The organism is Chromohalobacter marismortui (assembly GCF_004364315.1).
Taxonomy (GTDB): Bacteria; Pseudomonadota; Gammaproteobacteria; order Pseudomonadales; family Halomonadaceae; genus Chromohalobacter; species Chromohalobacter marismortui.
This window is the reverse complement of sequence record NZ_SOBR01000007.1, coordinates 1-55,904: the sequence shown is the minus strand read 5'-3', so window position 1 is coordinate 55,904 and position 55,904 is coordinate 1. Positions and strand designations below refer to the sequence as shown.

Genomic DNA, 55,904 nt, shown 5'->3' with positions numbered 1-55,904 from the left:
GCGGGAGAGGATATCGAACGCGGCGGCGAAGCGGTTCAGGAAGCGGCATCCTGAAGCGTTGCCGTGTGATGAGTGCATGGCAGTATCGGCTCTGGTACGTTGACGATGCCACCTGAATGGTTTTGGGATGCCCCGTATTGGCGGGTATGGAACGGCGGAATATTGTCCGCTCGATAAACGTGAAGGAGACACGATAATGAAACGGATACTGGCATTTTCCCTGCTGCTGATGTTCACCGCCGGTGCAATTTCCGGCTGCAATACCCTGGAAGGGGTCGGTGAGGATATCGAAGAAGGTGGTGAAGAAGTGCAAGAAGCCGTCGATTGACGCTTGCTACCGCCGCCCCACGGGCGGCGGGTCGCTCTCCTTTTTCCCCCGCATGACGTCCTGCCGTACGTGTGAAGACCTCGTCACGCGGCATTGCCTTCTTCGCCGAACGAAAAACGTCGCTCCAGGCGCTCGAACGCCAGGTCGGTGACGATGGCCAGAAGTCCCACCAGTATCGCGCCTTGAATCACGTAAGGCAGATTGTTGCCGACCAGGCCGGCGATGATGGGCGTTCCCAAGGTCGTGGCACCCACCGTAGAGCCGATGGTTGCCGTGCCGATATTGATGATCACCGAAACGCGCACGCCGGCGATGATGACGCGCATCGCCAGGGGGAGTTCGATGTGCCACAGGATCTGCCAGGTGCTCATGCCATTGCCGCGGGCGGCCTCGAGCGTCTGCGAGGGGACCGTACCGAGTCCCGCGACGGTGTTCTGTACAACGGGCAAGAGGCCATAGAGCACCAACGCCACCAGCGTGGGCACGAAGCCGAAACCGGCGATCGGGACGACGATCGCCAGCACCGCCGCCGGCGGAAAGGTCTGACCGATCGCGGCCAATGTCGACACCAAGGGCTCGAACTCACGGCCTGCCGGGCGTGTGACGAACAACCCCGCCGCCACGCCGACACTGACCGAGATCAGCGACGACAACAGCACCAGGGCAAGGTGGGCGAGCGTCAGGTTGAGAAAGCTCTCGCGCTGATACATCGCGGGGTCCTGGTCGGGAAAAAGCGCCCGAAACATCGGCGCCAACTGTTCCATGCCCAGCACCAGTGCGATCAGCAAGGCGCTGTGCGCGATCAGCAGGAATCGGCGCGAGGAGGGCGGATGTGTCAGTGCGCCGATGCTCATGGGCGATGCCCCATGACACCCGACATTGTCACCTCGCCCAGCAGGCGACCTTCGCTATCGAGTACCGGCAAGGCCGTCACACGGAACCACACCATGCGCGACAAGGCTTCCTTCATCGACATGTCCGGCGTGGCGGTCCATTCGGGCGTGACCACCGTGCGCGCCGTATCGGGTTCGCCCAGGCGGCCGCCCAGCAGCGCCATGGGCCGGTCATCGGCGTCCACCTGCCAGGTGATCGATGCGCTGGCGAGGGCGTTGTTGCGCGTGCGCTGGGCCGCTCGTGAATACTCTTCGACCCGGCGCCGCGAGAGCAGTTTGAGGCCCAGATCGGCACGCCCGATGAAGTCGCGCACGAAGTCGTTGGCGGGAGCGACGAGAAGCTCTGCCGGGCGGTCGTATTGCACCAACTGGCCACCGTTGAGCAATGCCACGCGGGAGGCCAGGCGCAAGGCCTCGTCCATGTCGTGGGTGACGAAGACGATGGTCTTGCCGGTCTGGCGATGCACGCGTGACAACTCGACCTGCAGCGCGTCACGCGTCAGCGGATCGACGGCGCCGAAGGGCTCATCCATCAACAAGACATCGGGGTCGGCGGCCAATGCACGGGCGACCCCGACGCGCTGGGCTTGGCCACCCGAGAGTTGATGCGGATACTTATCGTGCAGCCCGTCAGTGTCGAGCTGGAACAAGGCCAGCAATTCGTCGACGCGCTCGGCGATGCGCGACGCTGGCCACTTGAGCAGCCTGGGCACGGTGGCGATGTTGTCCGCGACGCGCCAGTGTGGAAACAACCCGATCGACTGAATGGCATAGCCGATACGGCGGCGCAGACGTTCCGGTGGCAGAGTGGTGACATCGTCGCCGCCCACCAGGACTTTCCCACCGCTGTGTGCGATCAGGCGATTGATCATCTTCAGCGTGGTCGATTTGCCGCAGCCCGAGGGGCCGATGAGCACACAGAACTCGCCTTGCTCCACGGTGAGGGAGATATCGTCGACGACACGCGTGTCTCCATAGCACTTGGTCAATCCCTGCAGTTCGATCATCGATGTTACCTATCGGCGGGTACCGGCCGGCTTGCTCAGCACGACCAGCATTTGCAACGTGAAATCGGCGATCACCGCCAGCACGATGGTCGGGATCGCGCCGAGCAAGACCAGATCAATGGCGTATTGGCCGAGTCCCTGAAAGATGAAAGCCCCCAGGCCGCCGGCGCCGATCAACGCCGCCACGACGGTCAGGCCGATGGCTTGAACGGTGACGATGCGCAGTCCCGAGAGCATGACCGGCAGCGCCAAAGGGATTTCCACGCGCCAGAGAACTTGGCGTGCGGTCATGCCCATGCCGCGTGCGGCTTCCACGGTGGCAGGGGGAACGCCCTTGAGGCCGGCGTAGGTATTGCGCACCACGGGCAACAGCGCGTACATCACCAGCGCGATGATCGCCGGTGCGGCACCGATGCCCTTGATGCCCCATTCGCCGAGCAGTGGGAAGGCGTTGCCGAGTGCCGACAACGGTGCGATGAGCAGCGCGAACAAGGCGATCGAGGGGATCGTCTGGAAGAAGTTGAGCACGCTGAACAGCGCGCCCCGCAGGCGCATGTGCCGGTGGGCCAGCAATCCCAACGGAATGCCGATGAGCAGTGCCGGCCCCAGTGCGGCGCCCACCAGTACCAAGTGGGTGATCAATTGGTCTGCGAAATCGTCGCGGATGTTGGCGTATTCGCGCATGATCGACAGATCGTGGAAATGACCGCTGGCGAACAACATCGCCACGCTTCCCCCCGCGATCAGCATGTAGCCAAGACGCAGTAGCCAGCCGCTGGCGGTGCGCTGAAAGGTATCGATGGCCGCCAGTGCGCAGCAGAACACGATCACCCAGAAGGCGGCGCCCTGCGAGATGCGCGCCGCGGATGACGTATCGGCAAGCGCGCGTTGTGCATAGTCGCCCAGGCTGTACAGCGTCACGAGCAACAGTCCCAGGCTGGCCAGCAACACCACAGCGTGTGCGAGGGCGCGTGGCAGGGGACGCTTGAAGGCCGCCACGGTCAGCAGGCCCGTGAGAACGAGCATGACGGCGAACTGCCATTCCGACGCGGCATCGCGCAACATGACGGCCTGCCCCGCGGCCAGGCGGTTGGGCGATAGCGTAGCGAACGACAGTAGCCAGGCCGACAACCATCCCGCGCAAAGCAACGTGATGAGGACGCGGTTGGCGATCAGGCGTGCGTCGCTCGTGCTAGATGTAGGGAGGCGAAAAGCGGACACGGGCACCGTCAGTCGAGCAGATCACGTGATTCCAGGTAGTCCCGGACGACATCGCTGGCGGGTTCTCCGTCGACCTGGATGCGCCGATTCAGGCGTTGCAGCGTTTCGCGATCGAGGCCCTTGAAGGCCGGAGCGAGTATCTCGGGTATGCGGGGATACGTCTCGAGTGTTGCCTGACGAATGACCGGTGCTGGCTGATAGACCATTTGGACGCCCCGAGGATCATCCATCACCTTGAGTCCGGCAGCGGCGATGGCGCCGTCGGTGCCATAGACCATGGCGGCGTTGGTGCCACTCGTGCCCCTGGCCGCCGCACGGATGGTGGCCGCGGTATTACCGCCGGAGAGCACCAGCAACTGATTCTGGTCGAGTTTGAAATCATAAGCGCGCTGGAAGCTGGGCAGGGCCGCATCGCTTTCCACGAACTCGGCGGAACCGGCCAGTTTCACCTCGCCGCCGTTACGTACCCAGGCGGCAAAATCCGCCATGGTGGAAAGGTCGTGCTTCTCGGCGATATCGCGGCGCAGGGCAATGGCCCAGGTGTTGTTGGCGGGGGCCGGTTCAAGCCAGACGAGATCATTGTGTTGCTTGTCGTAGGCGCGAATCTTCGCATAGGCCTTGTCGGCTTTTTTCCAGGCCGGGTCGTCGGCGGTCTGGGTGAAAAAGGCGCCGTTGCCGGTGTACTCGGGATACACGTCGATTTCATCCTGGAGCAAGGCCGTGCGCACGATATTGGTCGGTCCCAGTTGGAGGTTTTCTTCCACGGGAATATCAGCGTTCTCCAAGAGTTGCGCCATCATGTTGCCGAGCAAGGCACCTTCGGTGTCTATCTTCGACGAGACACGCACCGGGTCGGCGGCGAGGGCCGGTGTCAATGATAGCGCAGCCCCGGCGGCGAGACCGAGTGCGGCGGTGGCGAAGTGCTTGAAGATTCCTTGCATGATGACCTGGCTCCTTGGCAATGACGGGCGTCGCGACGCTTGCAGCCTTGAGTCTAGCATCCTCGGCCTGCGCCGCGAGAGGGAATGCGTTGGGCGTCGCATTGACTCGCGCTAGAGCATGCCGCGTGATTAGCGAAGGATGAAAAACACACAGGCGGCGGTGAGCACGCCCATGACGATATTGAAACGCCGCCAGGCCTGGGGCGTGGTCAGCCAGTGGCGGATGGCCATGCCGAACCCGGCCCATAGCGAGATGCATGGGAAGGCCACGATTTCGGCGAGCCCGGCCAAGAGTAAGGCATTCAGCCATATGGGGCCGCTCTCGGGAAGGAAACCGGCCATCAGCGCCAAGCCCATGACCCAGGCCTTGGGGTTGGCGAACTGAAAGGCCGCGGCTTGCCATAGGCTCAGTGGGCGCGCGTCGCTGTCGTCCCGGAATTCGGGCGGTGGTGCGGTGGCGATGTTCCAGGCCAGATACAGCAAGTACGCGCTGCCGATCAGGCGTAGCGCGTTCTGCACTACGGGATAGCGCTCGAAGATGATCCCCAGCCCCAGGGCGATGGCCGTGAACAACACGAAACAGCCCACTGCGATCCCCAGAAGATGCGGCAACGTGCGTCGGTAGCCGTAATTGGCGCCCGAGGCGGTGAGCATGACGTTATTGGGCCCCGGCGTGATACTCATTGAAATCATGTAAAGCGCGGCGGGACCGAGCGCCGCCCATCCTTCCAGCATGTCGTCCTCATGTAGTCATCGCCGGGAGCGTCATGCCCCATGCAGACGATCAGCTTGCCGGTCGGATGCCGCTACCGCAAGTTATCATGCTACGTTGCGATCGTACGTGGATTTCGCGTTACGCTAGTCAGTGTCATTGCATAACACGATCAAGGAGGCTTTATGGCCAATGCCGAAGTGCTGCAAGAAGGAACGCTGCACTGTTTTCCCACCGGCCTGCGTGATGAAAACGGCGAGGTGGTCAACGTCGAGGTATCGGCGGTGGTCTATGATGGTCAGCGGTTGATTCTGGCCAGCGACAAATCGATTCCCGGCGAGACACGCTCAGCGGTGTTTTCAGTGCCCATGACCGACGCCGGCCCCGACGACAGCGAACTCGACTACTTGACTGCCGACGCCATCAAGCGAGCGGTCAAGTACGAGGATTTCGCGCTGACCGCGGATGGCGGTTATGTGCTGGCGACTACGGGATTCGATCGTATCGACATGGAAAGCCACGCGCTCAACGCCTATAACCATCTGCTGATCTGGCCGCTGGGTGAGCCCGAACGAGTGCAAGTGGTCGACCCTGACCCGCGAGATGGCGTCGAAGGCTCGCTGGAGCTGCGCAACAAGCTCGACGGTGCCATCGGCGAGCCGTATTACAAGATCGAGGGGCTGGCGGCGGTGCCCGGCGAGCGTGGCGACGGGCTGTTGCTCTTCGGTGTCCGCGAGCAGGGGCGCTCGCACGAGGATTTCGAGTACGTGTGCCGTGTCGTGGGCGCGCATTACACCGTGAACGAGCACGGCAACCTGGTACTGATCGACGAGCTACGCGAATTCTATCGCTTCTCCCCCCGACAACATCCTGAGGTCCGTTTCGATTGCGGCCTATCCAGTCTGGAATACGATCCCCATCACGGGCGTCTGTTCTTGATGACGAGCTTCGAGGTCGAGGAAGCGGGCGAATCGCGCATCGGCGGTTATCTATGGGTGGTGTCGCTCGCCGGTTTCAGCGAGGGCCAAGCGCCCGAGCTGGTGCGAACGGTGAAGGATGACGTCCTGGAGTTCGAGCACAAGGCCGAGGGCCTGGCAGTGCTGGATAGCGAGCGCTTGTTCGTGGCCTACGACAACGACCGCGACATGTCGCTGGGTAGCATCGATGAGCGCGACGAACGTCACGCCTGCGAGGCGCCGTATACTATCCTGCGGCTCACCTGACGGACGACGATTCACTTGAGGTCGAAGTCGTCCTTCCAGCGCTGAACGGCGATTTCGTCCTTGAGCATTTCCAGCGTTTCGATCAACACCTGCTCGGTGACGCGGTCGGTGCGCTGGTCGACCTGTAGCCAGGCGTCGATGCCGCTGCCCGCAAGGTCGCCGATGAGACTCTTGAAGCGCGGTGAGCGTAGTCCATCGATGGCTTCGTGGACCACGCGGCTGGCGACGTCGCTCAGGCTGCGTTGCATGGCATGGGCCACCTGTTCGCCCATGGGCAGGCGTCTCAGGCGTGAGAGCTCCTGGTTTTCCTCGAGCGTGCGGGTGACCAGCGTTGCCACGTAGCGATGCACCTGTTGATGGTTCTCGGCGTAGCTCTTGTCGACGGTGGTCTCGAGGCGTCTGGCGATTTCGTCCACTAGTGCGGCCTTGCGCGGTTGAATCACCTGTTCCGAGAGGCGCTTGGTGAAATCGTCGCTGCGCTGGACCTCTTCCTGGAGGCTGCCCAGCAGGCGTATGGCCACGCGGTCGGAAAGCTCCTCCATGAGCACACGGTAGTAACGCTCGCAGAAGCCATATAGACGCCACTGGCGGATGTCGATTGCGCCCATGCGCTGTAAGCGAATCACCAGTGACATGAGACGCAATACACGCAGGATGCGGAAACCGCTGACCGGAATGCACCCCAGTACGTCGTACCAGTGCGCGAACGGATAGAAGAACCAGCGTGCGTAGCGGCGCTCGGCGATGGCCACTGCCCACCCGGCCAGAACATCGAGCAGGAAGATGCTCACGAAGACCAGGTCGATGGTCATGAAATGCTGATGAATGACGCTGTCATAGGCCCGGTAGAGGCTCGGCGCCAGGGCCTCGAAGCCGGCATTCAAGGGGGGCAAGAGAAACAGGCTATCGACGAGCAGCAACAACAAGTTCGCCGAGACCAACACCACGATGGCCACGTCCCAGGCGAGATAGAGACGCTCGCGTCGGCGCGAGCCGGCATTGGAAGTTGCGCTCATCGAATTCTCCGTCGGCGGCGTCAGGCCAGAAGCGGCGCCATGCGTCCTGCATGTCGCCACGCTATCAGTTTCCCGGTGTCACGTCAGGGCGTCTCGTCGATATGCGCCTGGGCGCGTTTCTCTTCCTCTTCGGCCTGCTTGCGCATCTTCTTGCGGAGCTCGGCCTTCTCGAAGCGCAGCTTGGCCATGGGCGTGTCGAGTGGCAGTGGCGGCACAGTGCTGGGCCGGCCCTCGCTGTCGACGGCCACCATGGTCAGGTAGCAGCTGTTGGTGTGGCGAATCACGCGATCCTGAATCGACTCGGCGACGACCTTGATGCCGATCTCCATCGAGGAACGCCCTACATGATTGACCGACGCCAGGAACGTCACCAGTTCGCCGACATGGATCGGTTGCTTGAAGCGTACCTGATCCACCGACAGCGTCACCACGTAGGAGCCGGCATAGCGACTGGCACAGGCATAAGCCACCTCATCGAGTTTCTTGAGGATGGCACCGCCATGCACCTTGCCGCTGAAGTTGGCCATGTCAGGGGTCATCAGCACCGTCATGGTGAGCTCATGCTGGCGGGGAAGGTCGTCAGGCGCCATGGGTCACAGTCCTACTGAGGTCGAGGAATGAATAGAGGCGCAAGATGTACCATGTTTTGCCCCGCCTTGTCGCTTCCGTCTGCTTTTCGGCGCCTCGGCGGGGGCGGTTTACAGAACGGTCAGCCCGAGCGCGATGATGACGCCCGTCACCACCAACTGAATCAGGCAGAAGCCCATGATGTCCTTGGCCTTGAGCCCCGCGATGGCCAGCATGGGGAGCGCCCAGAATGGCTGTAGAAGATTGGTCCAGGCATCGCCCCAGGCGACCGCCATGGCGACGCGAGGGATATCCGCGCCCAGCGAGGCGGCAGCAGGCAGCATGACCGGGGCCTGGACGGCCCATTGCCCGCCTCCCGAAGGCACGAACAGATTGACGATGCCGGCACTGATGAACGACCAGAAAGGTAGCGTCTGGGCACTCGAGATCGCCACGAATCCCTCGGAAAGCGTCTGTGCCAGCCCGGACTGCATGATGATCGCCATGATGCCGGCATAGAAGGGGAACTGGATGACGATGCCGGTACCGCCCTTGATGGCCTCGTGCAAGCTGTCCAGCAAGCTGCGGGGGGTGCGATGCAGCACGATGGCCAGGGACAGGAACAGAAAGTTGACCACGTTGAGGTTCAGGCCGCCATTGCGGAGCACGAAGTAGTCGAGCAGAAACAGCAATCCGGGGATGCCGACCAGCCACGCCAGCCAGGGACTCTTCTCCAGGCGTTCCGCAGGACGCGTGGCGGGGCCTAGGTCACGCGGGGCGTCGTCGAGTTGTGCAGGGTCGATGTAGACGCTATCGCGCTCGTCGGGAAGCATGAACCGGTTGACCAGCGGCACGGCGATGAACATCGCCAACACGATGGCCAGATTGAAGAAGGCGAAGATGGTCTCGGAGGTCGGGATGACGCCGATCTGGTCCGCCGTGAAATGCCCCTCGGTGGCGATGGTCAACGGAATCGAACCAGCCAGGCCGCCGTGCCATACCACGAAGCCCGAGTAGGCGCTGGCGATCAACAGGCGATAGTCGACTCGGACCTGTCTGGCGAGGGCCTTGGCGAACAGAGCGCCGATGACCAGGCCGAAGCCCCAGTTGATCCAACTGGCGGCCAGCGAAACCAGGGAGACCAGAAGGATGGCGCCGGCCGGTCCCTTGGCCAGGCCGGCGATCCTGTCGAGCAGGCGTTTGACGGGCGGGCTGCTGGCCAGCATGAAGCCGGTGACCAGCACCAGCAGCATCTGCATCGAGAAGGACAGCAGTCCCCAGAAGCCGTCCCCCCAATAGCGCATGATCGCCAACGGCGACTGCTGCTCGACCAGCATGGCCGCGACAGCCGCGACCAGGGTCAGGATCAACACGAAAATGTAAGGATCGGGCAGGTAGCGCTCGACGAGGCGCACCGCGGGGCGAGACAGCGTTTTCAGCATGAGTGACTCCCCTAGAGATCGTTGTCGTGGAGACAACGATAACCTCTCGCGGGGATCCACGATCACTCAACCTTGGTCCTGTATCCCTTGGTCGCAGGTGGACGGCGCGGTGCTTGTCCAGCGCGTTCGTCGATAGTGCAGGTAGACGGCGGCGAGGCTTGCCGAACGCACCAGGGTGAACGCGGTGAAGGCGAGCCACAGGCCATGATTGCCCAATGGCTGGGTGAGCCACCACACCGGCAGATAGACGGCGAGTGCCAGCAGGATGGTATCGCGCATTTCGCGGGTTGCGGTGGCCCCGATGAAGACGCCGTCGAGCAGATAGCTCCACACCGCGATGGCTGGCATGACGATCATCCAGGGCAGATAGTCCCTTGCCGTGGCGCGCACGTCCGGTAGATCGGTGAGCAGGGCGATCAGATAGTCGCCGCCGAAGGCGAACGCCGCCATGGCGACGCCAGCGGTGATCAGCGAGAAACGGGCGGCCGCGCGCACCGAACTCGAAAAAAGCGGCCAGTCGCGGCGCCCCACGGCGCGGCCGGTCAAGGCTTCGGCGGCGTGGGCGAAGCCATCCAACGCGTAGGAGGTGATCATGATGAATTGCATCAGCACGGCATTGGCGGCGAGTACCGTATCGCCTTGGTCGGCCCCCTGGGCGGTGAAGAACGCCATGGCGAACAGTAGCCCCAGGGTTCGCACGAACAAGTGTCGGTTGACCTGAAAAAGCGCCGAGTAGGCGCCAAGGCGCAGCAGGCGCTGGCGCAAGAAGCGCCCCTCGAGCAGCTTCAGTTGACGCATCACCAACCACAGGCCGGCGGTCAGCGCGGTGTAATCGGCGATGACCGTGGCCCAGGCCACGCCGTCGCTGGTCATGCCCAGCCCCATCACGAACACCAGGTCGAGGACGATGTTGACGCTATTGGTCAACACCATGATCGCCAGCGTGACCCGCGAATTCTGCTGGCCGAGGAACCAGCCGAGAATCGCGTAATTGGCCATTACCGCCGGGGCCGACAGAATTCGAATATGGGCATAGCTCGCTGCCAGTGACATGGCGGCTTCGCTGCCGTCGAGCAGGTAGAGGCCGATGTCGATCAGCGGCTCGGCGAGCAGGATCAGCAACACGCCGATGCCGAGTGCCAGCAACAGCGCCTGACCCAGCAGGTTGCGTATGTCGCTGTCGTCCTCGCGGCCCACGGCCTGGGAGGTCAGACCGGTGGTGCCCATGCGCAGGAAACCGAACCCCCAATAGAGGAAACTGAACAGCATGGCGCCGAGGGTCACGGCGGCCATGTAGCGGGAGTCCGGCAGATGGCCGACCACGGCGGTATCCACCAATCCCAGCAGCGGGACGGTGATGTTGGACAGAATGATCGGCCATGCAAGCGGCCAGATACGCGGCGAAGTACGTGATGAGGACACGGAGTTGTATCGGTTGCGTTAGGCGTTCACGCCGGGAGCCGCGCGGGCATCAGGATGCCGGGATCCTGCCGCGTGCGGGCCGTCGATGCTGCGTATCGTGCGCCGCCGCGCTCAAGCGGCGGTGATCAGGCGATACTTGTGCATCAGTTGATCGTGGGTTTCGCTGCGTTCGGGATCGAGGGGGATACAGTCCACCGGGCAGACCTGCTGGCACTGGGGCTCGTCATAGTGACCGACGCACTCGGTGCACAGGTTGGGGTCGATGACGTAGATCTCCTCACCCGGGGAAATGGCGCCATTGGGGCACTCGGGTTCGCAGACGTCGCAGTTGATGCACTCGTCGGTGATCATCAGGGCCATGAAAGTGTCCTCTACTGCGTCTTGGGCGGCGATGGGTCCGGGGCGAAATGTCGGCTCAGTGCCTCGACCACGCAAGGATGCACGAGTTTGGAGACATCTCCCCCGAGACGCGCGATCTCGCGCACGATGGTGGAAGAAATATACGAGTTCTCGATCGCAGGGGTCAGGAACACGCTCTCGATATGAGGTGCCTGTGCCCGGTTCATATTGGCCAATTGTAACTCATATTCGAAGTCGGATACCGCTCTCAATCCGCGCAGGATAATGCGTGCGCCTTGCTGATCCAGCAGTTGCGTGAGCAACCCGTCGAAGCCGAGGGCGCTGACGTTGTCGAGATCGGCGGTGATTTCTTCGATCAGGGCAACGCGGGTCTCCAGCGACAATGCGGGCTGCTTGCGCGGGCTTGCGGCCACCGCCACCACGACCTTGTCGAACATGCGAGCGGCGCGTTCGATCAGATCGTAATGACCATGGGTGACGGGATCGAAGGTGCCGGGATAGACCACGATATTCATGGGTGCATCCTGTGTCGAGATACCGACAGGGTAGTGGTTGCCCATGGCCGGCAGCAATCGTGTGCCGACCGAGCAGGCCGATTAAAGTCGGCCGTAGGGATTGTCGACCGCCAGCGAGACCGGCTGATCGAAGCCGGGAATATGCAAGGCGTCGCGCGTCATCGAGAGCTCCGGCCCTTCGAGAACGCCTTCGCCGAAGCGGTAGGTGACATCGAAACGGCCGCTGTCGGACGTCGCCAAGTACGTTTCGGACGCCGCCAGGGTAGCTTCGCGGCGGTGCTTCCAGTCATCGATGGCGCGCTGACCGTGACGCTTGGCGAGCAGGCGCTCGGTGGCGGCGGGCGAGATGACCAGGCCGGTGGCGTTGTTGCCACCGAAGCCTTTGGCATTGATGAAGGCCGCGTCGGCTTCGAAGGGCAGCGGATCACGGAAGAAGCGCAGGCGTTCGGCGAAGACGTCATCGGCCACCGCATCGAGCGTGGCGATGCCGGGGATCACGTCGTGGGCGAAGGTCCCCAGGGCACTGGCCAGCTGGTCACCCGCCGCGCCGCCTTGCGAATGGCCGACGAAGGCCTTGATGGCGGCCACCGGCCAGGCCTCGATGCCATGCGCGCGCGCCACCATGTCGAACACGTGCGATTCGGTAGTGCGATTCTTGGGCGTGCTGGTGCCGTGCGCGTGTAGATAGCTGCGGTGGCGCACCGCTTCTTCGCCGAGCATGTCCCGCGCCAGGCTCACCGACTTGGCCAGGGTGATGTAATTGCCGATGCCTGGCGCGGAGATCGAGCGTTTCCAGCCATCGGCATTGACGAACACATCGGGTACCGCGCCGAGAATCTGGGCGCCGGTCTCGAGTGCCAGGGCATCGTCCATCAGCAGCAGGAACTGGGTCGACTCGGCGATGGTGAAGCCGCAGTTGCGCGCGAAGGGCCGGCAAGCGCGCTGATAGTCGCTGTCGGTCAATAACGTCAGGGCATCGAGCGCCTTGAGGCTTTCGTCATCGGCCAACGCGCCCATGGTGCGAAAGCCCTCGACGACCTCCGGGGTGATCGGTGCATCGCTGGTGCCCACCATGACCACGCGCCGCCGGCCGCTGCGAATGTCTTCCAGTCCCAGGCGCAGATTGTAAAGGAAGCTGGCGCAGGCCCCGAGCACGGCGCCGGTGGCCCCGACGCTGCCCAGCACGTAAGCGTTGAGGAAGTCGGCGGGCATTTGCCCGTAACCCAGTGGCATCTGCTTGGACGTCGCTCGATGACCGGTCACGAAGCTTTGCAGGAGTCCGCCCCAGCCTTCGGTATCGAGCTGGCCGATGGAGTTGCCGGCATAGACGGCGATGGCGTCCGGATCGAGGCGGTTGCGCAGCGCCGCCCAGTCCAGGCCACTCTGACCGAGGCAATCGGAGGCACCGAAGATGGTCATCGCCAGGCCGCGCGGGTGATGCACGCTGCGATAAAGTGTATTCGGCGAAAAGCCGCTGGGCAGTTGCCCGGCCGAGCGCACCTGGGCGCTACGGCGCTCGGGGAGCAGTACGTCCAATGCCCCCGGCGGCACCATGACTTCCACTGTTCGTTTGTCGACGTCGCGCACCTGCCAGGTGGCGGGGACGTCGTCGGGAAGCTGGCGACGGCGTACGCGAAACGCCAGCGGCGCTTCTATATCAAGCTGCGCGGCGCGGTTGGCGGGAATCCCCTCGCTGTTGAAACGTGCGTCCTCGATACGTCGGATCAGCGTATGATCGAGCACGTGTTGACGATAGCGGGCGACGACGTCGTCGTCACTGAGAATCTCGCCTTGGGGGCTTTCCCAGCCGCCGCTGTCCACCCGCGAAACGAGTTGCATCATGGCGGCCAGGGCCAGGATGGTTTGTGCCTGAAGGGTGTCGGGCAAGGCGTCGAGAATCGTTCGGCGAAAAGCCTGGTGGCCCGAGGTTCTGCCGGCGGCGTTAACACCACCCATGCCGACGATCACCGGTAACTGTGACAAGCCGCGTTCCTCGTAATGCTGTGGATGACGATGCGTCATGAATCGTGGCCGGCACGCGTCGGCCGATATGGCGCGCCTCCTCGCGCCAGGCGGCGCGCGGAGCCTTAATGAGTCTGGGCGAAGATGATAGCACTCGGGTGCGAGTGGCGTCATGTGACGCCGGCCGGTGTCTCCGAAACGGCGCCCCGCGCGGCCCGTGCACGGGCCGCGGCCACTCTCTTGTCGGGGCCGCATTTTCTCGCCCGACAGTCTGCTAGAATGGTGCGTCGTTCAGTTGTCTGCCGAGTCGCCCATGCATGCCAATTCCCGCGCCATCGTTACCCAGCAGACCGCGCCGCACGAGGACCTGCCGCGGCGTGTGTCGCGGGCGTTGACTCATCCTTGGCAAAAGCCGCTGGCATCGCACACACGGATGGCATTCGGTGCGGCCAGGAATTGGCTGCATGAGCAGGACAAGCCGCTGATTCTCGACGCCGGCTGTGGCGTGGGGCTTTCCACTCGGCGCCTGGCCAGACGCTTTCCCGGGCATGCGGTGATCGGCATCGATCGCAGCGCCGATCGCCTCTCCCGTGAGCACGGCGAACTGCCCGACAATGCTCTGCTGGTACGCGCGGATCTGGTGGATTTCTGGCGTCTGGCGCTGCAAGAGGGCTGGCAGCCGGCACGTCACTACCTGCTCTATCCCAACCCCTATCCCAAGGCAGCCCACCTCAAGATGCGCTGGCATGGGCACCCGGTGTTTCCGGCCCTGGCGGGGCTTGGCGGCGTGCTGGAAGCACGTTCCAACTGGCGACTCTATCTTGAGGAGCTGGCTCTGGCGCTGACTCAGGCCACGGGACGCGAGCCGCATCTCGAGCCCTGCGAGCCATCGGGTGAGTACCTCACCCCCTTCGAACATAAGTACCACGCCAGTGGCCAGGCGCTTTGGCGCCTCGAGGTGACACTGGCGCATCGCCCCGAGTTGTTGCCCACATGACGCGCGATACGGGCCTTCAGGAGACCGAATATGGTGTATGTGTTTTTGGCCATCGCGATCGTTGCCGAGGTCGTGGCCACCAGTGCGCTCAAGGCATCCCAGGAGTTTACGCGCCTGTGGCCGAGCGTGACCGTGATCGTGGGTTACGCCTTGGCGTTTTACATGCTCACCCTGGCGCTGCGCGAGTTGCCGGTAGGCATTGCCTACGCCTTCTGGGCCGGACTCGGCATCGTGCTGGTCACGCTGATCGGGGTGGTCGTGTATGGCGAGAAACCCGATGTGCCCGCGATTCTCGGCCTGGGGCTGATCATTGCCGGTGTCGTGGTCATTCAGGTGTTCTCGCGCATGTCGTCACATTAGGCCAGGGGCGTAATGTCGACATCGCACTCGAGGAGGCGCCCTGCTAGTCTGGCGGACGATGTACGTTCGTCCAGGGAAGGAAAAATCTCATGCTGAGTAGGTTGTTCCATTGCCGACGTCCGCGCGCCGTGCAGCGTGCCGGACGTCGTGCGTTCACGCTTCTGGTCATGATGGGGCTGCCGCTGACCGCGCAGGCCGATGGTTTCGACAACCTTGCCACGCTGGCCGATAAGGGCTTCGTCATCAGCGCCCAGGCACAGTTGTTGGGTAGCGGCGAAAGCCTGGGGGCGATTGCTCCCACGCGGCGGCTGTCACCGGCCTCGGTGACCAAGCTCTACACCGCCGCTGCGAGCCTCGATCGCTGGGGGCCGCAGCATCGTTTCACCACGCAGTTGGTCTCGACCGGTGAGATTGATGAACAAGGCGTCTTGCAGGGCGATCTGGTGTTCGATGGCGGCGGCGACCCGGCCCTGACCAGCGAGAACCTGTGGCGTCTGGTGCAGCGCCTGCGCGAACGCGGCGTGCGTGCCGTCGATGGTCAACTGGTGATCAGCCAGTGGCGCTTCGGGCCGGTGACCTGCGTGACTACCGATCGTTGCGAGGCGCGCACGCATTCCGACAATGCCTACAGCGCCTTATTGTCCTCGGCGGCGGTGAATTACGGTAGCTGGTGCAATCGGGTCAAGCCCGGCAATGCCGTCGGCGACGCGGCCTCCATCAGCGATTGCGCCACGGTGAGGCCCCTGACGCGGATCGACAACGACGTCGAAACCGTGCCGCGCGGCGGCGATACGCGCCTGAGTGCCCAGCGCGTGAGCGATGCGCAGGGCGATGTGCTGCGCATTAACGGCCAGATCGCTCGCGGCAGCTTCCCGCGTGAAATCTATCGCGCCAGTTCCGAGCCTGCCGAACAAACCGCCAAGACGTTGATGGCCTTGTTGAGACAGGCCGGGATCGAGGTCGAAGGCTATGCGATCAGTACCACCTCGCCGCCGGCCACCGCCAAGCGCCTGGCGGCGGTAGATGGCAAGCCGTTGCAGGAATTGTTGCTGCGCATGCTCAACTACTCCAACAACTTCATGGCCGATACGCTGGCGCTTGACCTGGTGGATGCGCCGGGCGCGAGCCTGCTCGATGCCGGCAAGGTGCTGGAGCGTTTTGCCGATCGCCTGCCGGGGCACGGCAGGCCCAGGTTACTCAGTGGCAGCGGCCTGACGCCGGAAAATCGTGTCTCGGCGCGTGGCGTCAATGCCTTGCTGGCGAACATGTACCAGCGCCCGGCGCTTTTTCCAACCTTTGTCGCGGGCCTGCAGTTGCCGACCAACGGCCCCATGCACTTCATCCGCCGTGGCAGCGACACCTTCCAGCGGCATGTCATGCTCAAGACCGGCACGCTTAACGAACCGGTCACGGTGCGCGCGGTGGCCGGCTACTTTCGTACCCGGACCGGGCGCTGGGGAAGCTTCGCGGCCCTGGTCAACGGGACCTCGCAAACGCCGTATCTCGCCTGGCGGCAGGTGCTGCCTCTGGTAGCGGCGGATCTGACGGACATGATCCAGGCGCATTGAGAGGCCACGCCTATTGGCTTAGCGCCGTGGATCCAGGAGTACCCGCCCGTGAGTGCGTCCTTCGAGCATGGCGTGGGCCCGATCGGCCACGTCGTCGAGGCCGATTTCCTCGACATGCATGTGTGACAGTAGTGCATTGGGCAGGGCGGCGATGCGCTGCCATGCCGCGCGCCGCCGGTCGAACGGGATATACACGCTGTCCACGCCGAGCAGCGACACGCCACGCAGGATGAAGGGCATCACCGTGGTCGGAAGCGCGGCGTCGCCTGCCAGCCCCACGGCGGCGACCCTTCCCGCGTAGTGCATTTGCGCCAGGAGGTTGGCCAGCACCTGGCCGCCGACGGTATCCACGGCGCCCGCCCACTGCGTCGATTCCAGCGGACGGCCGCGGGCTTCGAAGTCGGCGCGGGGCAAAATGGCGTGGGCTCCGAGCGCTTCGAACCAGGCGCTCTGCTCGGATTTGCCGGTGACGGCGTGAACCTCGAACCCTTCATGGGCGAGTATCGCCACCGCCCAACTGCCCACACCGCCGCTGGCGCCGGTCACGACGACCGGTCCGTCACCGGGGCTCAGGCCGGCTTCTTTAAGTCGCATGACGCTCAGCATGGCGGTGAGTCCGGCGGTGCCGAAGAGCATGGCCTGTCGGGTGCTCAGCGGTTGCGGGCAAGGAATCAGCCAATCGGCATCGACCCGCATGGCCTCGGCGAAACCGCCCCAATGGCGTTCGCCGACGCCCCAGCCGGTGAGGATCACGCGATCATCGGCGGCGAAGCGCGCATCCGTGGAATCCGTCACCGTGCCGGCGAAATCGATGCCCGGTACCAGGGGATAATCGCGCACGATCTTGCCCTGGCCGGTAACCGCCATGGCGTCCTTGTAATTAAGGTCCGAATAATCGATCGCGACGCGCACCTCACGATCCGGCAACTGGCTTTCATCGAGCGTTTCGAGGCGTGCGCGCGGGGTGTCGTCATGAAGCATGAGGGCACGGGGCATGGGAGGCTCCTGCGAAGTGGGATGAGAGCGCTGCGGCGAGCGCGGGATCATTAGCGTAGCGTTGAGCCGCGAGTGTCGACAACGCGACCTTTGCGGGATACCGTCCGTGATTCGCTCGGCGTTGCCTTGGACTGCCCCTTTGTTACCATCTCGGGCGCCGTGTGCGTTGCCGTCCTGGCCATTGCGTGTCGGCCATCGAGAACCCTTAGTTGAGGACCGAGCGCGATGAAATCCCGCCATACCGGTTTGCGTCACTTGACCAATTCCACGTCTTATTCGCTCAAGGGGCTGCGTGCCGCATTTCGCAATGAAACGGCGTTTCGCCAGGAACTGGGGATCTGCGTGATACTCTTGCCCCTGGCGTGGTGGATCGGTGCCACGCCGGTGGAATGGTTGCTGCTGGTGGGGAGTTGCGCGCTGGTGCTGATCGTGGAATTGCTCAACAGCGCGGTGGAAACCGTCGTCGACCGTATCGGGCCCGAGCATCATGAACTATCCGGCAGGGCCAAGGACATTGGGTCGGCGGCGGTGATGATCTCGCTGATCATGGCGGGGCTGACCTGGGGCTTGCTGGCCTGGCAAAAGTTTTTCGGCTGAACGTCGTGGCCGATGATACCGGTTTGGTCACATTCAGCGTTCGTGTGAGGTGTTCCATGTTCCGACGCGTTGGTTTTGGATTGCTCGGCGTGCTGGTGTTGGCGGCCGTCGTCGTTCCCTACACGCTGCTGCGCGATGTCCAGGCCTGGTACGGCAGCATGCTCTTCTGGGCGGGGATCGGTCTTGCCGTGATCGTTCTCAACCTGCTCGTCACCGCTGCGTTCAAGGAGAAATGAGCATGACGCCGACGCTCGTGTGGGGAGCGGTGATCCTGTATGCACTGATTGCACTGGGCGTGGCCTGGCGCTCCCGAGAGCGCGGTCCGCAGGTGCCCGACATGGCGGGCTACTTCCTCGGCGGACGCCGGGTGGGCGGACTGGTCTCGGCGCTGAGCTACAGCGCGACCACCTACAGTGCCTTCATGATGGTCGGGCTGGCGGGGCTGACCTATGCCGGCGGTGTGGGGGCGCTGGGGTTCGAGATCATCTACTTCGCCGGCGTGTCGCTGGTGGCGATCTTCGGGCCGCGTTTCTGGGCGGTGGGCAAGGCGTTCGGCTTCGTCACGCCCAGCGAGATGCTGGGCCACCGCTACGCGAACCGCGCCGTGGCCGTCGTCATGGCGCTGGTCAGCAGCCTCTTCTTGATTCCCTATGCCGCCGTGCAACTGGCCGGGGTGGGATACCTGCTCAGCGGGATGACCGACGGTACGATCGGCTTCACCACGGGGGTGGTGGTCGCCACGGCCTTGGCGCTGCTCTTCACGTTCATCGCCGGCATCCGGTCGGTGATGTGGACCGACGCGCTGCAGGCGCTGTTGATGATCGTCGCCTCGACGGCCGTGGCGCTGCTGGTGGTGGCCTCACTGGGTGGTTTCGAGACGTTGTTCGCGACCCTCGCCGATGAACATCCCGAGGCGCTCACCGTGCCGGGCTCGGGGCTTTTCACGCCGGCGACCTTCCTGGGCCTGACGATTCCCTGGTTCTTCTTCAGCCTGTCGAACCCCCAGGTCAGTCAGCGCCTCTTCATGCCGGCCTCGCTTCAGGCCATGCGACGCATGCTGCTGGGTTTTCTGTGCTTCGGGCTGGTCTATACCGCCGTCTCGGTGCTGTGGGGCTTTTCGGCGTTGATCGCATTCCCCGATCTGGAGAACTCGGACCTGGCCACGCCGAGGCTGCTGTCCTCCGCGCACGTGCCACCCGTGCTAGGCGTCGTGGTGATGGTGGGGATCTTGGCGGCGGCGGTGTCGACCATCGACTCGATCATGCTGACGTTGTCGTCGATGTTGTCCCGTGACGTCTATGCCATGGCCCGTGGTGGCGGTGACGAGCGGCGTCAACTGCGCGCCGGCAAGGTCGTGTTGCCGGTGATCGCGCTGCTCGCGCTGGGCTTCGCCGAGCTGCGCCTGGACTTGATCGCCGTGCTCTCGGTGGCCGCCTCGACCGGGCTAGTGGTCACCGTGCCGGCCTTGATCGGCGCCTTCTTCTGGCGCGGTGGCACCGCCGCGGGCGCGCTGGCCAGCATGCTGGGCGGTGGCGTCTGGGTGTTGGGGCTCTACGCGACCGGGGCCACGCCGCTGGGCTGGCCCCCGGGCATCTGGGCGCTGCCCGTGGCGGCGGCGTTGTTCGTGGCGGTCAGTGTCTGCACGGCCGCGCCGCGGCGTACCGCCGACACCTTCATCGCGACCGCCGAGCGGGCCTTGCCATGGCGGCGATGAGATTACCCGTCGGGTGGCTTCTGCCTAGCGATCAGCTCCGCTAAGCTGGGGCGTATCACGCTTGCCCCGGCGTTTGACGCCGGGACGTTCCAGGAGAGTGTCATGGCCCTGCACGAAGGATTCCTACCCGACGCCGATATTCCCGCGCCGTTGCATGAAGCGCTGGGTGAAGCCACCGAGCGGCTCGACGATGCGTTGTGCATGGCCGATCGCGTTGCCCAGGCGCAGCGCTCGGCGCGCGATGCGGATGCCGATATCGACGAGATGCCGAGTGCCACCTGGTTGGCGCTCTCGGATATGCGCCGCGCCGAGCTGGCGCGTGTCGTGGCGTTGTCCGATTTCGCCACCGAGACGCTGGCTCGCGATCCCGGCTGGTTGCCGGTGCTGGATGCCGAGGGCGAACTGGATGAGGCGCCGCCGCGCGAGACCTGGGAAGCAGAGCTCGCCGAACGCCTCGATGCCGCCGAGGACGAGGCCGCCATGCAGGCCGCGGTGCGGCGCTTTCGACGGCTGCGCATGTTGGGGATCGTATGGCGCGACCTGTGCCGTGCGCCGCGCGGTCAGACCGGTGAGGCCGGCATGTGGGCCACGGCGCGTGCCGTCAGCGAGCTGGCGGAGATTTGTCTGGAGGGGGCGCTGAGCTGGCTGGAAGGCCACTATGCGCCACGCTGGGGAACGCCCGCGCCGCGTGGCGACGGATCGCCCCAGGGGTTGGTGGTGCTGGGCATGGGCAAGCTGGGGGCCGGCGAGCTCAACCTTTCCTCGGATATCGATCTGATCTTCGCCTACGCCGAAGACGACGAGACGCAGGGCGGCCGCCGCGAGCTCTCGCACCAGGAATATTTCACCAAGCTGGGTCAGAAACTGATCGCCGCGTTGGATGCGGTCACCGACGAAGGCTTTGCCTTCCGGGTCGACATGCGCTTGCGTCCGCTCGGCGATGGCGGCCCGCTGGTCGGCAGTTTCGCGACCCTGGCCAGCTACTACCAGGACCAAGGGCGCGAGTGGGAGCGCTACGCCATGCTCAAGGCGCGCCCAGTAGCCGGCGATCTCGAAGCGGGCGCCGAACTGCTCGCCTCGTTGCGGCCGTTCGTGTATCGCAGGTACCTGGACTTCGGCGCCATCGAATCGCTGCGCGAGATGAAGCGCCTCATCAATCGCGAAGTGAAACGCAAGGGTATGGCCGACAACATCAAGCTCGGCCGCGGCGGCATCCGTGAGGTGGAATTCGTGGTCCAGGCGTTTCAGCTGATTCGTGGGGGGCGCGATACCGAGCTGCAGCTCACCTCGTTGGCCGAGGCCTTGCGCGGCCTGGCAACGCTGGAGTTGCTGCCACCGGAGGTGACCGACACGCTGCGCGTCGACTACGCCTTCCTGCGCGACCTCGAGCATGCCTTGCAGGCCCAGCGGGACCGTCAGACCCAGACCCTGCCGGAGGATGATCTGGGGCGCGAACGCTTGGCGCTGGCGCTCGACATGGCCGACTGGCCGGCGCTGATGGGGCGTCTCGAGGAAGCGCGCGGACGCGTGCGTGAGCATTTCGATGCCGTCATCGCGCCGCCCGATGACGAAAGCGCTGAGGAAAGCATGCCTGAAGACGCCTCACGCGAGGAGTTGGGCGCGCTCTGGCGTGAGGAACTGACCCCGGCGGAGGCCCGCGAGACGCTGACGATGCTGGGGTTCGAGGCGCCCGAGGCGACCCTCAAGCGGCTTACCGGTTTGCATCGGTCGCGTGCCGTGGCGGCCATGCAACGCATCGGCTTCGAACGGCTCGATGCCCTGATGCCATTGCTGCTCGAGGCCGTCGGCGAGAGTCGCGCGCCGGATGTCGCGCTCGAGCGTGTCCTGCCGCTGATCGAGGCGGTACTGCGGCGCACTGCGTACCTGGCATTGCTGCGCGAGAACCCTGATGCATTGCGCCAATTGATCCGCCTGTGTGCCGCGAGCCCATGGATCGCCGAGCAACTGGCGCGCCACCCCGTGTTGCTCGATGAATTGCTGCACCCCGCCACGCTGTACTCGCCCGCCGACAAGGACGAACTCGCCGATGACCTGCGTCAGGCATTGGCGCGCATCCCCGAGGACGACGAGGAAGGCCAGCTCGACGCCCTGCGTATCTTCAAGCATGCCCAGGTGCTGCACGTCGCGGCCTCGGATATCGTCGGCGCGCGGCCGCTGATGAAGGTCAGCGATTATCTCACCTTCATCGCCGAGGTGATTCTCGAGCAAGTGCTGGCGATGGCCTGGACCCATGTCACGCGCAAATACGGTTACCCGGCGCGCCGAGATGGCGAACGCATGCGCGATGACGCCAGTTTCGCGATCATCGGCTACGGCAAGCTGGGCGGCATCGAGCTGGGCTATGGTTCGGACCTGGACCTGGTGTTCCTGCATGATGCCGATCCCAAAGGCGCTACGGACGGGGCCAAGGCCCTCGATAACACGGTCTTCTTCACGCGCCTCGGCCAGCGCATCATCCACCTGTTGACGGCCATGACGCCCAGCGGCGCACTCTACGAGGTGGACATGCGTCTACGTCCTTCCGGCAATGCGGGGTTGTTGGTGACGACGCTCGAGGCCTTCGCCGATTACCAGCGCCAGCAGGCCTGGACCTGGGAGCACCAGGCGCTGGTGCGCTCACGCGCGATTGCCGGTAATCCGGCATTGTGCGAGCGCTTCGAGGCAGCGCGCCGCGAGGTGCTGAGTCAGCCCCGCGACCCCGACACCTTGCGCGAGGCGGTCGTCGCCATGCGCCGCAAGATGCGCACGCACCTGGGCAGCAGCGATCAGGCCGGGCGTCAGGGAACGTTTCATCTCAAGCAGGATCCCGGCGGCATGGTGGATATCGAGTTCCTTTGCCAGTATGCCGTCCTGGCGCTGGGTGCCGAGACGCCCGAGATGCTGGCCTTCAGCGATAACATGCGCATCCTCGAGACGCTGGAAAGCGTCGGCCGCCTGCCTGCCGAGCAGGCACGCGAGCTGCGCGAGGCCTATCTCACCTATCGCGGTATCAGTCATCGCGCCTCGCTGGCCAAGGCCGGCAGCCAGGTCGAGATTGCCGATATCGATGAGCATCGCCGTCGGGTCCGTGCCATCTGGGCGCAGTGGATGCAGGAAGACGATGAGACGCGTTGATTCGCCTTGCCGGCATGCCTCCGCAGTAACAGGTAGTTACTTTTCGTGCTCATGATAATCCGATAAATGGTTAGTACGACAAAAGTTGGGTATTGATCATTCGTGTGGAGGTTTTATAGTCCGCCCCCGGCGATGGCATACGTGCCATCGCCGTTTTGTTTCGCCACCGCTCACAAGGCGCGGCGAATGTCAGGCACAACCTGAAAAGTTCTCAACGAGGCAGACAGTCAATGCGCTCTACCACGGATGTAGCATCACCCCGCTCGGGAGACGACCAGGGGTTCGCCGGTCACCCGCGTGCACTGGGACCGTTATTCTTTACCGAAATGTGGGAGCGTTTCTCCTACTACGGCATTCGCCCGCTTCTCGTGTTGTTCATGGCGGCCACGGTATTCGAGGGCGGATTGGGCTTCACGCGTGAGACCGCCTCGGCCATCGTCGGGATCTACGCCGGTGCCGTCTATCTGTCGGCGCTGCCCGGCGGTTGGCTGGCGGACAACTGGCTGGGCCAGCGCCGCGCGGTCTGGTATGGCTCGGTCCTGATCGCCTTGGGCCATTTGTCGATCGCGTTTTCCGCCGTCTGGGGCGCGACCTGGTTCTTCATCGGGCTGGTGTTGATCGTGCTCGGCTCGGGGCTGTTCAAGTCATGCATCTCGGTGATGGTGGGCAGTCTCTATGACCAGGGCGACGTGCGTCGCGACGGCGGTTTCGCGATCTTCTACATGGGCATCAATATCGGCGCGCTGATGGCGCCGCTGTTCACCGGCTTGTTGATGCGCGAGTACGGTTGGCACTGGGGTTTCGGCATCGGCGGGCTGGGCATGCTGCTGGCCCTGCTGATCTTCCGCTTGTCGGCGATTCCCGCCATGCGCCGTGCCGACAGTCTGCGCGGGCGTGCCGCCAGTTGGGATGCGCCGTCGGTCCACCGCCGCGGCGTGGGCTACTATGTGGCCGGCTTGGCGATTGCGCTGGCGGGGTTCATCGCCCTGGTGGCGAACGGCGTGATTACCTTGAACGCGGTGGCGATCGCTGAGGCCATGACCACGGTCATCATCGTTTGTGCGCTCGGGTATTTCGTCTATCTGTTCGGCTTTAACGGGCTCGACAAGCAGGAACGCGCGCGTATCGTGGTGTGCTTCATCCTGATCATGGCGGCGGCATTTTTCTGGGCATCCTTCGAGCAGCAGCCGACATCCTATAACCTGTTCGCCCACGACTACACCGACCGCACCTTGTTCGGTTGGGAAATTCCCACCGTGTGGTTTCAGTCGTTCAATCCGGTCTTCATCATCCTGTTGGGGCCGCTCTTCGGCTGGCTGTGGCCGGCGCTGGGGCGGCGTCGCCTGGAACCCGGCAGCCCGGTGAAGTTCGTGCTGGGACTGCTGTTCGCGGCCGGCGGCTTTGCCTTGATGATGCTCGCGGCAATGCGCGTGGCCGGTGGGGTCGAGCAGGTGTCGCCGTTGTGGATCACCGGTAGCCTGCTGCTGCTGACCATCGGCGAGCTGTGTCTGAGCCCGGTCGGGCTGTCGACCATGAGCGCGCTGGCGCCGACCAAGCTGCGCGGCCAGCTGATGGGGCTATGGTTCACCGCCTCGGCCTTGGGGAATCTGGTTGCCGGGTTGATCGGCGGGCACGTCAATGCCGAGGAATTGGAGCAGTTGCCGGAACTGTTCGGCCGTTGCGCGGTGGCATTGGTGCTGTGTGCCATCGTCTTGGCGCTGCTGACGCCGTTCATCAAGCGTATGCTGAAAGGCAATCCCACCGTCGACCCCGCCGGTGCTTCGTCTTCTAACGCTACCACTGGAGCCTGAGTCATGCCGCTGAGTGAATCTCCCCGAACACCTGCCGCCCGCCTGGCCGCGCTGCGCGAGGCCATGCACGAAAACGCCGTCGATGCCTGGTGGTTGCCGTCTTCCGATCCGCATAGTTCCGAATACCTGCCCGAGCATTGGCAAGGCCGTGCCTGGTTATCGGGCTTCGACGGCTCAGTGGGCACGCTGGTGGTCACCCAGCAGGCGGCCGGGCTGTGGGTGGACAGTCGCTACTGGGTCCAGGCGGAGCAGCAGTTGGCGGGCAGCGGCATCGAGCTGATGAAACTCCAGCCCGGTCAGGCGCAGCGGCCCATGCAGTGGCTCGCTGAGCAGCTTCCGGCGGGTGCCACCGTCGGATTCGACGGCGCGGTGGTGTCGGCGGCCAGCGTGCGCCAGTTGGAAACGCATCTGGCGCCGAAAGCGATCCGCTGGGAAGGCCATCGGGATCTGCTCGATACCATCTGGCCGGACCGCCCCGCGTTGCCCGAGGCGCCGGTGCGCGCCCACCCGCGCGCTTACGTGGATACCGCGCGGCGCGACAAGTTGGCGGCGTTGCGCGAGGAAATGGCGGCCCAAGGCGCGGACACGCACCTGGTCTCGACCCTCGATGATATTGCCTGGCTGACCAACCTGCGCGGGGCGGATGTCGACTTCAATCCGGTGTTTTTGTCACACCTGCTCGTCGAGGCGACGCGTGCCACCCTGTTCGTCGCCCCGGACAAGCTGGATGACGCCTTGGTCGGCGAACTTGCCGACGACGGCATCGAGGTGGCCGATTACGCGTTGGTGGCCGAGCGTCTCGCAGGGTTGTCCGTCGATGCGCGCCTGTTGATCGATCCGGCGCGGGTCAGCCTGGCGCTGACGGAAGCGGTGCCGGCGGGTGAGGCCGTCGTCGAGGCCATGCAGCCGAGCACGCTGGCCAAGAGTCGCAAGAGCGACCGCGACATCGCGCATGTGCGCCACGCCATGGAAGAAGATGGTGCCGCGTTGTGCGCCTTCTTCGCCTGGCTGGAAGACGCATTGGCCAGCGACGAGACGGTCACCGAGCTGGATGTCGACGAGCGGATCACCGCCGAGCGTGCGCGCCGCGATGGCTTCGTCTCGCGGAGCTTCGCGACCATCGCGGCCTTCAACGCCAATGGCGCGCTACCGCATTACCACGCCACCCCGGCGGCGCATTCGGTCATCGAAGGCGATGGCCTGTTGTTGATCGATTCGGGCGCCCAGTACCTGGGCGGGACCACCGACATCACGCGCGTGGTACCGGTGGGCGAGATCGACGCGGCACACCGGCGTGATTTCACCCGGGTGCTCAAGGGCACCATCGCGCTGTCGCGTGCCCCGTTCCCGCGCGGCATCCCTTCGCCGCAACTGGACGCCATCGCCCGTGCGCCGCTGTGGGCCGCGGGGCTCGATTACGGCCATGGCACCGGGCATGGCGTGGGCTATTTCCTGAACGTCCACGAGGGCCCGCAGGTCATCGCATGGTACGCGTCGTCGACGCCGCAGACGGCCATGCAGCCCGGCATGATCACTTCGATCGAGCCGGGCGTCTATCGGCCGGGACAGTGGGGCGTGCGTATCGAGAACCTGGTGGTCAATCGCCCGGCCGAGGCCAGCGAGTTCGGCGACTTCCTGCGTTTCGAGACGCTGACGCTGTGTCCCATCGATACCCGCGCCCTCGACATGTCGCGGCTCGATGATACGGAGGTCGAGTGGTTGAATGCTTACCATGACGAGGTTCGCCGGCGCCTGATGCCCAAGGTCGACGGCGAAGCCCGCGACTGGCTCGAGCAGCGTACGGCGCCCATCGCTCGGTAGTGCGTAGGCGTGGATGAAATCCGGGAAGTCGAGGAGCAGCACATGGCGGTCAGGCAAGAAAGCATTACCCCGTTCCAGCTCATCGTGCTGGTGCTGTCTTTCTATGTGATCGGCGCCTTGTTGGCGGACCTGTTCCTGACGCTACCCGCCGAAGTCTCGCGGTTGCTGGGCTATATGGACTGGGTGGTGTGCGGATTCTTCTTCGTGGACTTCTGCCTGCGCTTGCGCGCCGCCCCCAACAAGTGGCGCTACATGCGTTGGGGCTGGCTCGACCTGTTGGCCTGCATCCCGCCGGGGCCGTTCCAGGGGGCGCGCTTGTTCCGCGTCGTGCAGATGTTGCGCGTGATCCGCGCGGTGAAGTCCGTGCACATGATCTGGCGGGTGTTGTTTCGCAATCGCGCCGAAGGGGTGTTTGCGTCGGCGGCGACGGCGACGCTGCTGCTGGTGGCGTTCGGGGCGATCACCATGTTGCTGGTCGAGTCGCCACACCCGGAAAGCCCCATCGACACCGCCGAGGAAGCGCTGTGGTGGGCTTTTGTGACGGTGACCACGGTAGGCTATGGCGATTATTACCCGATTACCACCCTGGGCCGGGTCGTGGCGGTCTTTCTCATGGTCGGCGGGGTGGGGCTGTTCGGGAGTTTCGCGGCGTACATCGGCTCGCTGGTGGTGTCCGATGACAGCGCGCAGGAGTCGCGACAGCACAAGGCGGACCGCGAGATGATGCGGCATCTCTCGCGGCAGATCGACAGCCTGCACGGCGAAGTCGCGGCGCTGAAGCGTACCCTCGACGCTCGTGACGAGGCAGCGGCCGAGCGTCATGCCGCGGGGAAGCAGGCGCCTTGCGAGGATTGAGCCCTACTATTGAACTTGCCTATCGCTATCATGCTAACAAATTATTGGTGGCATGAGACGCGTAGGGATAAAGTGATCGCCATCTGGTGCTCATCAGATGTTTCATCCCCGCATCGTTTCGCGATGCACCCCTAGTAGTACCCTGCCTCGACCCGCGCAGCCCCCTGGCGCGGGTTTTTTTATGCGCTGTGTCCTCCTGACATGAAAACGCCCATGCGGTGTGAACCGCATGGGCGTTCGTCAGGCCGGGGTGTAGTCAGCGCTTACAGCGCAGCGATCTTGTCGCGCTGCTCGGCGAGGGTGGCACGGTGCGCCTGGGCCTCAGCCAACTTGGCGCGTTCCTTGTCGACCACCTCGGCGGGGGCCTTGCTGATGAAGCCCTCGTTGCCGAGCTTCTTCTCGATGCCGCCGATGAACTTGTCCTGCTTGTCGATTTCCTTGGCCAGGCGCGCGAGCTCGGTGTCCTTGTCGATCAGCCCCGCCATGGGCACCAGGACTTCCATGTCGCCGACCAGCTGCGTCGCGCACAGAGGGGCCTGGTCGGGATCGTCGAGCCAGGTGATGCTCTCGAGCTTGGCCAGCTTGGAGAGGAACAGCCGGTAGGCTTCCAGGCGTTCGCGGTCGGCTTCTGCGCCCTTGGTGAGCAGTGCCTCCAGCGGCTTGCCGGGGGCGATGTTCATCTCGGCGCGGATGTTGCGCACGGCGACGATCATCCCCTTGAGCCACTCGATGTCACGCGTGGCGTTCTCGTCGATGCGGCTCTGCTCGGCCTGCGGCCAGGGGTGAGCCATGATCGAGTCGTCGCCGCCTTGATGGGTGCCGGCCAGGGGCGCGACGCGCTGCCAGATTTCCTCGCTGATGAACGGCATCATCGGATGCGCCAGCCGCAGCACGGTCTCCAGCACCCGCACCAGCGTGCGGCGCGTGCCGCGCTTGGCGGCGGCGGTGGCGTTGTCGTCCCACAGCACCGGCTTGGAGAGTTCCAGGTACCAGTCGCAATACTCGTTCCAGACGAAGTCGTAGAGCGCCTGCGAGGCGTGGTCGAAGCGGAACTCTTCCATCGCACGGGTGACCTGCGCCTCGGTCTGCTGCAGGCGCGAGACGATCCAGCGGTCGGCCAGCGACAGCGCCACGTCACCCTCGAGGCCGCAGTCCTCGCCCTCGGCGTTCATCAGCACGTAGCGCGAGGCGTTCCACAGCTTGTTGCAGAAGTTGCGGTAGCCATCCAGGCGGCCCATGTCGAACTTGATATCGCGCCCGGTGGTGGCCTGCGAGAGGAAGGTGAAGCGCAGCGCGTCGGTGCCGTGGGGCTCGATGCCTTGCGGGAACTCGTCGCGGGTGGCCTTGGCGATGGCCTTGGCCTTCTGCGGCTGCATCATGTTGCCGGTGCGCTTGTCGATCAGCGCGTCCAGATCGATGCCGTCGATCAGGTCGATGGGGTCGAGCACGTTGCCCTTGGACTTGGACATCTTCTGGCCCTGGGCATCGCGCACCAGGCCATGCACGTAGACCTTCTTGAAGGGCACTTCGTCGGTGAACTTCAGGGTCATCATGATCATCCGCGCGACCCAGAAGAAGATGATGTCGAAGCCGGTGACCAGCACGCTGGACGGGTGGAAGGTCTCGAGTTCCGGCGTCTGCTCGGGCCAGCCGAGGGTGCCGAAGGTCCACAGCCCTGAGCTGAACCAGGTGTCCAGCACGTCCTCGTCCTGGGTGAGGGCCACGTCGGCGGCGAGGCCGTACTTGTCGCGGGCTTCCTCGGCGCTGCGCGCGACGAAGACGTTGCCCTCCGCGTCGTACCAGGCGGGGATGCGATGGCCCCACCACAGCTGGCGCGAGATGCACCAGTCCTGCAGGTCGCGCATCCAGGCGAAGTACATGTTCTCGTAGTTCTTGGGCACGAACTCGATATCGCCGTTCTCCACCGCGGCGATGGCCGGCTTGGCCAGTTCCTCGACCGCCACGAACCACTGATCGGTCAACAGCGGCTCGATGACGTCGCCGGAGCGGTCGCCGAACGGCAGGGTGTTGTTGACGGTTTCGATCTGCGCCAGCAGCCCGCCGGCCTGCATGTCGTCGACGATGGCCTGGCGCGCCGCGAAGCGGTCGAGCCCGACATAGGTGGCGGGCAGCGAGGTGTCGATCTCGCCGAGCGGACGGCCCTGGATGTCGAAGGCTTCGGCGCGCGGCAGGATGCTGGCGTCCGGGGTGAAGACGTTGATCAGCGGCAGCTGCTGGCGGCGACCGACTTCGTAGTCGTTGAAGTCGTGGGCGGGGGTGATCTTCACGCAGCCCGAGCCCTTGTCCATGTCGGCGTGTTCGTCGGCGACGATGGGAATCCGCCGGCCCACCAGCGGCAGCTCGACGAACTTGCCGATCAGCGAGGCGTAGCGCGGGTCCTCGGGATTGACGGCCACGCCGGTGTCGCCGAGCAGGGTTTCGGGACGCGTGGTGGCGACGATGAGGTGATCCTGCCCGTCATCGGTGGTCACGCCGTCGGCCAGCGGATACCGGAAATGCCAGAATTGGCCTTGCTGGTCCTTGTTCTCGACTTCCAGGTCGGAGATCGCGGTATGCAGCGTCGGGTCCCAGTTGACCAGGCGCTTGCCGCGATAGATGAGCCCCTCGTCGAACAGCCGCACGAAGACTTCCTGCACCGCCTTGTAGAAGCCGTCGTCCATGGTGAAGCGCTCACGCGACCAGTCGACGCTGGCGCCCATGCGACGCAGCTGACGGGTGATATGGCCGCCGGATTCGTGCTTCCATTCCCAGATCTTGTCGGTGAAGGCCTCGCGCCCCAGGTCGTGGCGGCTCTTGCCGTCTTCCGCCGCGACCTTGCGTTCCACGAGCATCTGCGTGGCGATGCCGGCGTGGTCGGTGCCTACCTGCCACAGCGTGTTGTATTGCTGCATGCGCCGCCAGCGGATCAGGGTATCCATGATGGTGTCCTGAAAGGCGTGGCCCATGTGCAGGCTGCCGGTCACGTTGGGCGGCGGAATCATGATCGAGTAGGGCTCGCCCTGGCCGGCGGGCGCGAAACGGTTGGCGTCTTCCCAGCGCTGATACCAGCGCGCTTCGATCTGATCGGGTTGGTAAGTCTTGTCCATGGGCGTCGGTCGGCTCTTGAAATACGGTCAGCACGGCGCATGGCCGTGGCGAAAAATGCCGACAAGTATAACCCCGCAAGCGGGGTGACGTCATGGCGCGCTCAGCCCGCGGCGTTGCGTGAGGTGCCGGTGAGGTCGTTGGCCTTGACGGGGTAGCCGCGCTTTTTATAGGTCTGCCAGCAGGCGCGCTTGGTGGTCAGCACGTCTTGGTGCTGGTTGATGATCTCGGCGACGCGTTCGAAACGCGAGAACCATTCGGGAATCTCGGGATGCAGGTTGAGCATCGCCTCCACTCCGGGCGCCGGCGGGGCTTCCCAGCCGAGGGTCACGGGCGGCGCGGGCGCGACATCGTCGCCCAGCACCGCGTGGGGCAGATAGCTCTCGGGCTTGAAGGTCCACAGCCGATCGTCGAGATCGCGTGCCATGGCCTCGTCCTCGGTGTGGATATGCAACCGATAGCCCTTGCGGTGGATGGTTTCCGCCAGGCGGCAAGCGAAGTCCAACCGCGCGTCGAGCGTGGTATCGGGCAAGATGTAGAAGTCGACCTGGGTCATGGGCCCCTTCGGGGAGTCGTAAGTTATAAGAGCGGCGCTACGCGCCTGGAAGCTGGAAGAAAGACAATCCCGGCTACGAGCTACGAGCTACGAGCTACGAGCTACGAGCTACGAGCTACGAGCTACGAAAGGTAGATTATCTGATTCTTTGGCTTACAGCCCAACACCCGAGCGATTGAGCGAGCTAGCCTCAGGCAAGGCGAATCCAGCTAAGCGAGCGCAGTTGAGGGTTCTTCAATGAGCATCGCGAAGCTGGATTCAACGCCGCCTGGGCGACGCGCAGCCAATCGATGGCGACTAAACGCCGCCGTCGATATCGATCAACGCCCCAGTGGTGAAGCCGGCCTCGGCCAGCCACAGCACGCCGTTGGCGATTTCCTCGGGTTCGCCGATGCGCCCCATGGGAACCACCGAGCCGGCGACATCGGGCTTGTCGGGGTTGCCGCCACTGGCGTGAATGGTGGTGCGAATCACGCCGGGGCGTACGCCGTTGACGCGGATGCCTTCGCCGGCGACTTCCTTGGCGAGGCCTTCGGTCATGGTGTCGATGGCGCCCTTGGAGGCGGCGTAATCGACGTATTCGCTGGCACCGCCGAGGTGCGAGGCCGCCGACCCGACGTTGACGATGGCGCCGCCCTGGCCGCCATGACGGGTGGACATGCGCTTGATCGCCTCGCGGGCGCAGATGAACGGGCCGGTCACGTTGATGCGCATCATGCGGTCGACACGCTCGAAGCTCATCGCGTCGACGCGGCTGATCTGATCGACGATGCCGGCGTTGTTGACCAGCACGTCGAGACGCCCCAATTCGCGGTCGACGGTCTCGAACATGGCAACGATGTCCGCCTCGCTGGCGACATCGGCCTGAATGGCGATGGCGCGTCCGCCCGCCGCTTCGATGTCACTCACGACACCCTCGGCCGACGTCTTGTCGCTGCGATAGTTGATGGCAACGGCATAGCCCGCTTGCGCGGCGTGCCTGGCGGTGGCGGCGCCGATGCCACGTCCGGCGCCGGTAATCAGCATCACTTTCGACATAGGGCCTCCTGATAAGGGAAGGAAATGACACGGTGCGGGTTATGCCACCGTGTCGTTCGATGTGACGTCAGGCCAGGCGCGTCAGCCAGTTGCGGGTATCTTCGCGGCGGCCGTACTGCAGGTCGAGGAGTTCCTTGCGCAGGCGTTTGCCGACCTCGCCGCCGCTATCCGCCGTGAGACGAATGCTTTCGTCTTCGCTGCGCAGCTCGCCGACCGGGGTGATGACGGCGGCGGTGCCGCAGGCGAAGACCTCGGTGATCTCGCCGGAGGCGGCCCCGTCGCGCCATTCGTCGATGCTGATGTGACGTTCCTCGGGGGTCAGGCCCTGGTCCTTGGCGAGTTCCAGGATCGAGTCGCGGGTGACGCCTTCGAGGATGGTGCCGGTCAGCTTGGGCGTGACGATGCGCCCGTCCTGGTAGACGAAGAACAGGTTCATGCCGCCGAGTTCCTCGATCCACTTGTTCTCGGCGGCGTCGAGGAAGGCCACCTGGGCGCAGTCGTGCGCTTCGGCTTCCTTCTGGGCCGCCAGCGAGGCGGCGTAGTTGCCGCCGCACTTGGCATAGCCCGTGCCGCCGGATGAGGCGCGCTTGTAATGCGAGGACAGCCAGATGGAGACCGGGTTGACGCCGCCCTTGAAGTACGCGGCAGCCGGCGAGGCGATGACGTAGTAGTCGACCTCTTTGGAGGGCCGCACACCGAGGAAGGTCTCGCTGGCGATCATGAACGGACGCAGATAAAGGCTCGACTCCTCGGCGGCGCTGGCCGGCGTCGGTACCCAAACGTGGTCTTGGGAAAGCAGCGCCCTGAGCGAGCCGATGAAGTCCTCGTCGGAGAGCTCGGGCAGTGCCAGGCGCCGCGCGGAAGCGCGGAAACGCTCGGCGTTCTTCTCGGGGCGGAAGGTCCACACCGAGCCGTCGGCATGGCGATAGGCCTTGATGCCCTCGAAGATCTCCTGGGCGTAATGCAATACCGCCGCTGCCGGGTCCAGCGTCAACGGCCCGTAGGGGCGGACTTCGTGGCCATGCCAGCCGACATCGCTCGTCCAGCGGATATGAGCCATGTGATCGCTGAAATGACGACCGAAACCGGGGTTCTCGAGAATCGTCTCGCGCAGGGCGGCATCCTTGGGATGCGCGTTAGGCCGTATATCGAAGCCTGAAGGGGTCACTGAAGTTCTCCGTCAAATCTGGCGCTCGGTTGGATGCCGAGAATGGCACAGGCGCGCTGGACGAGGAAAGTCCGGCGCGCCTGGTATTTACGTTAGCATGCAAATTTTTGGCTGCGAAGGGTCACGCGACGCTGGGGCGCGTCTCGGTGGCTTCGGTTTCGCGGTCGAGCAAGTACTGGGTCAGCAGGCCCACGGGGCGGCCGCTGGCGCCTTTCTTGTCGCCCGAGGCCCAGGCGGTACCGGCGATGTCCAGGTGCGCCCAGGGATAGGCATCGGTGAAGCGCGACAGGAAGCAGGCCGCCGTGATAGTGCCGGCGGGGCGCCCGCCGATGTGGGCCAGGTCGGCGAAGTTGGAATCCAGCTGGCTCTGATACTCTTCCCACAAGGGCAGGTGCCAGGCGCGGTCCCAGGCGTTCTCGCCGGCGTCGAGCAGATCCAGTGCCAGATCGTCGTCGTTGGACAACAGCCCCGAGGCATGATGGCCCAGCGCGATGATCGCAGCACCGGTCAGGGTGGCGATATCCACCACGCTGGCGGGCTTGAAACGCTCGACGTAGCTCAGCGCGTCGCACAGCACCATGCGTCCCTCGGCGTCGGTGTTGAGGACCTCGACGTTGAGCCCCTTGAGGGTCTTGACGATGTCGCCGGGCTTGAAGGCGCGGCCATCGGGCATGTTCTCGGCGCTGGCCACCACACCGATGATATTGATCTTGGGCTTGAGCGCGAGCACCGTCTTCATGGTGCCGAAGACGCTGGCGGCGCCGCACATGTCGAATTTCATCTCGTCCATGCCGGCCCCCGGCTTGAGTGAGATGCCGCCGGAATCGAAGGTGATGCCCTTGCCGACTAGGACGTGCGGGGCTTCGTCCGGGTCCTCGGCGCCGCGGTACTGCATGACGATCAGGCGCGAGGGTTCTTCGCTGCCCTGGCCGACCGCGAGCAGGGCGTTGGCGCCCAGCGCTTGCAAGGCTTCCTCGTCGAGGATCTCGACATTCAGTGCACCGTCGGCGTCCGCTGCCAATGTCCGTGCCTGCTCGGCAAGGTAACGCGGCGTGCAGACATTGCTGGGCAAGTTGCCCAGGGTGCGTGTCAGCGCGACCCCTTCGCCGACGGCGGCACCGATGCGCGCGCCCAGTTCGGCCTGGGGCGTTTCATCCTGGTCGCCGACCAGCAGCGTCAGGCGCTCGAGGCGCGGTGCGGGAGCCGGCTGCGACTTGAAGTCATCGAAGCGATAGCAGGCACGATGCGCCGCTTCCAAGGTGACGCGGGCCTTCCAGGCGGTGTCGCGTTCGCCGACCGGCACGTCGGTGAACGTGGTGGCGACGTCATCCAGCGGCAGCTTGACGATGGCACCGAACGCAGCGTCCAGAGCCTTGATGAGCTGGCCCTCGCCGCACTTGGCGCGTTCGCCGAGGCCGACGAGCAGCAGGCGCTCGGCGCCGAGGCCGGGCGCGAACGGGATCAGTTGCACATTGCCGAGGCTGGGGTCGAAGTCACCCCGGTCGAGAAGCTGGCCGATCAGGCGTTCACTGGCGTCGTCGAGCTTGTCCGCCGCCGGTAGCAGGTCTCCATCCTGGAAGATGGGCACGACCAAGCATGCCGTTTCGACCTTGGCCGGGTTGACGTTGATTACGGGGGATTCCATGGCGTCTCCACGCGACTGAACTGACATGACTTGCCTCGCGGCGAGACAAGTGTCCGGGGATTCTGGATAATGCCGGCAATGATGCCGGCGCTGAACGCATTCCAGTGTACGCAAAGCCGGAACGCAATGCATGGGGAGGGTGGTCGAAGGCTGCATTGGGCCCTGATGGGGCATCGTGGACCAGGGAACCGACCCGGGAGAAAACGCTTGATCGTATTCCGTTATCTGACGCGCGAGATCCTCGCCACCATGGCTGCCGTGGCCGGCGTGCTGTTGCTGGTGATCATGGGCAGTCGCTTCATTCGCTATTTCGGCGATGCCGCGCAAGGGGATATTCCCGCCAACATTCTCGGCACCCTGATGCTGTTCCACTTGCCCGGGTTCATGGAGCTGGTGCTGCCGCTGTCGTTCTTTCTCGGCATTCTGCTGGCGTTTGGGCAGCTCTATCTCAATAGCGAGATCACGGTGCTGGTGGCCTGCGGGATCAGCCCCAATCGCTTGTTGCGGGTGACGCTGTGGCCGGCCGTGCTGGTGGCCATTCTGGTGGCGTTGTGCAGTCTGTGGCTGACCCCGAGCGGCGCTCGCCACAATGAGATGGTGCTCGAGGAGCAGAAGAGCCGGCTCGATTTCTCGGTGCTGCAGCCGGGGCGTTTTCAGGAATTCGGCAGTGGACGCATCGCCTATACCGAGAGCCTCACCGATGACCGTTCGCGCATGGAAGAAGTCTTCATAAGCCAGCGTCAGCCGCGTAACGATGGAACGCCTGAAACCATGGTCACGCGCGCCGAAGGCGGTTATCAAACGGTCGACGAGGACACCGGCAGCCGCTTTTTGGTGTTGACCGATGGTCAGCGCTATAGCGTCGAACCGGGAACGCATGTCGCCGAGCGTGTGCAGTTCGATACTTATGCGGTACGCCTGTCGCAGTCCAGCGAACGCATCAATCTCGACGCGGCCGAGCTGACCTCGACGCCCGAGCTCATCGAGCGGGGCGGCAATGAAGCTTGGGCGAACCTGCAGTGGCGATTGTCGATGCCCCTGATGGTGCCGATTCTCACGCTCTTGGCCTTACCGCTTTCGCGGGTCAACCCTCGGCAGGGACGGTTCGCCAAGTTACTGCCGGCGATCTTCATACACATCAGTTACTTGAGCCTGTTGCTGGCGGCGCAGGACGCCATTGCGCGTGGGGCGCTGTCACCGCTCATCGGCATGTGGCCGATTCATCTGGGGTATTTGTTGCTGGGGATCTGGATGATGCGTCGTGACCAGCGCCGAGGAGGCCGGGCATGATTTTTGACCGTTTCGATCGCTATATCGCGCGCAATGTGCTGTCGGCCATGCTGGTCGTGCAGGTGATGATCCTGGGGCTGGATCTGGTCATTTCCTATATCAACGATCTCGGCGATGTCGAAGGCAACTACGGCGCTCTGGATGTCTTTGTGTATCTGCTGATGCGCCTGCCGTGGCGCTTTTATCAGTATGCGCCGGTGGGCGTTCTGATTGGGGCCTTGATCGGTCTGGGCAGCATGGCCTCGAGCAACGAGTTGACGGTGATGCGCGCCTCGGGGCGCTCCTTGGCGCGTATTCTGTGGGGGGCCATGAAGCCCCTGGGGCTGGTGATCATCCTGACCATGGCAATCAGCGAATGGGTCAGCCCAGTGACCGAGCAGTACGCGGAAGCCTGGCGTCTGGAACAGCTCGAGGGCGAGGGCGCCATCCTCTCCGAACGCGGTGGCTGGCAACGCGAGGGCGACGACTTCTATCGCTTCGGGACCATCCGCGCGGATGACGTGGTCATCGATGTCACGCGCTATCACTTCGATGGCACGCGGCTGGTTAGCGCCATGCATGCCGATCGCGCGGTGTGGGAAAACGGCAGCTGGCAGTTGCAGAATATCCAGGAAACGCGCTTCAAGGACGGCCGTACCGTCGTCAATACCGACGCTAAACGTGGCTGGGAAACGTCGTTCACTCCGGCCCAGTTGAATCGCTTGCTGCGTCCCCTGGAAAGCCAGTCACCCAGTGATTTGTGGCGTTACGCCAGTTATCAGGAAAACCAGGGACTCGAAGCCACGCAGCCATTGTTGTACTTCTGGCAGAAGATGCTGCTGCCCTTCACCCTGGCGGGTCTGATGCTGGTGGCCGCGTCGTTCGTGTTCGGTCCGCTGCGCACCGTGGCTGCCGGTACACGCGTCTTCTACGGCATCATCGTCGGCGTCTCGTTCAAGTACCTGCAGGATCTGCTGGCCCCGGCCTCGATGTTGTTCGGCTTCTCGCCGGTGTTCGCGGTGCTGGTGCCCACCGTGGCTTGCTATGTGCTCGGCATCGTGCTGCTCAGGCGCTCCGGCTGAGGAAAACGCTACGCGGGCCACAACGCAACGCCCCCGGCGCCGTATTCGGCACCGGGGGCGTTTTGCGTTGATTGCCCATGTCGCGCTAGCGACTTTTCAGGCTGCGCTTATCAGAAAGCGCTTAGGCGATGTATCAAAAGTCCGCGAGGGCGCGATCGAGGCGTGCGAGGATGCCGTCGACCTGGCGTGCGGGCACCACCAGAGCGTCGTCCAACGGCGCCAGCGTATCGATGCGGTGCGGGAGTTGCGTGATCGCCAGCCCCATTCCCTCGTGGCATTCCCCTTGTTGATACCGCACGAAGGAGAGCTCTCCCAGGGCGTCGCGGCCACCCAGATCGAGGCGTGCCAGCTTGCTGAACGCATCGACGCTATCGAACACCGGCGCGCGTGTCAGCGGCAGGTGGGTCAGGTGCCAGGCCAACCAGCCGTCGCCGAGGTGCTCGGCATCGTCGCGCAGGGCGCGAAACCAGAGCTGAACCTGTTCGAGGCGATAGCGTGCCCACGCCGGCTTATCCATCCACAGCACATCGGTGCTCTGGGTCGTGGCGGCATCGAGCTGTCCGGGCATGTAGACCCATGACTCGGTGAGCTGTGCCAGGCCGGTGGGCAGCGGCTCCTCGAGCATGCGTGCGCCGAGTGAATCGAGCGCCGAGTCGAGCTGGCTGGGCGCTTCCGAGTAGCCGACGTTGTAGCGCCACACGCGTCCGGAAATTTCTTGCGTGACGATATGGTCTTCGTCGAGTGCCATATGGCTCATCAGGTCGCGCGCCCCGAGCGACGCATCCGCCAGACCGGCGCGGCGCGCTTCTATGCACAGGCGCTTGAGCATCGGATTGAGGGGCAGGCGGTGGTAATCGCCGTAGCACTGGCCGTCTTCCTGAAAGGGAGTGAGGTCGAGGTGCAATCGCGGAGCATCGCCGCTTTCGGCGTGACGTAACGTCATGATCTCTCTCTTGTGAACACTATGTGCATCGCAACGCGATGCGGGAAATATCTACCCTGGTCATGAATTCCGCGTGACACCCGTTTTGCGTATCACGAGGAATTCTTGCTTTATGCGGATAGAATAAAAATTCGTTATTAACTTTATCGGATTCACGCTGAAATGCAAGCGCTTCTTGTTGAGGAAACACTGATTGATGCGCGACCTGGGCGAGTGTTCGTGGTGCCTGCCTAGGCCACGAGAAGGCGGCGATAGTCGCCGGGCGTGAGGCCATAGGCCGCCTTGAAGCGACGGGTGAAGTGGCTGAGGCTGCGGTAGCCCAGCGAATAGCAGATCTCGGTGATGGGGGCGTCGGCCTCGCGCAGCCACTGACGCGCACGTGCCAAGCGCAGGCGTTGCTGATACTCGCCGGGGGTGTAGCCGACCTCGCGCTGGAACAGCCGGTACAGGCGCGCCTTGCTCATGCAGGCCTCGCGCGCCAACTGCGCGCCATCCAGAGGCTGCTCTGGATGGCGTTCCAGCCACGCCAGTGCCGCCGCGAGCCCGTGACGCGGCGGCGCCTGGCGGGCGTCGGCGAGCAGCAACTCACGCGACTGAGTCCGCAGCAAACGTACGATCAGCTCGTCGATGCCCAAGCCGATCAAGGCGTCGCGGTCGGGGTGGTTCTCGCGGAACAGCCCCATCAAGCGTTCGATCAGCGCTTGCGTGGTCGGGCTATGCGGTACGTGCAGGGCCTGAGGATGATAGTACCACTCGCCGAGGTCGCGTGTGCGTGGCTGAGTCTGGTTGAGGCGCTCGCTGAGGGCGTGGATGCGCTCAGGATCGAGATCGATGGTCAGGCAGGTGGTCGGTGTGTCGGGGCGTGCATCGGGGAAGTCGATGCGCACTTCCTGGTGCGGCGCCAGCACGAAGCTCTCGCCCGGCAAGAAGGTTTCCGGTGCGTCGGTGGCGCCATGCATCACCTTGCGCCCTTGCAGCATGCCGCAGTAGAGCACCCGCTCGGCGTTCAAGGCGACATCCTGCGCGGGCCACCAGGTATCGTAGATCGACAGCTCGGCATGCGGACCGGCGTAACAGATGCGATTCTCGATCAAGCGCCGTGTACGCGGCGTGTCCGTCAGTTGCTCGAGCGTGCGGGTGTTGTTCACGCGAGGCGCCTGGCTGCGCGAATAGGGAGGCGTGACGGCGTGCATGGCGAACTCCTCAGCGGTACCGGCGGCGTGTGGACATGAATATGTCCGTTAGCGTCTAGTGTAGGCAAATTCGCTATCTGAGACTGGCAGACAATCGTCGGAGACTGGCAGGCAAACCCATGGCTGGCCGACGCGCCATGCTGAAGACGATGCGCACTCACTTTCATGACAGGATCAGGGTCGTACACCAAACGACTCGGTCCGGCGCATTCGCTCAAGGAGACACGCCATGATTCATGCACGTCCCGGCACCCCGGGTGCCGTCATCGACTTCAAGTCGCGTTACGAGAATTTCATCGGCGGTGGATGGGTCGCCCCCGCCGATGGTCGTTATCTGGATAACATCACCCCGGTCACCGGTGAGGTCTTCTGTCAGGTACCGCGTTCATCGGCGGCGGATATCGACCGTGCCGTGAAGGCAGCGCAAAAGGCCGCGCCCGCCTGGGGCAAGACGGCGCCCGCCGAGCGCGCCAAGGTGCTGCTGCAGATCGCCGACCGGGTCGAGCAGAACATCGACAAGCTCGCCGTGGCCGAGACCTGGGACAACGGCAAGCCGATCCGCGAAACCAGCGGCGCCGACATCCCGCTGGTGGCGGATCACTTCCGCTATTTCGCGGGTTGCCTGCGTGCCCAGGAAGGCACCATCAGCGAAGTCGACGAGAATACCGTCGCTTATCATTACCACGAGCCCTACGGCGTGGTGGGCCAGATCATCCCCTGGAACTTCCCCATCCTCATGGCGACCTGGAAGCTGGCGCCCGCGCTGGCTGCCGGTAACTGCTCGGTGCTCAAGCCGGCCGAACAGACGCCGGCCTCGATCAACATCTTCCTCGAACTCATCGCCGACCTGGTGCCGCCGGGCGTGATCAACGTCGTGCATGGCCTCGGCGAAGAAGCCGGCGAGGCGCTGACCACGCATGAAGGTGTCGCCAAGATCGCCTTCACCGGTTCCACCCCGGTGGGCAGCCATATCATGGCCAATGCCGCCAAGCGCATCGTGCCGGCCACGCTGGAACTGGGCGGCAAGTCGCCCAACGTCTATTTCGAGGACGTGCTCTCGCACGGTGATGCCTTCGCCGAGAAGTGCATCGAAGGCTTGCTGATGACCTTCTTCAACCAGGGCGAGGTGTGCACCTGCCCCTCCCGCGCGCTGGTGCACGAATCGATCTACGACGAGTTCATGGCCCGCGCCATCGAACGCGCCAAAACCATTCGCCAGGGCGATCCGCTGGATACCGAAACGCAGATCGGCGCCCAGGTCTCCAAGGAACAATTCGACAAGATCCTCTCGTACATGGACATCGGCCGCGACGAGGGCGCCGAATGCCTGCTGGGGGGTGGCAAGGCCAGTCTCGAGGGCGAGCTGGCGGGTGGTTTCTACGTGCAGCCCACCATTCTCAAGGGCCGCAACGACATGCGCGTCTTCCAGGAGGAAATCTTCGGCCCGACGCTTGCCATCACCACCTTCCGCGATGAGGAAGAAGCGCTGGCCATCGCCAACGATACCGAGTTCGGCCTAGGCGCCGGGGTCTGGACCCGCGACATGAACCGCGCCTACCGCATGGGCCGCGGCATTCAAGCCGGGCGCGTGTGGACCAACTGCTACCACCAATACCCCGCGCACGCCGCTTTCGGTGGCTACAAGAAATCAGGCATCGGCCGCGAGACCCACAAGTTGATGCTCGACCACTACCAGCAAGTGAAGTGCGTGCTGGTCTCCTACAGCGACGACCCGATGGGGCTTTATTGAGCCTGGGCCGTTCGGGGCACTGCCCCGAACGGCATTCCCTTTTCAACGAGCGTGAAGCCATCGCTCCATCACGGCGTAGGCGAACTCGAAGGCGCGCGGCATTCGGCTGCCCGCCAACCGAGGAGAAACGACAATGGACAAGACGATGAAAGCTGCCGTGGTCCGCCAATTCGGCGAACCGCTGGTGATCGAGGAAGTCGCGACCCCGCGACCGCAGCAGGGGGAAATTCTGGTCGAGGTGGCCGCCTCGGGCGTGTGCCACACCGATCTGCATGCCGCCCACGGCGACTGGCCGGTCAAGCCCAGCCCACCCTTCATCCCCGGCCACGAGGGCGTTGGCCATATCGTGGCGGTGGGCGAGGGCGTCAAGCACGTCAAGGAAGGCGACCGTGTCGGCGTGCCGTGGCTCTATTCTACCTGCGGCCATTGCGAGCACTGCCTGGGGGGCTGGGAGACCCTATGCGAGTCGCAGCAGAACACCGGCTACTCGGTGAACGGCGGTTTCGCCGACTACACCCTGGCCGATGCCAACTACGTGGGGCGGCTGCCCGACAATGTCGACTTCCTGGAGATCGCGCCGGTGCTGTGTGCCGGCGTGACGGTCTACAAGGGACTCAAGATGACCGACGCCCGCCCTGGCCAGTGGGTGGTGATTTCGGGGATCGGCGGTCTCGGCCACATGGCGGTGCAATATGCCAAGGCCATGGGCTTCAACGTGGCCGCAGTGGATATCGATGACGGCAAGCTGGCGCTGGCCGAGCGCCTGGGAGCCACTGTCGTTGTCAATGCCTCGAAGACCGATCCGGCCGAGACCCTCAAGCGCGAGATCGGCGGGGCTCATGGCGCGCTGGTCACTGCCGTGTCGCCCAAGGCCTTCGATCAGGCCCAGCGCATGCTGCGCCGCGGCGGCACCCTGGTGCTCAATGGCCTGCCGCCGGGCGACTTTCCGCTGCCGATCTTCGATACGGTACTCAACGGCATCACCGTGCGTGGCTCCATCGTCGGCACGCGACAAGACCTTCAGGAAGCGCTCGATTTCGCCGGTCAAGGCAAGGTCGAGGCCACCATCGCCACCGAGACGCTGGAAAACATCAACGACGTCTTCCAGCGCATGATCGATGGCAAGATCGAAGGGCGGATCGTGTTGGACATGACGGGCTAAGCCGCCATGCCTTGAGACCGCTTCCACATACTGGCTTCTACGTACTGAGTCGCGTCCGACTCATGCTTTGCCGCTTCCTTGGGAAGCGGCATTTTTGTGGGGGCCGTGTTGGGAAGTCAGGCTATCAGGTTAGAGCTTATCTCGTTCCAACCAATAGCCAGGCTTGCGAGAGTGGTGGGCGACGGCGATTACGACTATTACTGGCCTAATCTCGCCCGCATCTGCGATCGGAATTCTTCACGGTCGATAAGTGTCGCTTTTCCGCTTTTGACTTTGGAAACACGGCGAACGATTTCATCGTTCCAGGCTTGCTCGACAGAGTCGTCACGGGGACCGTCCAGACTCATTATCAGCTCGCGAGCCAGCGCTGCACGTTCCGACTCGGAGAGCGTCGAAATCTGGGAGCGTAGGTGGTCTAATGTTTCCGTATTCATGGTGCCTCCGCGAGTGGCAATACGATTATGCTAGCCCGATTCAAGGGCCCTAACAAGGCGGTCAACGGGACGCCAACTGCGCTCTACGTGGGCGTCCAACCCTCTCCGACTGGCGAAGTATTGCGAGAGCAGTGTCTAGCGAGGATTTGAGATGGACCTGTATTGGCTGTTCCTGATAATGGCAACGCTGACAGTGCTTAGCCCAGGGCCGGGCGTAGTGATGACCCTGAGCAACGCGCTGCGGTTTGGCTTCATGGGGAGTCTTGGCGGAATAGTCGGTATTGCCTTTGGCACACTGCTCGTAGCGGGCATTTCCGCCTCGAGTGTCGGTGTGATATTGGCGACCTCGGCGGTTGCCTTTACGGCGATGAAGCTTCTCGGCGCCGCCTATCTGTTCTATCTAGGGATTCGTCTTTGGCGCTCGCCGTCGCTTGCGTTCGCTGAACGACCCACGCAATCGCTAGGCTTTCGCCGCCGCTTTCTCGAAGGGCTGACGATACAGCTGACGAATCCCAAGGCCGTGTTTTTCTTTCTCTCGGTCTTTCCTCAGTTCATCAGCCCACAAGGGAACTTCACCGCACAGTTCACGCTGCTGGTGCTGACCTACAGTACGCTGGTCCTGGTGATTCACTGCCTGTATGCGTTCTTTGGGCAACAGGCGAAGGGATGGTTCGGCTCGCCAACGGGAGCACGCGTCGTCAACCGCATCGGTGGCGCGACCTTCATGTGCTTCGGGGCCGCCCTGGCCAGCGCGAAACGGTAAGGCAGGAGACACAGCCTGGCCGCACGAGGTCGGGCGTCGCGGCAATGTGTCCTGGCGCTCGCTCCACCGTCTCAGCGAGCGTTGTTTAGCCACTACCGATGCGCCGAAGCGGTGGTGGCGGCTTGTCGGAGCGCAGTACTTTTCAGACAGCGCCTACACCTTGCTGACGATCAGCGCAGCATTCACCCCACCGAAGCCGAAGCCATTGCACAATACGTGCTGGCTGCGGTGTTCGCGTGCCTCGCCCGAGACGAAGTCCAGGTCGCTTAGATCTTCATCGGCGTTTTCCAGATTCAGGGTCGGGGGCAGGCGATCTTGGATGGCCGCCATGGCCGAGAAGATGCTCTCCACGCCGCCGGCGGCACCGAGCAGGTGGCCGGTGGCCGACTTGGTGGCGGAGATCGGAATGCCGGGCAGAGCGTCACCAAACGCATTGCGTAATGATGCGATCTCCGCCCGGTCGCCGACCGGCGTCGAGGTGGCGTGGGCGTTGATGTGACCGATGGCCTCGGGGGCGAGTCCCGCCATCCGCAGCGCGGCCCGAATGGCCGCTGCGGCCCCGGCACCGTCTTCCGGCCCGGCCGTGATGTGGTGGGCATCTGCGCTGGTGCCATAGCCGCTGAGAAAGGCCAGGGGCGTCGCCCCGCGCGCCTCGGCGTGGGCCAAGGTCTCGATCACCAGGAGCCCCGCGCCTTCGCCCATGACGAAGCCGTTGCGGGCCTGATCGAAAGGTCGCGACGCCTTGGCGGGCGACGCCTGCTCGGTGGAGAGCGCCTTCATGGCATGGAAGCTGGCCAGCGAGAGCGGGTCGATACAGGCCTCGCCGCTGCGGATCAGGCGCATGCCGTCGCCGATGGCCTGCACACCCGCCGCGCAGGCCGTGACCGGGCAGCCCAAAGGCCCGCGCAAGCCATAGCGAATCGACACGTTGCCCGCCGCCAGGTTGGCCAAAAAGGCCGGCACGGTGAACGGTGAGAGTCGGCGATGGCCGCGCGTCGAAAGCGTATTCTGCGCTTGGGTGATGGTCGGGAAGCCGCCGATGCCGGAGCCCACGATGGTGGCGGTGGCCAACCGGTCCTCATCGCTCGAGGGGAACCAGTTCGCCTGGGTCAGCGCCTCATCGGCGGCGGCCATGAAAGGCTGAACAGCTCCATCTTGCGGCGTTCCTTGGCATCGGCCACGCGGTCGGGGTCGAAGCCCGCCTCTGGGTCGCTCTCCATGCCGGGAACCGAGCCCGCGACCTTGATCGGCAGCTCGCCGGTCTCGAAGCGCGTGATAGACGAAACGCCGGAGCGGCCCGCCAGAAGGCGCTCCCAGTTGGCGTTGACGCCGCAACCGAGGGGGCTGACCATGCCCATGCCGGTGATGACGAGCGGTGATGACATGATAGTGTCCTGAACGAAATTGTATTCGTGCCACGCTAGCACTCAGCTTGATATGATCAAGATAATATTCAGCGTGTATTCAGCACCTATTCTGAGCAGCAGCGTGAGGTCGCCATGTCCGACTCGACGAATCGCAAGGCCAGGTCGCGCGAGCGAATCCTTAAATCGGCCGTCGAACTGTTCAGCCGCCAAGGATTCGAGAAGGTCTCCATCGGCCAGATCATGAAACTGGCCAAGATGACCCACGGCGCCTTCTATGCCCACTTCGCCTCCAAGGAAGCGCTGTACCACGCCTCGGTGCGAGACACCCTGGAAAGCAGCCGCGCGGCCAGGCTGGTCAAGGGGCCGCTTTCGGTGAAGCACCTCACGGAGCTGGTCTCCAACTGCTGGAATCTCCAGGAGCTGGAACGCAAGCACCAGCCCGGGCCGGAGACCGTGCTGTTCAACGAGATCGGCAACGAGAACGCCGAGATCCGCACGCTCTTCGAAGCCTCCTACCTGCGCATGAAGAAGATGCTGGAAACCCGCCTCATCGCTCTCAGCCGCCTCAAGAAACTCCCCTTCGACGTCATCGCCGACAAGTCCCGCGTCATTCTTGCCTCCCTGGTGGGCGCCGTGGCCCTCGCCAAGAGCCTGCCCGGCGAGCAAGAACGCCAGCACATCCTCGAAGCCGCCCAGCGCAACATCCTGCAGATGCTCGGCGTCGATCAGGACGAACTGGACAGCATGCTGGGCGACGTCAGCCAGTAGCCCAGTACTCCAGCGTGAACCGCCGTTCCCCCTAATGCTTTCGTGGGCATTGCTCTCCCTGTAACGGCTAGTTACGGTACAGCAAAGGCTACTTAAGAAAGCCGGTGATAAACCATTACGCTGGGACTACCGCATGGATGACAACCGCTCATCGCCACATGCACAGGTAGGGGCGGTAGCGTTCCTGAAGGGCCCTGTCCTCACCCAATAGGCCCCGCACGCCGATAAAACTTTTCCCAGTACATGCCGATAGAGGAAAAAGAGCATCAGGGCCTGGCCTGATCCTGCGTGGCCGCTGTCACATAGCGCTGTAGCGCAAGATGCTCCAGAAAAGCCTTCACCTCGGGGCCACCCATGCTGGCGGGGTGGCGCAAACCATTGAAACGAATTAAATAACGTATCTAGTGGCAATAAGTCCTGACGGTGCGAGGGCTGTAGTGTTTCACCCTCAACCCCAATAAAGATCGCAAGCAAGCGAATCCTACATAACGTGCCGAGTTATGCTTAGCACAATGTGAAATCAACGAGTTAGGTGCGAAAAGGCGGGCTTGATAAGATTTCTTGAACGCGCGCGCTCGTTCAAGTGACAAGACGAGCGCGCTATCTAATACCTGTTATGCGACATTAGAAATTAATATGACAGGACGAAAACTGCTCATTGAAGCTGAACAGCTAATACTCAAGACGCTAGATGAAACGTACCCCCTAGAGATAACTTTAGATGACCGCGATATGGGATTTTACAGAAGAAATGACATTAGTGAGGAAGCAGACCGCTACAGGGTCGCACTGAGTGATGCGTTTTATTATCTTAAGGAAAAAGGGCTTGTTCAATATACATCGGCAGACCATCAAATTCCGCGGCATGGACTAAAGCTAACTCCAGCAGGCGCATTAAGAGCTAAAAATCCTATAGAAGCGTTTAAGGATGACGGGGTTAAAGCTGCTATTGGCGCTGTGGTAAATTCTTTAGCACGTGCTATCGAGAAAAAATTTGGTGCATAACAATACGCGGCAATACGCACACTTTGTGTGCCGGACGCTCGCAAGCTCGCGCCGTTGCGCTTTGCGTTATAAATGGTGAAGTTATGACGGTAAACAGCATGAGAATGGACAAAATCCTGAAAGAAGACGAGGACGTCAAACGGATCGGCATTCCGGTTAAATACATGTGTCTTTCTTTGATGTGCGACCACCACAAATCATTGCATGGTGAATTATTCGACATTGAAGAAATTAAAGATCTATACAGTTTGAAAAATGTCCCTGAAGACTGTCGTTGTGGCGTAACCCAAGTTCTTGTGGATGAGGCAGGAAAGCCAAAGAACCCAGGAGTGGTGGAGCAGGCCAAATCGCAGGCAAGGGACAAAAATTTATAACAAGTCGCAGCAGTACGCGGCCGATGGCCGCCGGACGCCCTTTCCATGGCGCCTTCGGCACCATTCCAAGGTCGCCGCTGTGCTCAGCGTTATGGCTAAATCTGAATAGGAGAATTAGATGGCAAATTTGGTTTACGTAGATAACTCGAATGTTTGGATTGAGGGCATGCATGTGGCTGCAGCAGAGCACGGCAAAGCTCCTGATGTCTGGGCTGCCGTCCAGAATCGAATCTGTGATTACGAGTGGAAAATTGATTTCGGTAAGCTATTCCAGTTTGCCGGAGGCGATCGTTCTGATGTCAAGAGAGCTGCTCTGTTCGGGTCGCGGCCGCCCAAAAATGACTCCCTCTGGAATATTGCTCGTGACCGAGGGTTTGAAGTCATAGTCCATGATCGAAATGTGGCCAACAAAGAGAAAAAGGTAGATTCCGAGATCGTTACGCAAATGATGGCGGATTCCTATACAAAATTTGAAGACGGTGATGAATTCACCCTTGTTGCTGGAGATGGGGACTATGTCCCTACTGTCGAGCATTTGGTAGAGCGGGGAATAAAGGTCACGGTTATTTTCTGGGAACACGCAAATAGAGAGCTCAAAGAAGCATGCTCTGAGTTCGTGTCTTTAAACCGGTACCTTGACCATCTTGCTGTATAGCCATAACCAGTCGCGTCACACGGATGGCCTTTTCTCCGCTTCGCTTCTAAAAGGCCACCGGTGCGCTTGGCGTTATGCCCCTCAGGCCGACAAAGGAGTAGCTCTCCATGCAATTTATTCACACTGATCTTGGCCAAAGGAAAGGAGGGGAAATCGTTGAAGTGACTCTTACCAGCGGCGCGAATGTTCGACTCATGGACAGCAGTAACTTCAGTAGTTACAAGAGAGGACGTCGTCACAGATATACAGGCGGTTTGGCTAAAAAATCCCCCGTCAGACTGCAGATCCCATCATCAGGACACTGGCACGTGGCCGTTGATATGCAAGGGCTAAGAGGTAGCACCAAAGCATCAGTTCGTGTTTTGCCTGGAATGTTGCATGCAATTCAAGAACGTCCGTTGAGCGACGTTCCAAGCCTCGTTAGAGACGATGTGCCCCCGCCGACGGAAAAAGAAGGGGAAACGCATGACGTTTTCATTTCTCATGCATCCGAAGATAAAGATGATTTCGTGCGTCCCCTGGCTAACGCGCTAATGGACGAGGATTTAAATGTTTGGTTCGACGAGATGACCCTTCGAATCGGTGATAGTCTAAGGCAAAAAATTGATAGGGGGTTAGCAAACAGTCGCGTGGGATTAGTGGTCTTATCCCCAGAATTTATCAACAAAGGCTGGACGAATTATGAGCTGGATGGGATCGTTACACGCACGGTATCAGGCGAGCAGATACTTCTGCCTATCTGGCACAATATAACTAAACAGCAGGTTATGGATTTCAGCCCATCCTTGGCTGACAAAGTGGCTCGAAGTACTGCTACCCATACGATCGAAGAAATCGCCTCTGAAATAGCGGAGCTAATCAGATCAAAAGCATAACAAGGCCAGTCACGGTGACGTCTACTACATTGCGGCTTCGCCTCCATTCCGTAGCCGCGCATGCTGGCTGGCGTTATGCAGGGAGAGCGAATGAGATATTTGGCTGCTGACGATAGCGATGTGATGTTTCATCACAACCTTAAGTTCTGTAAGGGAATTCTTCAGTCACCGTCCATGATGCGTGAATTAGACCCTAACTTGAGTGGTGTCGTGTCTAGATACGAAGCTGTCCATACAGACCGCGAGAAGGAGGCGGTATTCGAGGAGGTCAGAAAGGCCCACTATCCGCATATCCCCAGTCGAATGGGCGCTCTTTATCTATTCCCAGATCTCGACACTGCGATCAAAGCTAACCAGAGATGGTGGGGTGGAAAACGTTCACTCTATGGAGCAATCATCCAAAAAGGCTCTTCCTCGTTCACCGCTGACTCCAAATGGCTAGATTGTACCGCTGCCGAATTTGAGGAAAGCGCCCATAGCTATTTTTCAGGGGAGCGCACAAATGATCCATGTCTCGAGGTCATCGTTATGGGGACTATAGAGGTTTCGGAAGCTCCGGTTAATGCATAACCAGTCATTCCAGTTCGTTCCGGCCTTCGGCCTCCACCGGACGCCCTTGTCAGGGCGCCGCTGAATATTGGCGTTATGCATAAGGAGAATCAATGGAATCGTTTCATGCCATCCATGACTTCATGGACGCACACGACCTTGAAACAGATCAAGTTGGTAACTTAGATTTCAGGGCATTCGTTGAGTACCGTAGCCCTAGCCGGAATGCATCAGAGATCACAAACGTAAAAATCATACGTAATGGGTACCAAGACGGTCAGATAAGCATAGAAGAATCAGGCGAGTTAGTCGCAGAGAATTATCACTTAGACTTTACCACCCAGTATCAAAAATATCGGTATTGTGAGGAAGGGAAAAAGTTGTCGGTGGCGGGTGGTTCTCCGAAAATGGGCGGTAAATATAGCGTCGCTATATCTCCAGTGTAATTGCATAACCATTGCAGGTACGGCGACGCCCTTTACATTGCGCCTTCGGCTCCACTCCAAGGGCGCGCATGCTGCAGTCGTTATACCTTAGGGTGTGTTTATGAGTGATACTGACGGCAAGGAAATTCCAAAATGGCCAGACAGTTTGCCGCCACCTTCAGAAATGACAATGCTACCACCAGAGCATGTTATTTATAGGGAGTCCTTGATTGAAGAGGAAGACATCTACAACCTAGTTCATGACTTGTTCTACTTCCCAGAAGATAAGTATTTTCTGTACTTCGAATATGCAAGCCCTGTCATACCAGAAGGCTTTGATATTGAAAATTAGAGCATTTCGGTTTGGCTTTGAGGAAGTACGAGAACTTCTTTTATCGTCGTCCATTTGGTAACGATGAGCCAGATAGATATTCTTATATAAGGCTCACGGCTGCCGACATTAAGTATCCCTGGCATCAAAAGCTTGTTGACTCCGGACCTATGTATGGCCGAGTGCAAATAGAGCTAATGGAATGGGCTAAAAAAGATATTGAGCTTCAACGGCTAAAATCTATGAGTTCTAAAAATGAAGACCCCTTGCTCTTACAGCCAAACTTCATGGGGGTTGGTGTCGACTTAAAGAAAGTCCCATCGTGGCTTAAACGTGTTTTCTCTAAAAAGGTATAACAATCGGCTGTTGTCGCCCCTTCGGGACTGGGACGGCCTTTTCGCCGCTGCGCGGCTACAAGTCCGCCCCAAAGCCGGGCGTTATACGTCAAGGAAGTAGCAATGAGTCGTTCCCTCAGGAAAACAACCGCTAGCGTCTCCGTTACCTATTCACACAGAAACTTCTCCAACAATCTCACGGGTACCGAATTTGAGTTGGAGCTTTCCGAGAAGGACATATGCCTGAGCATAAATCTTTGGGGTAACCTTTCCGTTAGAAACAAATCTGCAAACTGCCATTCCGATGCCTGTGAACTGGCTGAAGACCACGCCTTGTTGAAGTCAGTGCAGATTGACTACAGCCAGGTGATGGAGGGTTTGCTGAATGCTCATCAAAAAGCTCCAAATGCCTGCTGGAAAATCAAGCTGTTACTCGGAAAACAAGGTACTTTCGAGTATCCAGTCAAACCCGAAATGGCGAACGGCAGCGTTTTCCTGAACGTATGTTGACGTATAACCAGGCGCATCAATACGCCCGGTGGCCGCCGGACGCCCTTTGCATTGCGGCTGCGCCTCCATTCCAAGGGCACCGTTGTGCGCAGCTTTATGTGTTCAAAGACTCCATCTTGGAGAATGTAGATGGAAGATGATTTTGAAGTTGAGAGGCACCAGCAATATCGCACCGAAATACCGCCACAATCGGGGCGAGGCTTCCGAGTGAAGAAGGGCGAATGCTTGCGTGTGATTGACCCTGAGGGCCAACAGGTTGCTGACTTGTGGTCGTTCGTCGTGAACAGTGATGGAGTCGATTGGCTTAGCACCTCGCAAACACGGGACATTACAGAGCGAATGTTTCCTATTCCTGGCAAGAGCTTTTACAGCGAACAGGCTAACCAGGTCTTGACGCTCATCGAAGACAACTCACCCTGTCCCCACGATATGCTTTTTCCTGCATGCAACCGTGGGCTTTATGAGCGTGCTGGTTTGCGGGGCCACCCGAACTGTCGAGATAACCTCCTGGGTATCCTGTCCAAAGCTGGTATTTCCCTTCCGATTGTTCCTGACCCGGTCAATCTGTTCCAGCGATCCGAGCCGCAACCCGACGGTCGGCTTGAAGTGATTGCATCAGACAATCCCCCCGGTGGAAACGTGCTGCTGCGAGCCGATGCTGATTTATTTGTCGTGATCACGGTCTGTTCCGTGGACTATCACCCAACAAACGGTGGGTGCTGTACAGGTATCGTCATAGAGCACCAATGACTTGTTGCAGAGTCGCGGAAGGAGAGGTGCTGATGGGGTTCCCTACACATAACCAAGCCAAGCACGGCGACAGCTTTTCCGTTGCGGCTTAGCCTTCACTACAAAGCTGCGCGTGTTGGCGGCGTTATGAGGTAATAGTGTGAGCGATACGAAAACGGGGTTGCTATGGCTTGCAGGCATGATCGCGTTAGGGGCAGGGGCACTCCCACCAACACTGTTGGTCGACATTGAGGTAAATGATCCCCTGCTGAAGCGTTCACAAAACGTCATAGGCATCGCTGCACTGTTCTCCACAGCTTGTTTATTCATTCGCCTTGGGAATAAATATCTACGGTTGAAACATTGGGCCAGCCACACATTTTGGGGAGTGGTCTGCATGCTCTTTATGGCCGGTCTTCTAATTTCATCAATCAGCAATTTTTTCATACTGTTGCCTTTTCCTGCATGGCTACACTTCACAACCAGCGTGGTACTTGGGCTTGCCGCTGCGGGCCTTGTGTTCAACGAATTTATGCGCAACAGCTGACATGGGTAAAATCATAACAAAACGCGTAAGGCGGACATCCCTGGCGGACCGCCGCTTCGCTCCGCGTTAAGTGAAAAAAAGGAGGGCACTTGCAAACCTTAAAAGAAATTTTGGAACTAGTTTATTACGTCAGTGGCCCCCTTTTGGTCGTTGTGGCTTTTTTGGCACTTGGTCAGATTCGTGTGGCGAAAGATCAATTAAAGGCACAGAAAAAAGCAGTTGCTATAAGTGCCAAACGAGATGCTTTGAGGATCACGGCGGAACAGATTTCTAATTATTAAGAAAGTATCATTCCCCTCATTAATGATTTGGAAAAAAAATCAAAGATGAAGGAATTGATTTTTTTGAGAAATTTAAGGTACGAATATGCTCGGAATCAGTCGAAGTCGAGACAAAGTCAGGTTCTCCAGTGGGCGAGTGGCCAATCGAAATTGCCGTAGAGTTTACGAAAGTCGCAAACGCGATTGAGGCTTTCTCCACGTATTTTGTATCTGGGGTCGCCGATGAAGAAGTTGCGTACCTCTCGATAGGAACAACCTTTTGCAATTCAGTTACTAAAATAGCACCAATACTTGTATTTTTGGGCGACAAAAACAACAGTTATAGTTGCACGCTCCATCTTTTGAGCATTTGGGGTGCCAGGCTGCAGTCCGATCTATTAAAGCGACAAAAAGAGGACATAGAAGAGCAGCTAAAAGAGTACCAGTCTATGACTATTCAAACAGTTGGGACCGATACTTAACCATTGCGTCAACGGGACCGGTTTTCCGCTGGCGCTCCAAATCGGCCCGTTACGCCAGCGTTAGGCTTCTATAAACAGATGAGGATGTAATGAGAGTGATTCTTAGTACCTTCAATAAAGGTGGCGTTGGTAAAACTACCCTAGCTGTCCACCTAGCTGGAGCATTAGCAGAAGATCCATTCCAAAGAGTTTTGTTGGTCGACTGCGTGGACCAATATGACTCTGTCAACTTTATGTCAGGTGACTCCCCAGAAGGAAAACTTAAAACACTTAATACTAAGTATCCTAATGTTAGTGTTGTTTGGAATCCTGAAAGGGAAAGTCTAAGGAAAATTATAGGTCAAAGCCAATATGATTCAGTTGTGCTTGACCTCAATAGTCCAGCAAAAGACACTGTCAAAGCTATTGTAAATGCTCAACCAACAGGGGTGTTTTTGCCAATTAATCGGCAAGCTCTTGCTCTCGGAAGGTTAAAAGACACGCTTGCTTTGGTTGCAGCTATGGCCGAACACACCGGATACATTATTCCTGTTGTTATTGTCCCATTGGGCTCAGATATAGATAGCGTTAATAACGCACTCGAAGATTGCCGTGATAGCATTGGAAGCTTGACTGTAAAATTATCTGACCCAATTGCGTTTGATCCTGAACATTTTGAAAATTCTCTTACTAATGGAAGATTTGTGTGGGAGTATCAAGGGTGTGAGTACGTTAAACCTCTTCTTCAAAGTTCACTATCAAGTATTTAGGAGCTAAAATGAGCAAAGATGATAAATTTATAAATGAGGCTCTTTCTGATATAGAAGAAGCCACCGATCATGAAGAGAGCACTCTCGAAATAGTTTTGGATGAAGAGTTGATTGAAGCTGCAAAGAATTTGCAAACATTATTAGGTTTGTCAAAAGATGTATTCTTTAACGTTCTATCCAACTATGGTTCTTATTGTTGTTCAAAAAATGATTTTGATGAAGATGAATTTCCACAAGAGAGAAGCGGAACAACTATTAGCTTTAGTATTTCAACTGAGTCAGAAACAGCACTGGAGAAACATGTCAAATTCAGCAACGAACTTATTACTGTCTTTGGTCTAATCAAAATGAGCCAAAGACTGTTATGATTAAACTCTCACAGTCTCAATCAATCATATTAGCGGATTCAATTGCCTCACTAGATAATAATAGCAAGCAAGAAATTGGTCGAAGGCTTGCTTATCGATTAGGGTTTAACCCTGGGCCTCGAGGGCCAGATGACGGGATTGATGGTGAATTTTTACATAATGGTTCTTTCTGTCATTTTCAATCAAAATTAAGCCGTATGCCATTAGATAAAGACGAGGCCAGAAAATACTACTCTGATATTAAGGCTCATAATGCAGAGTGGAGTATCATGCTGTCTGCAAGAGGTTTTAAAGATACTTTCTTTAGCCGTTTAGGCATGCATGCAGATCTATGTAGAGAAAAAATCCACTTACTATCCTTGGCTGATATATTCGCACAAAGTGAGCTATTTATTAAAGCTCTCAATGATGTTCCTCCGCTTGCAAATATAGCAACAATTGACTGGAATGGTTTTGACAGAAAAGCCTAACAAGTAAATCCAGGTGACGAATACGGCGTACCTGATTTAGGAGTTAAATAGTCACACCTTGGCCGCAAATTCTGAGTGCAACACCTGATCGAATCGGTAAGGTGTTGCGCCATTGGTTTTTTCGTCCGGCTATGCGTCAACTGTTTGTTCAATAGGATCTGTGCTGGGTTTCTTGGAAGTGCGGGGGGTGGGCTGCTACTGGCTCGTCGTGAGTGAACTAGCCAGCCGCTTAAGGCTGATGTCCCTGACGGGTCGTCTCTTCGCTTTATAAGGCCACCGGCAATGCCATTGGAGTGTGAATTGTTTATTAGCGAAGCCATTGAGCTGCAACTGCTCGACAAGAAGCACGTGGATGAGATGTTTCGGCTCGTGGATACGAACAGAGAGCACCTACGGGAGTGGTTGCCCTGGATCGATGCGAATACGTCTCCAACGGATACCGAGTCCTTCGTGAATTCGGCTATCAGCCAGCGTGAATCCGGTAAGGGACCGCAGTATGCGGTTTTCTATGAGGCAACCATGTGTGGTGTGTGCGGGTTTCACCCCTTTGACGTTACGAACAAGATCGGTGGCATCGGGTATTGGTTAAGCCAAGCCTATTCGGGCAAAGGGATCATGACCTCGTCGGTGAAGGCGCTGATCGCCACTGGCTTCCAGGAGTACGGCTTGAATCGAATCGAGGTGGCATGCGCTACGGATAACGGAAGCAGCCGTGCCATCCCAGAGCGCTTGGGCTTTACGTTTGAAGGGGGGCTCCGCGAGCGTGAGTACCTAAACGGTAGGTATGTCGATCATGCTATCTACTCGATGCTGGCATCGGAATTCTCGCTTAACGAAGCGTAGCACCTGACCAGGCGGTGAGCGCGGCGTTATCCCTCCACACCGTTCCCCTTCAAGCCGAGGGTGCGCCACGTGCTGTTGAGGTGACAAAAAGTCCGCCAATCTCTTCCATCTCAACCCACCCGGCAATTCTCCGTTTAGCCCCACCTTTCAGCCACTTACCGGTACGTTAGCCGAAAGTCGAGCCTCCGCCGAGCGAAAAGATAGTGATTGGGGGTTGAAAGTATTTATGCGAATCATTTACATTCCCTATCAGGGCGATCAGCGAGGTGATGGAATGTACGTGTGCATATGCCGAGGCGTGACCGACAATGCCATTCGCGAGGCCGTTGAAGACGGTGCGCGTAGCTGGCGTGAAGTGCGCGAGCGCACCGAGTGTGCGACTCAGTGTGGCCGCTGTGCCTGCACGGCCAAGGCCATCACGCGTGATGCCATCACCCAGGAAATGATGCCGAGCGAGGATCTCGCCTACGCCGTCTAGGCGCTTTTCAGTCGAGAAGCGAGACCTGCCTCGGGCAAGCAAGCTGCATCGCGCGCTCCGTTTTCCACGCCGCCATCCCGTTGGATGGCGGCGTTTTCGTGTCCGGGCGGGGCGTTGCTGAAGTGACCCCCTCCAGAGCTGCACAGGCTATAGTGCAGTCATCAGGAGGACAGGATGAGCGACGATAACCCCATCAAGCGGTGGACCGCGAAG

General features: G+C 61.1%; 57 protein-coding genes and 1 pseudogene (1 of these 58 running past the window's edge). 35 read left to right on the top strand and 23 right to left on the bottom strand.

What is annotated here, in order from left to right; all coding sequences use genetic code 11:
* Both C8E00_RS13740 and C8E00_RS13735 read left to right on the top strand, forming a co-directional pair.
* Positions 1-54: the end of an entericidin A/B family lipoprotein gene (locus C8E00_RS13740; protein WP_133698095.1), read on the top strand. It extends 75 nt beyond the left edge of the window; the window shows 54 of its 129 coding nt (coding positions 76-129); the start codon falls outside the window, past its left edge; it ends in the stop codon at positions 52-54.
* Positions 55-196: 142 nt separating this feature from the next.
* Complete coding sequence (locus C8E00_RS13735) at positions 197-328, top strand: entericidin A/B family lipoprotein (RefSeq protein WP_133698094.1); 132 nt, start codon at positions 197-199, stop codon at positions 326-328.
* Positions 329-411: 83 nt separating this feature from the next.
* Here C8E00_RS13735 and C8E00_RS13730 read toward each other — a convergent pair whose 3' ends face one another.
* The 5 genes from C8E00_RS13730 to C8E00_RS13710 form a co-directional block, all read right to left on the bottom strand.
* Positions 412-1,182, bottom strand: a complete 771-nt coding sequence (locus tag C8E00_RS13730; RefSeq protein ID WP_243833201.1) for an ABC transporter permease — start codon at positions 1,180-1,182, stop codon at positions 412-414.
* The gene (locus C8E00_RS13725; protein WP_133698093.1) at positions 1,179-2,228 is read right to left on the bottom strand and encodes an ABC transporter ATP-binding protein; all 1,050 of its coding nucleotides are present in this window, start codon (positions 2,226-2,228) and stop codon (positions 1,179-1,181) included. Before C8E00_RS13725 ends, C8E00_RS13730 begins: the two co-directional genes overlap by 4 nt.
* Positions 2,229-2,237: 9 nt before the next feature.
* Complete coding sequence (locus C8E00_RS13720) at positions 2,238-3,449, bottom strand: ABC transporter permease (RefSeq protein WP_133698092.1); 1,212 nt, start codon at positions 3,447-3,449, stop codon at positions 2,238-2,240.
* Between the two features lie 8 nt (positions 3,450-3,457).
* Entirely contained in the window at positions 3,458-4,390 is a 933-nt protein-coding gene (osmF, locus tag C8E00_RS13715; protein WP_133698091.1) for a glycine betaine ABC transporter substrate-binding protein OsmF, read from the bottom strand.
* A gap of 129 nt (positions 4,391-4,519) precedes the next feature.
* Positions 4,520-5,125, bottom strand: a complete 606-nt coding sequence (locus tag C8E00_RS13710) for a LysE family translocator (protein ID WP_133698090.1) — start codon at positions 5,123-5,125, stop codon at positions 4,520-4,522.
* A gap of 162 nt (positions 5,126-5,287) precedes the next feature.
* Between C8E00_RS13710 and C8E00_RS13705 the strand changes: the two genes are divergently transcribed.
* The gene (locus tag C8E00_RS13705) at positions 5,288-6,325 is read left to right on the top strand and encodes a hypothetical protein (RefSeq protein ID WP_133698089.1); all 1,038 of its coding nucleotides are present in this window, start codon (positions 5,288-5,290) and stop codon (positions 6,323-6,325) included.
* A gap of 11 nt (positions 6,326-6,336) precedes the next feature.
* On the opposite strand, the gene C8E00_RS13700 is transcribed toward C8E00_RS13705, so the two are convergent.
* The 7 genes from C8E00_RS13700 to C8E00_RS13670 all read right to left on the bottom strand — a co-directional run bounded on the left by C8E00_RS13700 (position 6,337) and on the right by C8E00_RS13670 (position 13,669).
* Positions 6,337-7,341 (bottom strand): ion transporter, encoded by a 1,005-nt coding sequence (locus C8E00_RS13700; RefSeq protein WP_133698088.1) that lies wholly within the window; start codon positions 7,339-7,341, stop codon positions 6,337-6,339.
* An 83-nt stretch (positions 7,342-7,424) separates the two neighbouring features.
* Positions 7,425-7,931 (bottom strand): acyl-CoA thioesterase, encoded by a 507-nt coding sequence (locus C8E00_RS13695; protein WP_133698087.1) that lies wholly within the window; start codon positions 7,929-7,931, stop codon positions 7,425-7,427.
* Positions 7,932-8,039: 108 nt separating this feature from the next.
* Positions 8,040-9,350, bottom strand: coding sequence for a short-chain fatty acid transporter (locus C8E00_RS13690; protein ID WP_133698086.1), 1,311 nt, complete (start codon positions 9,348-9,350; stop codon positions 8,040-8,042).
* Positions 9,351-9,416: 66 nt separating this feature from the next.
* On the bottom strand, positions 9,417-10,772 hold the full coding sequence (locus C8E00_RS13685) for an MATE family efflux transporter (RefSeq protein ID WP_133698085.1): 1,356 nt from the start codon (positions 10,770-10,772) through the stop codon (positions 9,417-9,419).
* A 111-nt stretch (positions 10,773-10,883) separates the two neighbouring features.
* Positions 10,884-11,132, bottom strand: coding sequence for a YfhL family 4Fe-4S dicluster ferredoxin (locus C8E00_RS13680; RefSeq protein ID WP_133698084.1), 249 nt, complete (start codon positions 11,130-11,132; stop codon positions 10,884-10,886).
* A gap of 11 nt (positions 11,133-11,143) precedes the next feature.
* Positions 11,144-11,647 (bottom strand): pantetheine-phosphate adenylyltransferase, encoded by a 504-nt coding sequence (coaD, locus tag C8E00_RS13675; protein WP_133698083.1) that lies wholly within the window; start codon positions 11,645-11,647, stop codon positions 11,144-11,146.
* 81 nt (positions 11,648-11,728) lie between these two features.
* A complete protein-coding gene (locus tag C8E00_RS13670) occupies positions 11,729-13,669 on the bottom strand; it encodes a beta-ketoacyl synthase (protein ID WP_133698082.1) in 1,941 nt (646 codons plus the stop codon).
* Positions 13,670-13,922: 253 nt separating this feature from the next.
* On the opposite strand from C8E00_RS13670, the gene trmB reads away from it, so the two are divergent.
* From trmB to dacB, 3 genes are all read left to right on the top strand, one after another.
* Positions 13,923-14,606 carry a tRNA (guanine(46)-N(7))-methyltransferase TrmB gene (gene trmB / locus C8E00_RS13665; protein ID WP_133698081.1) on the top strand — a complete coding sequence of 228 codons (684 nt, stop codon included), beginning with the start codon at positions 13,923-13,925 and terminating at the stop codon, positions 14,604-14,606.
* A 30-nt stretch (positions 14,607-14,636) separates the two neighbouring features.
* On the top strand, positions 14,637-14,966 hold the full coding sequence (locus C8E00_RS13660; RefSeq protein ID WP_133698080.1) for a DMT family transporter: 330 nt from the start codon (positions 14,637-14,639) through the stop codon (positions 14,964-14,966).
* An 89-nt stretch (positions 14,967-15,055) separates the two neighbouring features.
* Positions 15,056-16,534 (top strand): D-alanyl-D-alanine carboxypeptidase/D-alanyl-D-alanine endopeptidase, encoded by a 1,479-nt coding sequence (gene dacB / locus C8E00_RS13655; RefSeq protein WP_133698079.1) that lies wholly within the window; start codon positions 15,056-15,058, stop codon positions 16,532-16,534.
* An 18-nt stretch (positions 16,535-16,552) separates the two neighbouring features.
* Here the strand turns inward: dacB and C8E00_RS13650 are convergent, their stop codons facing one another.
* Complete coding sequence (locus tag C8E00_RS13650; protein WP_133698078.1) at positions 16,553-17,530, bottom strand: MDR family oxidoreductase; 978 nt, start codon at positions 17,528-17,530, stop codon at positions 16,553-16,555.
* Positions 17,531-17,755: 225 nt separating this feature from the next.
* Between C8E00_RS13650 and C8E00_RS13645 the strand changes: the two genes are divergently transcribed.
* The 7 genes from C8E00_RS13645 (at position 17,756) to C8E00_RS13615 (ending at position 27,463) form a co-directional block, all read left to right on the top strand.
* Positions 17,756-18,127, top strand: coding sequence for a diacylglycerol kinase (locus tag C8E00_RS13645; protein ID WP_133698077.1), 372 nt, complete (start codon positions 17,756-17,758; stop codon positions 18,125-18,127).
* A 56-nt stretch (positions 18,128-18,183) separates the two neighbouring features.
* On the top strand, positions 18,184-18,363 hold the full coding sequence (locus C8E00_RS13640; RefSeq protein ID WP_133698076.1) for a hypothetical protein: 180 nt from the start codon (positions 18,184-18,186) through the stop codon (positions 18,361-18,363).
* Positions 18,364-18,365: 2 nt separating this feature from the next.
* Positions 18,366-19,841: a sodium:solute symporter family protein gene (locus C8E00_RS13635; RefSeq protein WP_133698075.1), complete on the top strand. Its 1,476-nt coding sequence runs from the start codon at positions 18,366-18,368 to the stop codon at positions 19,839-19,841.
* Positions 19,842-19,943: 102 nt separating this feature from the next.
* On the top strand, positions 19,944-22,976 hold the full coding sequence (gene glnE, locus C8E00_RS13630) for a bifunctional [glutamate--ammonia ligase]-adenylyl-L-tyrosine phosphorylase/[glutamate--ammonia-ligase] adenylyltransferase (protein WP_133698074.1): 3,033 nt from the start codon (positions 19,944-19,946) through the stop codon (positions 22,974-22,976).
* A 230-nt stretch (positions 22,977-23,206) separates the two neighbouring features.
* Positions 23,207-24,787, top strand: coding sequence for a peptide MFS transporter (locus tag C8E00_RS13625; protein ID WP_133698073.1), 1,581 nt, complete (start codon positions 23,207-23,209; stop codon positions 24,785-24,787).
* 3 nt (positions 24,788-24,790) lie between these two features.
* Positions 24,791-26,608: an aminopeptidase P family protein gene (locus C8E00_RS13620; RefSeq protein WP_133698072.1), complete on the top strand. Its 1,818-nt coding sequence runs from the start codon at positions 24,791-24,793 to the stop codon at positions 26,606-26,608.
* Positions 26,609-26,650: 42 nt separating this feature from the next.
* Entirely contained in the window at positions 26,651-27,463 is an 813-nt protein-coding gene (locus C8E00_RS13615) for an ion transporter (protein ID WP_133698071.1), read from the top strand.
* A gap of 263 nt (positions 27,464-27,726) precedes the next feature.
* On the opposite strand, the gene C8E00_RS13610 is transcribed toward C8E00_RS13615, so the two are convergent.
* The 5 genes from C8E00_RS13610 to C8E00_RS13590 all read right to left on the bottom strand — a co-directional run bounded on the left by C8E00_RS13610 (position 27,727) and on the right by C8E00_RS13590 (position 34,975).
* A complete protein-coding gene (locus C8E00_RS13610; protein WP_133698070.1) occupies positions 27,727-30,570 on the bottom strand; it encodes a valine--tRNA ligase in 2,844 nt (947 codons plus the stop codon).
* Between the two features lie 101 nt (positions 30,571-30,671).
* Entirely contained in the window at positions 30,672-31,124 is a 453-nt protein-coding gene (locus tag C8E00_RS13605; protein WP_133698069.1) for a DNA polymerase III subunit chi, read from the bottom strand.
* Positions 31,125-31,421: 297 nt separating this feature from the next.
* Positions 31,422-32,162, bottom strand: coding sequence for an SDR family oxidoreductase (locus C8E00_RS13600; protein ID WP_133698068.1), 741 nt, complete (start codon positions 32,160-32,162; stop codon positions 31,422-31,424).
* Between the two features lie 67 nt (positions 32,163-32,229).
* Entirely contained in the window at positions 32,230-33,330 is a 1,101-nt protein-coding gene (locus C8E00_RS13595) for a branched-chain amino acid aminotransferase (RefSeq protein ID WP_133698067.1), read from the bottom strand.
* 121 nt (positions 33,331-33,451) lie between these two features.
* A complete protein-coding gene (locus C8E00_RS13590; protein WP_133698066.1) occupies positions 33,452-34,975 on the bottom strand; it encodes a leucyl aminopeptidase in 1,524 nt (507 codons plus the stop codon).
* A 207-nt stretch (positions 34,976-35,182) separates the two neighbouring features.
* Here C8E00_RS13590 and lptF point away from each other — a divergent pair, with 207 nt between their 5' ends.
* Both lptF and lptG read left to right on the top strand, forming a co-directional pair.
* Positions 35,183-36,265 (top strand): LPS export ABC transporter permease LptF, encoded by a 1,083-nt coding sequence (lptF, locus tag C8E00_RS13585; RefSeq protein ID WP_133698065.1) that lies wholly within the window; start codon positions 35,183-35,185, stop codon positions 36,263-36,265.
* Positions 36,262-37,326 (top strand): LPS export ABC transporter permease LptG, encoded by a 1,065-nt coding sequence (gene lptG / locus C8E00_RS13580; RefSeq protein WP_133698064.1) that lies wholly within the window; start codon positions 36,262-36,264, stop codon positions 37,324-37,326. The genes lptF and lptG overlap by 4 nt, the downstream gene beginning before the upstream one ends.
* Positions 37,327-37,459: 133 nt before the next feature.
* Here lptG and C8E00_RS13575 read toward each other — a convergent pair whose 3' ends face one another.
* Together C8E00_RS13575 and C8E00_RS13570 are read right to left on the bottom strand one after the other, a co-directional pair.
* Positions 37,460-38,269 (bottom strand): hypothetical protein, encoded by an 810-nt coding sequence (locus C8E00_RS13575; RefSeq protein ID WP_133698063.1) that lies wholly within the window; start codon positions 38,267-38,269, stop codon positions 37,460-37,462.
* A gap of 230 nt (positions 38,270-38,499) precedes the next feature.
* Positions 38,500-39,462: an AraC family transcriptional regulator gene (locus C8E00_RS13570; protein ID WP_133698062.1), complete on the bottom strand. Its 963-nt coding sequence runs from the start codon at positions 39,460-39,462 to the stop codon at positions 38,500-38,502.
* A gap of 229 nt (positions 39,463-39,691) precedes the next feature.
* Here C8E00_RS13570 and exaC point away from each other — a divergent pair, with 229 nt between their 5' ends.
* Both exaC and adhP read left to right on the top strand, forming a co-directional pair.
* Positions 39,692-41,212 (top strand): acetaldehyde dehydrogenase ExaC, encoded by a 1,521-nt coding sequence (exaC, locus tag C8E00_RS13565; RefSeq protein WP_133698061.1) that lies wholly within the window; start codon positions 39,692-39,694, stop codon positions 41,210-41,212.
* Positions 41,213-41,345: 133 nt separating this feature from the next.
* Positions 41,346-42,374, top strand: a complete 1,029-nt coding sequence (gene adhP / locus C8E00_RS13560) for an alcohol dehydrogenase AdhP (RefSeq protein ID WP_133698060.1) — start codon at positions 41,346-41,348, stop codon at positions 42,372-42,374.
* A 197-nt stretch (positions 42,375-42,571) separates the two neighbouring features.
* On the opposite strand, the gene C8E00_RS13555 is transcribed toward adhP, so the two are convergent.
* A complete protein-coding gene (locus tag C8E00_RS13555) occupies positions 42,572-42,808 on the bottom strand; it encodes an addiction module protein (protein ID WP_133698059.1) in 237 nt (78 codons plus the stop codon).
* Between the two features lie 151 nt (positions 42,809-42,959).
* On the opposite strand from C8E00_RS13555, the gene C8E00_RS13550 reads away from it, so the two are divergent.
* Positions 42,960-43,571 carry a LysE family translocator gene (locus tag C8E00_RS13550; RefSeq protein ID WP_133698058.1) on the top strand — a complete coding sequence of 204 codons (612 nt, stop codon included), beginning with the start codon at positions 42,960-42,962 and terminating at the stop codon, positions 43,569-43,571.
* Between the two features lie 153 nt (positions 43,572-43,724).
* On the opposite strand, the pseudogene C8E00_RS13545 reads toward C8E00_RS13550, so the two are convergent.
* Positions 43,725-44,956: pseudogene (locus tag C8E00_RS13545) on the bottom strand (beta-ketoacyl-ACP synthase).
* A 114-nt stretch (positions 44,957-45,070) separates the two neighbouring features.
* On the opposite strand from C8E00_RS13545, the gene C8E00_RS13540 reads away from it, so the two are divergent.
* The gene (locus tag C8E00_RS13540; RefSeq protein WP_133698057.1) at positions 45,071-45,706 is read left to right on the top strand and encodes a TetR/AcrR family transcriptional regulator; all 636 of its coding nucleotides are present in this window, start codon (positions 45,071-45,073) and stop codon (positions 45,704-45,706) included.
* A 266-nt stretch (positions 45,707-45,972) separates the two neighbouring features.
* On the opposite strand, the gene C8E00_RS16865 is transcribed toward C8E00_RS13540, so the two are convergent.
* On the bottom strand, positions 45,973-46,095 hold the full coding sequence (locus tag C8E00_RS16865) for a phage integrase N-terminal SAM-like domain-containing protein (RefSeq protein WP_424948551.1): 123 nt from the start codon (positions 46,093-46,095) through the stop codon (positions 45,973-45,975).
* Positions 46,096-46,342: 247 nt separating this feature from the next.
* Between C8E00_RS16865 and C8E00_RS13535 the strand changes: the two genes are divergently transcribed.
* From C8E00_RS13535 to C8E00_RS13450, 16 genes are all read left to right on the top strand, one after another.
* Positions 46,343-46,711, top strand: coding sequence for a helix-turn-helix domain-containing protein (locus C8E00_RS13535; RefSeq protein ID WP_133698056.1), 369 nt, complete (start codon positions 46,343-46,345; stop codon positions 46,709-46,711).
* A gap of 98 nt (positions 46,712-46,809) precedes the next feature.
* Positions 46,810-47,085 (top strand): hypothetical protein, encoded by a 276-nt coding sequence (locus C8E00_RS13530; protein WP_133698055.1) that lies wholly within the window; start codon positions 46,810-46,812, stop codon positions 47,083-47,085.
* 118 nt (positions 47,086-47,203) lie between these two features.
* On the top strand, positions 47,204-47,740 hold the full coding sequence (locus C8E00_RS13525; RefSeq protein WP_133698054.1) for an NYN domain-containing protein: 537 nt from the start codon (positions 47,204-47,206) through the stop codon (positions 47,738-47,740).
* 107 nt (positions 47,741-47,847) lie between these two features.
* Positions 47,848-48,615, top strand: coding sequence for a DUF1883 domain-containing protein (locus tag C8E00_RS13520; RefSeq protein WP_133698053.1), 768 nt, complete (start codon positions 47,848-47,850; stop codon positions 48,613-48,615).
* 90 nt (positions 48,616-48,705) lie between these two features.
* Positions 48,706-49,185, top strand: coding sequence for a hypothetical protein (locus tag C8E00_RS13515; protein ID WP_133698052.1), 480 nt, complete (start codon positions 48,706-48,708; stop codon positions 49,183-49,185).
* 92 nt (positions 49,186-49,277) lie between these two features.
* Positions 49,278-49,610, top strand: a complete 333-nt coding sequence (locus tag C8E00_RS13510; protein ID WP_133698051.1) for an FIG domain-containing protein — start codon at positions 49,278-49,280, stop codon at positions 49,608-49,610.
* A 100-nt stretch (positions 49,611-49,710) separates the two neighbouring features.
* Positions 49,711-49,941, top strand: a complete 231-nt coding sequence (locus C8E00_RS13505) for a hypothetical protein (protein WP_133698050.1) — start codon at positions 49,711-49,713, stop codon at positions 49,939-49,941.
* Between the two features lie 437 nt (positions 49,942-50,378).
* Positions 50,379-50,765, top strand: a complete 387-nt coding sequence (locus tag C8E00_RS13500) for a hypothetical protein (RefSeq protein ID WP_133698049.1) — start codon at positions 50,379-50,381, stop codon at positions 50,763-50,765.
* 129 nt (positions 50,766-50,894) lie between these two features.
* A complete protein-coding gene (locus tag C8E00_RS13495) occupies positions 50,895-51,515 on the top strand; it encodes a DUF1989 domain-containing protein (protein WP_133698048.1) in 621 nt (206 codons plus the stop codon).
* A 139-nt stretch (positions 51,516-51,654) separates the two neighbouring features.
* Complete coding sequence (locus C8E00_RS13485; RefSeq protein ID WP_133698047.1) at positions 51,655-52,041, top strand: hypothetical protein; 387 nt, start codon at positions 51,655-51,657, stop codon at positions 52,039-52,041.
* Positions 52,042-52,130: 89 nt separating this feature from the next.
* Positions 52,131-52,322, top strand: a complete 192-nt coding sequence (locus C8E00_RS13480; RefSeq protein WP_133698046.1) for a hypothetical protein — start codon at positions 52,131-52,133, stop codon at positions 52,320-52,322.
* Between the two features lie 550 nt (positions 52,323-52,872).
* Complete coding sequence (locus tag C8E00_RS13475; protein ID WP_133698045.1) at positions 52,873-53,532, top strand: ParA family protein; 660 nt, start codon at positions 52,873-52,875, stop codon at positions 53,530-53,532.
* A gap of 8 nt (positions 53,533-53,540) precedes the next feature.
* A complete protein-coding gene (locus tag C8E00_RS13470) occupies positions 53,541-53,900 on the top strand; it encodes a hypothetical protein (RefSeq protein WP_133698044.1) in 360 nt (119 codons plus the stop codon).
* On the top strand, positions 53,897-54,370 hold the full coding sequence (locus C8E00_RS13465) for a restriction endonuclease (protein WP_133698043.1): 474 nt from the start codon (positions 53,897-53,899) through the stop codon (positions 54,368-54,370). The genes C8E00_RS13470 and C8E00_RS13465 overlap by 4 nt, the downstream gene beginning before the upstream one ends.
* Before the next feature lie 300 nt (positions 54,371-54,670).
* Entirely contained in the window at positions 54,671-55,213 is a 543-nt protein-coding gene (locus tag C8E00_RS13455; protein ID WP_243833200.1) for a GNAT family N-acetyltransferase, read from the top strand.
* A gap of 274 nt (positions 55,214-55,487) precedes the next feature.
* Positions 55,488-55,691, top strand: coding sequence for a (2Fe-2S)-binding protein (locus C8E00_RS13450; protein WP_011508192.1), 204 nt, complete (start codon positions 55,488-55,490; stop codon positions 55,689-55,691).
* The last annotated feature ends 213 nt before the right edge of the window (positions 55,692-55,904 follow it).

Bases quoted from the DNA above. Each gene is read 5' to 3' on its own strand.
- C8E00_RS13735 (WP_133698094.1), top strand. From the start codon at position 197: ATGAAACGGATACTGGCATTTTCCCTGCTGCTGATGTTCACCGCCGGT.
- C8E00_RS13730 (WP_243833201.1), bottom strand. From the start codon at position 1,182: ATGAGCATCGGCGCACTGACACATCCGCCCTCCTCGCGCCGATTCCTG.
- C8E00_RS13725 (WP_133698093.1), bottom strand. From the start codon at position 2,228: ATGATCGAACTGCAGGGATTGACCAAGTGCTATGGAGACACGCGTGTC.
- osmF (WP_133698091.1), bottom strand. From the start codon at position 4,390: ATGCAAGGAATCTTCAAGCACTTCGCCACCGCCGCACTCGGTCTCGCC.
- C8E00_RS13710 (WP_133698090.1), bottom strand. From the start codon at position 5,125: ATGCTGGAAGGATGGGCGGCGCTCGGTCCCGCCGCGCTTTACATGATT.
- C8E00_RS13705 (WP_133698089.1), top strand. From the start codon at position 5,288: ATGGCCAATGCCGAAGTGCTGCAAGAAGGAACGCTGCACTGTTTTCCC.
- C8E00_RS13700 (WP_133698088.1), bottom strand. From the start codon at position 7,341: ATGAGCGCAACTTCCAATGCCGGCTCGCGCCGACGCGAGCGTCTCTAT.
- C8E00_RS13695 (WP_133698087.1), bottom strand. From the start codon at position 7,931: ATGGCGCCTGACGACCTTCCCCGCCAGCATGAGCTCACCATGACGGTG.
- C8E00_RS13690 (WP_133698086.1), bottom strand. From the start codon at position 9,350: ATGCTGAAAACGCTGTCTCGCCCCGCGGTGCGCCTCGTCGAGCGCTAC.
- C8E00_RS13680 (WP_133698084.1), bottom strand. From the start codon at position 11,132: ATGGCCCTGATGATCACCGACGAGTGCATCAACTGCGACGTCTGCGAA.
- coaD (WP_133698083.1), bottom strand. From the start codon at position 11,647: ATGAATATCGTGGTCTATCCCGGCACCTTCGATCCCGTCACCCATGGT.
- C8E00_RS13670 (WP_133698082.1), bottom strand. From the start codon at position 13,669: ATGACGCATCGTCATCCACAGCATTACGAGGAACGCGGCTTGTCACAG.
- trmB (WP_133698081.1), top strand. From the start codon at position 13,923: ATGCATGCCAATTCCCGCGCCATCGTTACCCAGCAGACCGCGCCGCAC.
- C8E00_RS13660 (WP_133698080.1), top strand. From the start codon at position 14,637: ATGGTGTATGTGTTTTTGGCCATCGCGATCGTTGCCGAGGTCGTGGCC.
- dacB (WP_133698079.1), top strand. From the start codon at position 15,056: ATGCTGAGTAGGTTGTTCCATTGCCGACGTCCGCGCGCCGTGCAGCGT.
- C8E00_RS13650 (WP_133698078.1), bottom strand. From the start codon at position 17,530: ATGCCCCGTGCCCTCATGCTTCATGACGACACCCCGCGCGCACGCCTC.
- C8E00_RS13645 (WP_133698077.1), top strand. From the start codon at position 17,756: ATGAAATCCCGCCATACCGGTTTGCGTCACTTGACCAATTCCACGTCT.
- C8E00_RS13640 (WP_133698076.1), top strand. From the start codon at position 18,184: ATGTTCCGACGCGTTGGTTTTGGATTGCTCGGCGTGCTGGTGTTGGCG.
- C8E00_RS13635 (WP_133698075.1), top strand. From the start codon at position 18,366: ATGACGCCGACGCTCGTGTGGGGAGCGGTGATCCTGTATGCACTGATT.
- glnE (WP_133698074.1), top strand. From the start codon at position 19,944: ATGGCCCTGCACGAAGGATTCCTACCCGACGCCGATATTCCCGCGCCG.
- C8E00_RS13625 (WP_133698073.1), top strand. From the start codon at position 23,207: ATGCGCTCTACCACGGATGTAGCATCACCCCGCTCGGGAGACGACCAG.
- C8E00_RS13620 (WP_133698072.1), top strand. From the start codon at position 24,791: ATGCCGCTGAGTGAATCTCCCCGAACACCTGCCGCCCGCCTGGCCGCG.
- C8E00_RS13615 (WP_133698071.1), top strand. From the start codon at position 26,651: ATGGCGGTCAGGCAAGAAAGCATTACCCCGTTCCAGCTCATCGTGCTG.
- C8E00_RS13610 (WP_133698070.1), bottom strand. From the start codon at position 30,570: ATGGACAAGACTTACCAACCCGATCAGATCGAAGCGCGCTGGTATCAG.
- C8E00_RS13605 (WP_133698069.1), bottom strand. From the start codon at position 31,124: ATGACCCAGGTCGACTTCTACATCTTGCCCGATACCACGCTCGACGCG.
- C8E00_RS13600 (WP_133698068.1), bottom strand. From the start codon at position 32,162: ATGTCGAAAGTGATGCTGATTACCGGCGCCGGACGTGGCATCGGCGCC.
- C8E00_RS13590 (WP_133698066.1), bottom strand. From the start codon at position 34,975: ATGGAATCCCCCGTAATCAACGTCAACCCGGCCAAGGTCGAAACGGCA.
- lptG (WP_133698064.1), top strand. From the start codon at position 36,262: ATGATTTTTGACCGTTTCGATCGCTATATCGCGCGCAATGTGCTGTCG.
- C8E00_RS13575 (WP_133698063.1), bottom strand. From the start codon at position 38,269: ATGACGTTACGTCACGCCGAAAGCGGCGATGCTCCGCGATTGCACCTC.
- C8E00_RS13570 (WP_133698062.1), bottom strand. From the start codon at position 39,462: ATGCACGCCGTCACGCCTCCCTATTCGCGCAGCCAGGCGCCTCGCGTG.
- exaC (WP_133698061.1), top strand. From the start codon at position 39,692: ATGATTCATGCACGTCCCGGCACCCCGGGTGCCGTCATCGACTTCAAG.
- adhP (WP_133698060.1), top strand. From the start codon at position 41,346: ATGGACAAGACGATGAAAGCTGCCGTGGTCCGCCAATTCGGCGAACCG.
- C8E00_RS13555 (WP_133698059.1), bottom strand. From the start codon at position 42,808: ATGAATACGGAAACATTAGACCACCTACGCTCCCAGATTTCGACGCTC.
- C8E00_RS13550 (WP_133698058.1), top strand. From the start codon at position 42,960: ATGGACCTGTATTGGCTGTTCCTGATAATGGCAACGCTGACAGTGCTT.
- C8E00_RS13540 (WP_133698057.1), top strand. From the start codon at position 45,071: ATGTCCGACTCGACGAATCGCAAGGCCAGGTCGCGCGAGCGAATCCTT.
- C8E00_RS13535 (WP_133698056.1), top strand. From the start codon at position 46,343: ATGACAGGACGAAAACTGCTCATTGAAGCTGAACAGCTAATACTCAAG.
- C8E00_RS13530 (WP_133698055.1), top strand. From the start codon at position 46,810: ATGAGAATGGACAAAATCCTGAAAGAAGACGAGGACGTCAAACGGATC.
- C8E00_RS13525 (WP_133698054.1), top strand. From the start codon at position 47,204: ATGGCAAATTTGGTTTACGTAGATAACTCGAATGTTTGGATTGAGGGC.
- C8E00_RS13520 (WP_133698053.1), top strand. From the start codon at position 47,848: ATGCAATTTATTCACACTGATCTTGGCCAAAGGAAAGGAGGGGAAATC.
- C8E00_RS13515 (WP_133698052.1), top strand. From the start codon at position 48,706: ATGAGATATTTGGCTGCTGACGATAGCGATGTGATGTTTCATCACAAC.
- C8E00_RS13510 (WP_133698051.1), top strand. From the start codon at position 49,278: ATGGAATCGTTTCATGCCATCCATGACTTCATGGACGCACACGACCTT.
- C8E00_RS13505 (WP_133698050.1), top strand. From the start codon at position 49,711: ATGAGTGATACTGACGGCAAGGAAATTCCAAAATGGCCAGACAGTTTG.
- C8E00_RS13500 (WP_133698049.1), top strand. From the start codon at position 50,379: ATGAGTCGTTCCCTCAGGAAAACAACCGCTAGCGTCTCCGTTACCTAT.
- C8E00_RS13495 (WP_133698048.1), top strand. From the start codon at position 50,895: ATGGAAGATGATTTTGAAGTTGAGAGGCACCAGCAATATCGCACCGAA.
- C8E00_RS13475 (WP_133698045.1), top strand. From the start codon at position 52,873: ATGAGAGTGATTCTTAGTACCTTCAATAAAGGTGGCGTTGGTAAAACT.
- C8E00_RS13470 (WP_133698044.1), top strand. From the start codon at position 53,541: ATGAGCAAAGATGATAAATTTATAAATGAGGCTCTTTCTGATATAGAA.
- C8E00_RS13465 (WP_133698043.1), top strand. From the start codon at position 53,897: ATGATTAAACTCTCACAGTCTCAATCAATCATATTAGCGGATTCAATT.
- C8E00_RS13450 (WP_011508192.1), top strand. From the start codon at position 55,488: ATGTACGTGTGCATATGCCGAGGCGTGACCGACAATGCCATTCGCGAG.